Below are 53,490 nucleotides of genomic sequence, written 5' to 3' on the forward strand. Positions count from 1 at the left end.
CCAAGAACAAGAAGCCCGGCCTGATCCTCGCCGACATCCAGCTCGCCGACGGCTCGTCGGGCCTCGATGCCGTCAACGAGCTGCTGCGGACCTTCGAGGTGCCGGTGGTGTTCATCACCGCCTATCCCGAGCGCTTCCTGACCGGCGAGCGGCCGGAGCCGGCGTTCCTGATCTCAAAGCCGTTCCAGCCGGCGATGGTGTCGGCGGTGGCGAGCCAGGCGCTGTTCTTCCAGCGCAACTCGCGCAACCGCACGCCGCGCGCGGCATCGGCATGAGCTGAACTTACGCAAGCGGCAAAATCCAGACCGGCGTGCCGAAAGGTACGCCGGTTTTTTTTGAGCAGACCTTCGCTAGCGACGTTACTTCGGCATCACGCGGACCGGCATTGTGCCGAGCGCCCGCAGGCCCGAGCTGTCGCGGAAGGCGGTGGGGCCTGCAATCTCGAACTGCTTGACGCGGCCGGCGAGCGCCGTGATCACGGCCTCGGCCTCCAGCCGCGCCACCATCTGCCCGACACAGCCGTGGATGCCGACGCCGAAGCCCATGTGTCCGGAGAGCCGCCGTCTGACGTCGAATTGGTCGGCGTGCTCCCAGCGCGTCTCGTCGCGGTTGGCGGAGGCGAGCAACAGCAGCACCTTCTCATGCTTGCCGATCCTGACGCCTGCGATCTCGGTGTCATGCGGCGTGGTGCGGAACACGAACGGCGCCGGTGAATCGAAGCGCAGGGTCTCGTCGAATGCCGCGCGCGACAACGACGGATCGGCAGCAAGCAGCGACCATTGCTCGGGATGGCGCGCAAGCGTGTACAGCGCCATGCCGATCGCGCTGATCGTGGTGTCGAGCCCGGCCGAGAGCAGCGAACGCACCAGCAATGGCGCTTCCTCCGCGCTGATCTCCCCAGCGTCGGCCGCCTCGTAGACCTGCGCGCCAAAACTGCCCGGGCGCAGCGCCTCGCGCTGGCAGCGCGCCGCGACCCAGGGCAGCACGCGGGGCGCCTGCTGCATCAAATCGCGGAAATAGTCGTTCTCGGGCCCGAAGCCGGCGAACACCATCGCGCCATAGGTCAGGAAGTTCTCGCGGCCCTCCTGGTCGATGCCGAGCGCGTCGGGAAACACGCTGACCGGAAACACCTCGGCGATATCCTTGATGGCGTCAAACGATCCGCGCTCGACCAGCCCGTCGACCAGCCGCATCGCCATCGCCTTGAAATCATCGGCAAGCCGCCGCATCGCGCCGGGCGAGAGGATCCGCGCCAGCACCGCGCGGGTTCGGGTGTGCAGCGGCGGATCGGCTTCCAGCACGATGCTCGGCGGCCGCCACGGCTTTTCCTTGAAGTGGTTCGCAAGTCCCGCGCCGCCGGCGTTGCTGAAATTGACATGGTCTCCGAAGATCGTCTTGACCTCGGCAAAGCGCGGCACCGCCCAGATGTCATATCTGGTCAGGCGGACGACCGGCGCCGCGGCGCGCAGCTCCGCATAGGTGCCGTAGGGATCGGCCCGCGTCGACGGGCTGAACGGATCGAAATCGCTGCGGACAATTTCGCCTGCAAGGGAGCTCGCAGGGGGACTCACATGGGTGCTCATCGGATCCTCCCATCTTGTCACAAGTTAATTGACCATAGTCAATTAACTTGCATATTGCAAGGGCGGGGGTTGCCATCGGGGCGGGTGCGCGGCATGGAGGCGCAAGGCAGATGGGGATGTTGATCGTGGAGCGAGCCAAAGGCGCACGGCGCTTTCAGCGCAGGGCGCGCCAGGAGGCCGACAAGGCGGCGCTGAAGGCGCTGATCCTCGAGACCGCGCGCAAGGAGTTCGCCGCCGGCACGCTGGAGACCGTGTCGATCCAGAAGATCGCCGACGCGATCGGCTACTCGAAGGGCACCGTCCTCAAATATTACCCGACCAAGCTGCTGCTGCTGCTCGCGGTGAAGCAGCAGAACCTCGAGGCGGTCGCCGAACGCCTCGAGCGGGTCCGCGCGGAGACGGCCGACCGCGATCTGCGGCTGCGGCGCGTGATGGAAACCTATCTCGATTACTGGGCCGACAATCCCGATCACTTCCGCTCACTGTTCTCGATGTCCGGTACGATCGAGGACCGCCGTTTTCCCGACGGCGTCTATTTCGGCGAGACCGAGATCGCGCGCCGCAGCTACGACTTGTTCGTGATCTCGGTGCGGGAATTTCTGGCGGCACATGGCGCCGAGCCGGCGCCCGGCCTGTCGCAGCGGCTCGCGACCGCGCTGCTGGCGGCGACCCACGGCGTGGTCGCGCTGACGCTCGGCACGCCGACCATGAAACTGCCCGACATGCGCGGCACCGGCCGCCTGCTCATCGCAAGCCTGATCGATGCCTGGACGGCGAGGCTTGCCGCCGCGCGGAAAAGCGACGGCTGGCCGCGGGTCACGATCGGCACCTTCGCCTGACGGCGCGGTGTCCGAAGGTCCACGCCCGGTTATTCGCGCATGCCACGCGCCCCTGCATACGCGAGGTGCCCCTCATCCGCGAAGCGATGTGGAATCCCGCGCCTTCGCCTGCTAAGCGCGGCCCATGGATACGACGCAGCGCGATAGAACGGTGGGCTTTCTCTGCCTGGTGGTGACGGCGTTCGGCTGGGCCCTGAACTGGCCGCTGATGAAGCTGTTGCTGCAGCAATGGCCGCCGCTGTTCGCCCGCGGGCTTGCCGGCACCTGCGCGGCGGTGATCCTGGGCACGCTGGCGCTGGCCCGCGGCCAGTCGCTCGCCGTGCCGCGCGAGGCGATCCCGCGGTTGCTGTTCGCTTCCTTCACCAATGTCTTTGCCTGGATGGGCTTTGGCACCATCGCAATGAAATTCGTCACGGTCGGCGAGGGCGCGCTGCTCGCCTACACGATGCCGATCTGGGCGATGCTGTTCGCCTGGCCGGTGCTGCACTGCCGCCCGACGCTGCGGGATCTTGCGGCGCTGGTGCTGGGCGTCGCCGGCGTTGCGCTGTTGCTCGGCGGCAACGGCTTTGTGTTCAGCGCCGACAAGCTGACCGGTATCGCGCTGGCGCTCGCCTGCGCCATCCTGTTCGCGCTCGGCAATGTGCTGAATCGCAAGCCGCTGCCGATGTCGCCGCTCGCGGTGGTGGCCTGGCAGGTCGGCATAGGCTGTCTCGTGATGCTCCTGCTCGGCATTCTCTTCGAGCACCCGAACTATGCCGCGATCACGCCGCTCGGCCTCGGCTGCTTTGCCTACATGACGCTGATGCCGATGGGCATCTGTTATCTCACCTGGTTCGAGACGCTGCGCCGCCTGCCGCCGACATCGGCGTCAACGGGTATGCTGCTGGTGCCGGTCATCGGCGTGGTATCGGCCGCGATCATTCTCGGTGAGCCGCTGGGCCTGCGCGAGATCGGCGCCATGGCGCTGACGCTCGGCGGCGTGACGCTGGCGCTGCAGCGGACCTGACGCAAGAGAGGGAACGGACATCGGCGCATCGCGTTCTCCCGAAAAAGGGAGCTTGGCCATGCGCAAAGCGATCGCGCGGCTTGACGCGGAGCAGAGGGCGCAACTGCTTTATCTCGCAGATCTCGGTACGGCGATGTTCGCGTCGGCCCTCGTGGTGTGCATCCTGAAGTCGATTGTGGACCTGTTCGCCGCGGGCTGAACCGCCACATCAACGCCAACGCGTCGTCAATCCTCCGGCGACGCGTCGCTCTGGGTGTGCCCATCGGGCCCCCGGTTGAACACCCCATAATCGCTCGATTTCACCCCTGCCGCCCCATCGGTGCCGACGCCGGCCAGACCGAGCTTGAGCAGTTCGCGGACCGCCGCAGCGCGGGTCGGCATGCGGTGCTTGAAGCGGAAGTCGTCGAGGGCTGCCAACTCCTCCGGCGACAGCATGACCTGAAGACGTTCAGCGCGAAGCTCATTCATCGCAAAACACCCGGACTTAGCTTGTTGAGTAACTTGCTAAACCGCCCAACTCGCGTTGGGTTCCATCGGTTGAGGCAAAGACGCTGATTTAGTAGGATTATCAAATAAAATCAAAGGCTTATGTAAAAAAAAGGGAACGATCAGGCGGCTCGTCTCGTTATGATGCTGGAGAGATGCCATGGCCAACCAAGTCAAGCTTCCCCGCAAGCTATCCGAGGAGCCGGAAGCCCCGAAACCGCGGCGCCCGAGCCACGCGAAAGTCATCGAGCAACTGGACCGCTGGGCCAACAGCCCCGGTCTTCAACCGCCAAAGGTCGATAATGCAGAGGACGATTCAAAAGCGGAAGCGATCTGAACCCCACACATTCGAGCAGCGCCTCGAGGAACATCGCGTGCGACTTGAACGCCGGCTCGCTGAATTGCCGCGCGGAGCTGAGCGCGAGCAGGTTGTCGCGCGCATCGAGCAGCTTCGGACAGCCGTCGAGCTGAACGCGATGCTGTCGACCACCAGCTAAGCCGAGAAGCGAAACGGCGGGCGCCCACTTGCTCCTGCCGCTCCGCTCCCTTACCATCGCCATGTTGATGGGGATGGAGTCCCCCCGATAACCGCCGCGAGGCTGATGACTCCTACCGGGCGCGACAGCGTCGGTAGGAGCATGCGCCACCGCCGATCCGCCGTGTCCCGCGAATGAGAAGGGACAGCACATGACGGGTCTTCCTGGTTCACTCTCAATCGCATTGTCGCTGGTCGGGTCGATCTGGCTCGTCGGTGTCGCCGCCTTGCTGGTCGACGCGTCGGGCGAGCTGGTCGCCGCGACCTTCGTGCTTGGGTTGGTGGCGGGCTTCGTCGAATGGCGAGCCGGAAAGGCGGAGCATTGAACGTTCAGTTGTTGGCGGCGGTCGCGATCGGCGGTTCGCTGGGATCGGTCGCGCGCTATCTGGTGGCGATCGGCGCGGGGCGCCTGGTCGGCACGGAATTCCCTTGGGGCACGGTGGTGATCAATATCGTGGGTTCGTTCCTGATCGGCGTTTTTGCGGAGTCGTTCGCGCTGAGCTGGAATGCCGGCCAGGTGACGCGGGTGTTTCTTACCGTCGGCATTTGCGGCGGCTTCACCACCTTCTCGACCTTCTCGCTCGACGCGATCGTGCTGATACAGCGCGGCGAGCTATGGGCGGCCGGCGCCTATATCGCAGCCTCCGTCGCGCTCTCGATTCTCTCGCTGTTCGGCGGGCTGCTGCTGGTGCGGGCGTTCACAGCCTAGTCAGTTGAACGGCGGCCGGTGCGTGGATTGAGCGGCGCGGTCGGCGGCCGTCGCAGCGCTTCGGGCAGGAACGGTTCGTCCCGCCGAGGCGAGGGGTCGGCACGCACATCGGCGGCCCATTGCGCGCGTTCATGCGGCGTCTGGTTGTCGTCGAAGGTTCGCTTCACATCGACCCCGCCGACGGGATCGTTGACGCCGTTCCGGCTGGCGGGACGGTCGACGCCGCTGTGGATGTCACTGGAGTTGCCCATCGCGGCCTCCGTGCTCGGTTGATCAAGGTTCGATCTGGATGAACGTGGCCCGCGCAGGCGCCGTTCCAAACAAGCGCCGTTCCAAAAAAGTGAAGGGCCCGAGGTGCCGTCTGCCGCCCGGAATCCTTGGCGCGTCCGGGGCCAGCCGGTAGGATGGAACCCGGATGGTAGCCAGGGACCAAGGGAAAGACCGGGAATGAAGCACGTCGACGTCGCGGTGATTGCTGCCACGCTGTGGCTGCTGGCGTCGATGGTGCTGGACATCGTGACGCCGAAGTCGATCACCGCGCTGATGATCGCCGCCGCGCTCGCGCCGCCGTTCCTGATCGGGATCGGCATCCATTTCGCACGCCAATATTTCAAGGCGAAGCGGCGCAGCTACCCGTCACCGCGGTTGGACGAACACTTCGAGAACTAGCGCGTTTTCGAGCGAAGTGGGCACCGGTTCGCGTGAAGAAAACGCGTCAAAACCAAAATCAAGAGACCCCGTTCCGATCCAATTGGAACGGACGAGGCTCTGGCGGGGCAGGGCTGCGGGAGGGCCGCACCTGCTGCATTGAACTGCGCAGATGGCTTGCTAAACTTATGCCATGACCGAGCATCTTCCCGATACGATCAGCCGCCTCTACACCGACCCTGGCGAATATGTCGACAGCGACCATCCCGCCGTCGAGGCGTTCGCCCGCGCCGCCGTTCCGTCTGACGCCAGCGCGCGCGACAAGGCGCGCCGGCTCTATACCGCAGTGCGGGACGGCATCCGCTACAACCCCTATGTCAGCATGCGCACGCCCGAGAGCTACCGGGCCTCGAGCGTGCTCGCCGCCGGCAACGGCTACTGCGTCGGCAAGGCGGCGCTCTATGCCGCGGCCTGCCGGGTCCACGGCATCCCGGCGCGTGTCGGCTTCGCCGACGTGCGCAACCATCTCACCACCGAGAAGCTGCGCCAGAGCATGGGCTCGGACCTGTTCACCTGGCACGGCTTCACCGAAGTGTTCGTCGACGGCGCCTGGCGCAAGGCGACCCCGACCTTCAACGACACGCTGTGCGCCAAGCTCGGCGTCAAGCCGCTCGATTTCGACGGCCACGCCGACGCGCTGCTGCATCCCTTCGACGGCGAAGGGCGCGCCTACATGCAGTATGTCAACGATCACGGCAGCTATCACGACGTCCCCGCCAAATTCCTGATGCGCGAGATGGCGCGCGAATACGCCAACATGCAGGGCGAGGATCTCGCCGGCCGCGACATGGAGCGCGAGGCGGCCGAGCAATAGCGGACGTGTGAGCCGATCGCGCGCCGGCTGAGGGGGCGGTGTCATGGATGCGGAGCCGCCGAAAGCGCAGGTCAGCCGCCCCGCCAAAGGCTGGGAGGACGCGGTCGCGCTCACCGGATTCATCCTGGTCGCGGTCGGGCAGGCCTCCAACCAGGTTCTGGCGCGCGGGCTTGCCGGCTCGGTGCCGCCGTTTTCGCTGGCCTTCTTCCGCTGGAGCATCATCGCCATCGGCCTCGCGCCGTTTGCGATCGCAGCGATCCGCGACGGCAAGATCCCGCTGGCGCAGAACCTCTGGCCGATCCTCGCCGCCGGGTTCCTCGGCATGTTCCTGTGCGGCGCCCCGGTCTACATCGCCGGCATCACGACCACGGCGATCCACATCGCGCTGATCTTCGCGCTGTCGCCGATCATGGTGCTGCTGATCTCGGCGGCGCTCGGCATCGAGCATATCGGTCCGCTGCAATGGCTCGGCACGGCGCTGGCGCTCGGCGGCGCGCTCCTGATCGTCTCGGGCGGTCATCTGGAAACGCTGACGCAATCGAGCGCAGCCTGGGGCGATCTCCTCGTGGTGTGCGCGATGCTCGGCTGGTCCGGCTACACGCTGCTGCAGTCGCGCGTCGCGCCGCGCGCCTCGCTGCTGGCGCGGGTCAGCCTGTTCTCGGCGGCCGGCGCGCTGTGCTCGCTGCCGCCGGCGCTGCAGGAAATGTGGGCTGCGCCGGCGGAGGTGTTCAACACCCGGGCGTTCGAGGCCTACGTCTTCGCCGGCCTCGTGCCCGGCCTGATCGCCTATGCGGGCTTCGCCTGGCTCGGCGCGAGATTCGGCTCGGTGCGGAGCTCGCTGGTGCTCTACGTCGCACCGGTCGCAAGTGCGCTGCTGTCCTGGATCATCCTCGGCGAGCCGCCGAAGCTGATCCATTTGGTTGGCGGTCTTTTGATCCTCGGCGGCGTCTGGGCGAGCCTGCGCAAATAGACCCAGTTCCTTCCCAAGGTGCAACCTTTTCCGGCCTCGTGCGTTGAATCCAGCGTTGATTCAAGAGCTTAGTCGGAGGTCGTATGAATCTTACTCCCCAGCAGCGCAAGGACCGTGATGCGCAGCGTCAGCAAGACGCATCGCAGGCGATGAAGGAGCATCGCGCCAACGAGAAGGCGTTCTACGACAACTTCCAGCGCCTCAAGGCCGAGCGGCAGGCGCGCGAAGCCGCGGAGTCACGGAAGGCACAATCCGCTTCGAAATAAGCGCCAGGAGCCACACCAACCATCCGGACGGCCCGGATCTGACCGAACGAGAAGGAGCGGAAGCGAGGGGCGAGCACGGCGCAAACGAGCTCGCCCCGACGACGAGAAATCTCCAAGTTTATGGAGAATGTCAGATGTACTTTGCCGATCAGAAAACGATCACCTGCAAATGCGGTGAGCCCTTGAGCGAATTGATGCTCGTCGACGACCAGACCACCGGAATCAAGTTTCACGTCGGCCGTTGCCCGTCATGCCGTGAAGTGACGGTAGTTCGATCCCAGGACATACCATCGAACGACAATGCCTGACGTGGACGGTCAGGACCGGGCTTTTGGCTTCAGGTTTTCGATTGCGACCGGTGAGCGACAGGCCGGCTGACATATGTTCGCGGCATCCCAGAAAAAGAGCAGGGCGCGACCGGCATCACCACGGTCGCGCCCTACGTCGCCGGTCAATGGGGCAGGGGGAATAACCGGCTCTTCCAAAGACTCGCAGACCCCCTGAGTCGTTCCGGGCAAGTGAAAATATTTTCGTACACGGTTAAGTGATGGCTGGACGCGAGAACCCCGCGGGTTTCGTTCGCGTTGTGTCCGGGATCGCCAAGGGATCGTCGAGCGAATTTCCATGGGGCGAGGGACATCACCATGTCAAAGATTCAGATGGGAATTTTCGCTGCGCTGGCGGCTGGGCTAACGCTTGGCGCCGTCCAGCTGGCATCTGGCCACGATCTCATCGGCGGCCAGCAGGTCACCACCGCATTGGCGCCGGAGAGCGCCGTCAATCGCGCCGCCAAGACCGACCGTGCCACGGCTCAAGTCACCGGCCTGCCGAGCCGGACTGTTGCGCTGAAGGTCGAGCGGCTTCCCGATACGTCGGTGCTGGTTCGCGTCCCCATGGCCAGGGAAGAGGCGCGCCATCGCCCCGCAGCAGCGCCGGCTCGGGCCCGGCCCGGCGACACCCGCAAGGTGGCCTGCGAGCCCGTGGTCAGCGTGCTGACCGAAGTGGCCAAGCTGCTGCAGCCCGGCCGCTGCGTGACCTGAGACCCCTTGCACGATGTCATCGCCCGCTTGACCGGGCGATCCAGTATTCCAGAGACAGTTGTTGTTGGTTGATAGGCCGCGGCGTACTGGATCGCCGGGTCCAGCCGGGCGATGACAGCAGTGCGTGGTGATGGTCGGTCCTATTCCTCCTCGTCCGCCTCGCTGCTGCTGGCGCTGCGGCTTGCCATCAGGCCGAGCGCGAGGCCGCCCACCGCCAGGAGCGGGATCAGCCGCTTCGCGCCGATGGCCCGCACGATCTGCAGGCCGGTCGCGACCACCACCGGATCGGCGAACACATTGGCCGCAGCGGCCTTTGCCGCCTTCTCGGCGCGGCGGCGCATTTCGCGCTTGCGCACGACGTAGACGCTGGCGACGATCAACGTAACGACAAGAAACAGCGCGGCGCCGGCGAGGCACGCTTCGACCGGCCCGTAATGCTGCAGCACGTAGACGAAGGCGGCCGCGCACAGAAAGGCGATGGTGATGAACAGCGCGATCGCGGCGGCCGCGGCCAGCGACGTCAGCCGCAGCGCGTTGCCGGTGGAATCCTTGACGTCATTGATCAGCCGCTGAAGCATCGACCAGCCCTGCCTTGATTCTAGCCTTGAATCTTGCGTTGAATCTTGCCCTGAAGAGCGCATCGACAAACGCGGCGGCGGCGCGCCAGCGCCGCCATCGCATCCAGAACGGTGGTTTTCGCATGATCGCCACCATGGGCCTCATCCCCCCGGAGACCGCAATTTGCCTAGCGGCGCCAGGTGACGCCGATCAGGAAGCCGAGACCGAGCGCAAGGCCGACCGTCGCCAGCGGCCGCTGCGTGATCATATCTTCCAGCGATTCCTCGATCGAGGATGCGGCATCCTGCGCCGCGCCCATCATCGCGCTGCCGCGCTCCGACATGTCGTCGAGCGTATCTTCCGCACTTGCGCGCGCATCCTTGTAGCGGCGGCGGGCCTGCTTGCCCGCGTTGTTGGCAAACGAGTTCAGCGCGTCGGTGATCTGTTCGGTGAGGGCGGCGATATCGTTTTTCACGGCGGTGACATCCTTTTCAAGGCGTTCGTAGGTCGCTTTGTCCGTCATGTTCTTGATCCCAAATGCGCTGTCCGTGCTCGACATCGAAAAGCTCCCGGAGAACTTGCGTGCTGGAACAAAAACGCGCCGCGCTGTGCATGGTTCCCGATACGAAACCAAGGCTAGTCTTCCGGCAGCTGCGGCGAATTGACCGGCATCAAATGCTCCTTGACGATCAGCGCCACGATCAAGAGCGGCGACGACAGGAAGGCGCCCATCGGACCCCACAGCCAGGTCCAGAACGCCAGCGCCAGAAAGACCGCGAGCGCGTTCAGCGACAGCCTGCGGCCGACGATCGTCGGCGTCACGAAATGTCCTTCCAGGAAGGTCACGACCGCGAAACATGCCGGCGCGATCAGCCCGGCGCCGATGGTCGGAGCGGAGATGATGCCGACCGCGACCAGCACGACGAACATTGCGACCGGCCCGATGATCGGAACGAAGTTCAGCGTCGCGGCGAGCGCACCGAGCCCGGCCGGATTTGGCATGCCCGTTGCCGCGCAGATCGCGCCGGTGACGATGCCGACGCCGACATTGATCATGGTCACCGTCAACAGATAATTGCCGAGATGGGTCTCGACCTCGTTGAGGATGCGCAGCGTACGCAGCCGCGCCGTGCGTTCGCTGAAGGCCATCACCAGTGCGCGGCGCAGGTCCTTCCAGCTTGCGATGAACAGGATCAGGGTCGCGATGAACAGCAGGAATTCGGCGAAGGTCGGCGACAGGAATTCCAGCGTCGGCTGCACCCACTCGAATTTCGGCAGCTGGAGCGTGGCCAGCGTATCGGAGCCGCCGACCATGGTCTGCAATTCCTGCCACAGCGCGAGCGGCCGGTCGAACACATGCAGCTTCTCCTTCAGGATCGCGCCGAGCTCGGGCAGCCGCGTGCTCCACTCCATCACCGGCGAGGCGATCAGCCCGACCATGAAGCTGACGGCGGCGCCGACCGCGATCACGATGACGACCGCGCCGAGCGCGCGCGGGATCCGATAGCGTTCGAGCATGCTCGCCGCCGGCGACAGCATGGTGCCGACGATGAAAGCCATGGTGATCGGGAGGAAGAAGGCGCGTGCGAAATAGAGCACCGCCACAACGACAATGACCAGCAGGGCGATCAATGCGAAGGCGACGGCCTCGGCGCGGCTGACAACCGGCGGCAGTTCGATTTTGCTGTCGGGGACGGGCGTGCCTTCGGGCGCATTGCCAAGCAGGTCTTCACTCGGAAAGGCGCGCACCGAACTCCTCCCGCGTGAGGACGAACAAACCCGTCGCGTGGTCGCCCCGCGCGCCGAATTGCGCGATGACAACTGATCGCTGCGGAAAAAGTTCCATCGCGGCTTCGTGAGACGTGACGGGTTGACAATCGCGGTCTCGCGACGATTCGCGGCGGAACTGACTCGCGGCCATGCGCGTTGGCCCGGCATCGCATCACCACGATGCGCATCCCGTCCAGGGGCAGCACATGACACAGCAGTCTGTTTCCAGCCGCCGGCTTGCGTCGCGCGCCGCGCGCACCCTTGCCCACACTCTTGCCATCGGCAGCGTCCTGTTGGTGACGCCGCTTGTCGTCAGCACGTCGGCCAGCGCCCAGGTCCGCTCTTCCGCGCTCGGCTATGCGTCGACGCAACCGGGCGCATTTCCCGCCGACGAGGTGATGAACGACCCTTCGAGTGGGGTCGGCGAGGACGGCGCGCTGCCGGAGCGGCTGCGCCGGACCACCGTCGCCCTCAACACGACTGAGGCGCCCGGCACCATCATCATCGATACCGGCAACACCGCACTTTATTACGTGCTCGGCGGCGGCCGGGCGATCCGCTACGGCGTCGGCGTCGGCCGCGAAGGCTTCACCTGGGCCGGCGTGCAAAGCATCAGCCGCAAGGCGGAATGGCCGGACTGGCATCCGCCGGCCGAGATGATCAGGCGCCAGCCCTATCTGCCGCGCTTCATGGCCGGTGGCCCGGGCAACCCGCTGGGTGCGCGCGCGATGTATCTCGGCTCCAGTGAATACCGCATCCACGGCACCAACGATCCGTCGACGATCGGCAAGTTCGTCTCGTCCGGCTGCATCCGCCTGACCAATGAAGACGTTTCCGACCTGTTCAGCCGGGTCGATGTCGGCACCAGGGTCGTGGTGCTGCCGAAGAACGCGCCGCACCTCGCTGCGCGCGAGATCGGCCCGACCACGACGCAGATTTCGGTCCGCCCGGCCGCGGCGCGGCCGCGCCCCGCAGCGATGACGCTGCCTTCCGGGCGTCAGGCGATGAACATCCCGACGGCTTCCTCGTTGTACTGAGCATGATCCGGAAAAGTGCGAGGCGGTTTTTCGAAAAGATCATGCACGAACAACAAGCTGAAGCGCGACGATGATCCAATCTCGTCGTGCTTCAGGGATCGGCATTGTACCGGGGTCGGTGATGGTGAGACGGCACGTGAGGCGCTGGGCGTTCGGGACGGCGGCATTGCTCGGCCTGTCCCTTGCGCCTGCGGCGCAAGCTCAGGATTTCTTCTCGCAACTGTTCGGCGGCTTCATGCATGGCCGCCCGCCGGTGATCCGGATGCCGTTCGACGACGGCCCGGCGCCGATGGCGCCGCGGATCGAGCGCCGTCCGCGCTATGACGTCGGCCAGGCCTATTGCGTGCGGACCTGCGACGGCCGCTATTTCCCGCTTGCGGCGACCGGCAACCAGAGCAAGGCGGAAAGCTGCAACAGCTTCTGCCCGGCGAGCGCGACCGAAGTGGTCTATGGCGGCAGTATCGACAACGCCGCGACGGAAGACGGCAAGCCGTATTCCGAGCTGCCGAACGCGTTCCGCTATCGCGACGAGATGGTCTCGGGCTGCACCTGCAACGGCAAGGACTCGGTCGGCTTGGCGGCGATCAAGATTGAAGACGACCCAACCTTGCGCAAGGGCGACATCGTCGCCGGCAAGGATGGTCTGATGTCGGTGAGCCGTCCGGACCGGCGCGGTGCGCAGCTCAACTTCACGCCGGCGCCGGATCGCATCCGCGCCAAATATGGCCGGCCGGCGGTGGTGGCACGCGAGTAGCGTCGATCACACGCGGCCGGCCGCTTTCGGTTCCCGGCGCGGAACCGGCCCGCCTCCTGCACGTTAGCAACGGACGAACAGCACATTCACCGATGCCATCAGGGGGCTCTCCATGCTCGTCGGCGTACTCGTCACCTTCCTTGTCGTTATTCTCGTTCTCTATCTCATCAACATGCTGCCGCTCGACGGCCGCGCCAAGCAGATTGCACGCGCCGTCGTCATCATCATCGGCATCGTCTCGCTGCTGAAATATTTGGCGGTGTTCTAGCTTCGTCGCTTCGCTCCTCGCACTGACGTGGATACACCGCTGTCATCGCCCGGCCTGTGCGCAATTGCGCACATGGACCGGGCGATCCAGTACGCCGCGGCCTCTCGGCTCAAGCTCTGCGGCCTCTGGAATACTGGATCACCCGCATGCGCGGCACCGAGCAAGCTGCGCAATCACCTCGTCATCCCAAGAGCCGCCAATGGCGGGGCGTCTCGAAGGATGGCCACAAGGCCGCACAATTTCGGAATAGTAGAATAATACCGCAAATGTCAAGTTGCCATGTCCGCCGGCTCCTTTGCATGGGGTTGTTTTCGATATTTTGGCAGTGCGCCCTGCGACGGCGGGCTCGCGGTGCCAACAAAAAAGCCCCGGCTCGCACCGGGGCTTTGCTTAGTCGTTGCGATCGCTTGCGGATCAGCCCGGGGCCTTGGCCTCGCGGCGGCGCGCGGTGAGGATGTATTCGGTATAGCCGTTCGGTTGCGTGCGGCCCTCGAAGATCAGGTCGCAGGCCGCCTTGAAGGCAACGCCATCAAATGAAGGCGCCATCGGCTTGTAGAGGGCATCGCCGGCGTTCTGCTTGTCGACGACGACGGCCATGCGCTTCAGCGACTCCATCACCTGGTCCCTGGTGATGACGCCCTGATGCAGCCAGTTCGCGAGGTGCTGGCTCGAGATACGGAGCGTGGCGCGGTCCTCCATCAGGCCGACATCGTGGATGTCGGGGACCTTGGAGCAGCCGACGCCCTGGTCGATCCAGCGCACGACGTAGCCGAGGATGCCCTGGCAGTTGTTGTCGATCTCCTGCTTCACATCGTCGGGCGCCCAGTTCGACTGCGACACCGGAATGGTGAGGATGTCGGAGAGCTTTGCGCGCGGGCCGCCCTTGGCGAGCTCCTGCTGCCGGGCGATCACGTTGACCTGGTGATAGTGCAGCGCATGCAGCGTGGCCGCGGTCGGCGACGGCACCCAGGCGGTGGTGGCGCCGGCCTGCGGATGGCCGATCTTCTGCGCCAGCATGTCGGCCATCTTGTCGGGGGCGGCCCACATGCCCTTGCCGATCTGGGCATGGCCGGGCAGGCCGTCGATCAGGCCGTTGTCGACGTTCCAGTCTTCATAGGCCTTGATCCAAGGCTGCGCCTTCATGTCGTTCTTGCGGATCATCGGACCCGCTTCCATCGAGGTGTGGATCTCGTCGCCGGTACGGTCGAGGAAGCCGGTGTTGATGAACATGATGCGCTTGGAGGCGCGCTGGATGCAGGCCTTGAGGTTGACCGTGGTGCGGCGCTCCTCGTCCATGATGCCGACCTTCAGCGTGTTCTCCGGCAGGCCGAGCATCTTCTCGACCTCGGCGAACAGGTCGCAGGTCAGCGTCACCTCGTCGGGGCCGTGCATCTTCGGCTTGACGATATAGGCCGAGCCGGTGCGGCTGTTCTTGACCTTGGAATTGCCCTTGAGGTCGTGGATCGCGAGCAGGCCGGCGACCGCGGCATCCAGGATGCCTTCCGGGATCTCCTCACCCTTGGCGTCGAGCACGGCGTCGGTGAACATGTGGTGGCCGACGTTGCGCATCAGGAGCAGGCTGCGGCCGTGCAGCTTCAGCTCGCTGCCGTCGGGCTTCTTGTAGACGCGGTCGGCATTGAGCGAGCGGGTCAGCGTCTTGCCGCCCTTCTCGAAATCGGCCGACAGCGTGCCGTTCATCAGGCCGAGCGTGTTGCGATAGACCAGCACCTTGTCCTCGGCGTCGACGGCCGCGACCGAGTCTTCCATGTCGAGAATGGTGGAGACCGCCGATTCCAGGATCATGTCGGCGACGCCGGCCGGGTCATCCTTGCCGATCACGTTGCTGCGGTCGATCTTGACCTCGACATGCATGCCGTTGTTGACGAGCAGGATCGCAGAAGGCTGGGCGGCGTCGCCCTGATAGCCGGCGAACTGGGCGGCGTTCTTCAGCGCGGTCGAATTGCCGCTCTTCAGCTTGACCGAGAGCTGGCCCGCGATCACGGCGTAGGAGGTGACGTCGGTGTGGCTTCCGGTCGCAAGCGGCACGGCGGCATCGAGGAACGCCTTCGCCTTGGCGATCACCTTGTCACCGCGGGCCTTGTTGTAGCCACGGCCAGCCTCGCTCGGATCGTGCGGGATCGCGTCGGTGCCGTAGAACGCGTCGTACAGCGAACCCCAGCGCGCGTTGGCGGCGTTCAGCGCGTAGCGAGCGTTGGTGAGCGGCACCACCAGCTGCGGGCCGCAGATCTTGCCGATTTCCTCGTCGACATTTGCGGTCTCGACCTTGTGGGTCGCGGGCTCGGGCAGCAGGTAGCCGATGTCCTTGAGGAACGCGGTGTAGGCGTTGATGTCGAACGCCTTGCCCTTGTTGGCGCGATGCCAGTCGTCGATCTTGGCCTGCAGCGCGTCGCGGACCGCGAGCAGCTCGCGGTTCTTCGGTCCGAGCTTCTGGATGATGGCGGCTAGTCCTGCCCAGAACGCGTCGGGCGCGATCCCGGTTTTCGGCGTCGCCTCCTTAGCGATGAAATCGAACAGGACAGGGGCGATCTTCAATCCATGGGCATCGACACGAGTCATGATGGGCTTTCTCAAAGAAATGGGGCGTTTAGGGGCTGTTTTCAGAAGAAATCAGCAAAAAACGCGCCAAAGGGCCGCGTTCACGGCCCTTTTAGCCCTAAAGCCACGGCTCTGAGAAGGCCCCCCAGAGGAGGAGGCCATGCCGCCTAGATATTCGCCGCGAGGTCGGTCAGTTCGTCGAACAGGATGCCGGTCGCGGCCAGCATCCGCTCGATCTCGTCGGTGGCATCGCTGACCGAGCGGTTCGAGGTGTCGATGGTCAGTTCATTGCCGGTCGGCGGCTGGTAGTCATTGGTGATGCCGGTGAAAGACGGCAATCCGCCGGAGCGGGCCTTGGCGTAATGGCCCTTGGGGTCGCGGGTCTCGCAGACCTCGGCCGGCGTCGCGACATATATCTCGCGGAACGCGCTGTCGGCGATACGGCGAGCTGCCGCACGGTCGGCGGCCGATGGCGAGACCGCGGCGACGATGGCGATATGGCCGTTGCGCGCCAGATGGGTCGCGACTTCGGCGAGGCGGCGGATGTTTTCAGCGCGGTCCTGCGGCGAGAAGCCGAGATCGCCGTTCAGCCCGGCACGCAGCGTGTCGCCATCGAGCAGGATCGGCGAGCCGCCATTGCCGAACAGGCGTCGCTCCAGCGCCCGCGCCAGGGTCGACTTGCCCGAGCCGGGCAGGCCGGTCAGCCAGATCACCGCGCCGTTGTGGTGGTAGCGCGCCGAGCGCTCGTCCGGCCGCAGCGCGGACCCCACCGGCACGATATCGACCGGCACCGCGGGCCGGCCGGCGTCGACCGACAGCACGAGGCCGCCGCCGGCGATACGGCCGTTGACCTCGATGACGAGGCGGCCGGTGCGCGGATTGTCGGTGTAGGGATCGGTAGCAACCGGCTGCGCCAGCGAGATGTCGATCTCGCCGACATGGTTGCGCGCGATCGCGGTGTTCTCCTCGTTGGACAGCGCGCCGGGATCGACCGCCTTTTCGATCGCGACCACGGTGGCGCGGCTTTCCTTGGTGCCGAGCCGGATCAGGATCTGCTCGCCCTTGGTCAGCGGCTTGTCGTGCAGCCAGAAGATCCGGGCGCGGATGCGGCGCGTGTCGCGCGGGCTCTGCCCGGAATGTCCGATGATGTCGCCGCGCTCGAGGAACAGCTCGCGGTCGAGCGTGATGCCGACCGAGCGCCCGGCGCCCTGCGGCGTGCCCACCGGCGTCACCGGCCAGCTCTCGACGGTCTTGACCTGCGCGATCTTGCCGGTCGGCATGATCACGATCTCGTCGCCGGCCTTCAGGCTGCCGGACTCGATGCGGCCTGCCACGATGCGGCGGTCGTCGAACTTGTAGATCGCCTGCACCGGCAGCCGCAGCGGCAGCTCGGCCAGCGGGCGTGCCGGCTCGAGCGCATCGAGCGCCTCGACCACGGTCGGTCCCTGGTACCAGTCGATCCGAGCCGTGCGCTCGGCGACGCCGTCGCCGTCGCGCGCCGAGATCGGGATCACCGCCGTGGGCGTCACGCCGAGGCCGATCAGATGCGCGGAAATCTCGTCGCTGATCTCCTTGAAGCGGTCGGCACTGAACTCGACGCGGTCCATCTTGTTGACCACGACCGCGACCTGCTTCACGCCGAGCAGATGCAGGAGATAGCCGTGCCGCCTGGTCTGGTCGCGCACGCCTTCGAGCGCATCGATGATCAGCACCGCGCCGTCGGCCTGCGAGGCGCCGGTGATCATGTTGCGCAAGAACTCTGCGTGACCGGGCGCGTCGATCAGCACGACGTCGCGCGAACGGGTGCGGAACCGGATCTGCGTGGTGTCGATGGTGATGCCCTGGTCGCGCTCGGTCTGCAGCGCATCGAGCAGGAACGACCACTCGAACGGCATGCCGCGCCGCGCGCTCACCGCCTTCAGCATTTCCAGCTTGCCGTCCGGCAGGCTGCCGGTCTCATGCAGCAGGCGCCCGACCAGCGTCGACTTGCCGTGATCGACATGGCCGACGATGACGATGCGCACCTGCGGCCGCGTCGTGCCGTTGGGCGTTGCCGAGATCGAGGCGGTGGGAAGGATCATGTTCATCGGAACGCTCGCACGAAGTGGGAAGCCAAGTTGCTTGGAGTCAGGTGTTGCTTCGAGTGTCGATCAGAGATAGCCGGCGACGCGCAGCCGCTCGAACGCATCCTCGGTCTCGTGGTCGAGCGCGCGGCCGGCGCGCTCCGGGACCTTGGTGCCGTCGAGCTCGGTGAGGATCTCGTCGATGTTGGCGGCGGTGGAGGCGACCGGGAAGGTGATGTCGGCATCGCCCAGCGAGCGGTAGCGCTTGCCGTCCTTGGCGAGATAGAGCGGGATGATCGGAATGCCTTCGCGCTTGGTGTAGGCCCAGATGTCGGCCTCGGTCCAATGCAGGATCGGATGGATGCGCAAATGCGCGCCCTGCGGCGGCGAGGCGTTGAACTGGTCCCAGAACTCCGGCGGCTGGTCGCGGACGTCCCATTCGCCCTCGAGGCCGCGCGGCGAGAACACACGCTCCTTGGCGCGCGTCGCCTCTTCGTCGCGGCGGATGCCGGCGATCAATCCGTCAAAGCCGAATTTGTTGAGCGCGAGCTTCAGCCCCTCGGTCTTGCGCGCGGCGGAGCGCGCGGCCGGCGGCAAAGTCGGGTCGACGCTGTCGATCGGCGGGCAGGGCTCAACGCGCAGGTCGAGGTCCCATTCCTTTCCGAAGCGATCGCGGAACGCGTACATCTCCGGAAATTTCTTGCCGGTGTCGACATGCAGCGCGGGGAACGGGACGCGGCCGAAGAACGCCTTGCGCGCCAGCCAGATCATCACGTTGGAATCCTTGCCGAGCGACCACAGCAGCGCGAGCTTCTTCAGCCGGGCGAACGCCTCGCGCAAAATGTAGATGCTCTGGGCCTCCAGCTCGTCGAGATGATCCATCGACGGAGAGTCCTGATTGGCAGGAATCCCCGGCACGGAAGATGCATTGCTAAGGGCTGCGGACCGCGTCCTGGCGGCGACGGATTCGTTGTCGAGAAGATGCATCTCTTGGCCTTGGCCTGTGGAGTTGAAAATTCTAAAGTTGCGCTGCAATAGAGAAGAAATAATTTTCTCTTTGCTGGGCTTGATCGAGAGATAAATAGAAAATAATTTCAGTCAACCCCCAAATTGGGGAAGCGAGCGTCTGATGCGATATCTGCCGGTGTTTCTGGATCTGCAAAGCGGCAAGGTGCTGCTCGTTGGAGCGGGCGACCTCGCGCGCGCCAAGCTGCGGCTGCTTGCAGCCGCCGGCGCCGCAGTGCGCTGGTACGCGACCGACGGCGACCATGACATTGCCGGTCTCACGGCGGAGGACGCCGCGCGGATCGAGCGCGCCGAAGGCGATCCGCTCACCGCCGATCTCTCCGATGTCATCGCCGTCCTCTGTGCCGGCGCAGGCGAGATCGGTGTTGCGATGTCGGTGCGCGCCAAAGCGATCGGCCTGCCGGTCAACGTGATGGACGACCTCGTACACTCCACCTTCATCATGCCGGCGATCGTCGATCGCGGCGATGTCGTGGTCGCGGTCGGCACCGGCGGCACGTCGCCGGTGGTGGCGCGCCGCATCCGCGAGAAGATCGAGGCGGTGCTGCCGGCGCGGATCGGCGATCTCGCCGGCTTCATCGGCGGCGTCCGCAAATCGATCCACGCCCGCATCGAAGAGTTTCCGCTGCGCCGCCGCTTCTGGGAGCGCATCGTCGACGGCCCGATCGCTGCGCTGGTGCTGGCCGGCCGCAAGGACGAGGCCGAGCAGGCGCTGCACGCGATCTCCGATCCCGCCGCATTCGCCGGCGCGAGCGCGGAAGGCAAAGCCATTGGTCACGTGACGCTGGTCGGCGCCGGTCCCGGCGATCCGGATCTGCTCACGGTGAAAGCGTTGCGCGCGCTGCAGGATGCCGACGTCGTGTTCTATGATGAATTGGTGTCGCCTGAAATTCTCGACCGCATCCGGCGCGATGCCACGCGGATCCCGGTCGGCCGCCGCGTCGGCAAGCCCGGCATCGGCCAGGACGCCATCAACGCATTGATGATCGAGGCCGCGCAGTCGGGCCAGCGCGCGGTGCGGCTGAAGGGCGGCGATCCCTTTATCTTTGGCCGCGGCGGCGAGGAAATCGAGGCGCTGCGCGACGCCGGCGTCGCTTACTCCATCATTCCGGGCGTCTCCGCCGGTCTGGGCGCGGCCGCGCAGTTCGAGGTGCCGCTGACCTTCAGGCACGAGGCGCTGCGCATCACCTTCCTCACCGCGCACAAGGCGCGCGATGCCGAGGTCGTCGACTGGTCGGTGCTGACAGACAAGAAGATGACCGTCGTCGTCTATATGGGCATGACCGCGGCGCCCTCGATCCGCGAAGGCATGCTTGCCGCGGGCCGCTCGCCGGAGACGCCGGTCGGCGTGTTCGCGCGCGTCACGCGGCCGGATGCCAAGGCCGCGGTCGGCACGCTGGCGCGGCTGCCCGAGCTCGTCAAACAGGTCGATGGCGGTCCCGCCATTCTCATCATCGGCGACGTGGTCGCGCATTCCGCGCCGTGGAGCCGGTCCAACGTCACCCAACTCTTCTCCAACCAGATGTTCTCCGAACTGCTGAAAGCTGCCGAATGACCTCTCCGCTTGAACAGAAGAAAATCAGGATCACGGGCCCCTCCGTGGTGACCGCCAACCGCACTTGGGATGGTGCCGTGGTGTATCGAACCGCCAAGCAAGGCTGGTCCACCGAACTGTCCGATTCTGCTGTCGTCAGCACCTCCGACGATGCGCGCGCATTGCTGGCCGAAGCCACCGCCGACGATGTCGGTGCGGTCGGCCCCTACATCGCGCCGGTCGAGCTCAAGGACGGCGGCAAGCTCAAGCCGGGCAATCTTCGCGAACACATCCGCGCCAAGGGCGTCACGATCGATCTCCAGGTGCCGGCGTAAGGCTCATCCATCATGTATGCATATGACGAACTCGACCGCACGCTGATCAACGAGCGTGTTTCGGAATTCCGCGACCAGGTGAAGCGCCGCCTTTCCGGCGAGCTCACCGAGGACGAATTCAAGATCCTGCGCTTGCAGAACGGCGTGTACCTGCAGCTGCACGCCTACATGTTCCGCGTCGCGATTCCCTACGGCACGCTGTCGTCGAAGCAGCTGCGCCGGCTCGCCCATGTGGCGCGCCGCTACGATCGCGGCTATGGCCACTTCACCACGCGGCAGAACATCCAGTTCAACTGGATCAAGCTCGCCGAGCTGCCCGACGCGCTGGCCGATCTCGCGGAAGTCGGCATCCATGCGATGCAGACCTCCGGCAACAACATGCGCAACGTCACGTCGGACCAGTGGGCCGGCGTCGCGCCCGGCGAGATCGAGGATCCGCGGATCTGGTCGGAGATCCTGCGCCAGCACACCACGCTGCATCCGGAATTCTCGTTCCTGCCGCGCAAGTTCAAGATCGCGATCACGGCCTCCGAGCACGATCGCGCCGCGATCAAGATCCATGACATCGGGTTGCGGCTGCACAAGAACGCCGACGGCGAGACCGGTTTCGAGGTGCTGGTCGGCGGCGGCCTCGGCCGCACGCCGTTCATCGCCAAGACCATCAAGCCGTTCGTGCACGGCCGCGACATCCTGAGCTATGTCGAGGCGATCCTGCGCGTCTACAACCAGTATGGCCGCCGCGACAACATCTACAAGGCGCGCATCAAGATCCTGGTGCACGAGCTCGGCATCGAGAAGTTCGCTAGGGAAGTCGAGGAGGAGTGGAAGGCGATGGGCGATGTCGGGCTGACGCTCGATCACGCCGCCATCGAGGAGGTCCGCTCGCGCTTCTCCTATCCGCCTTACGAGAAGCTGCCGCACATGCCGGACGAGTTGAAGCAGGCCGCGCATGATCCGCTGTTCGAGCGCTGGCGCAAGAACTCGGTCGCGCCGCACAAGGTGCAGGGCTATTCGATCGTGACGCTGTCGCTGAAGCCGGTCGGTGGCCCTCCGGGCGATGCCACCGCCGAGCAGATGGACGCGGTCGCCGATCTCGCCGACAAATATTCGTTCGGCGAGATCCGCGTCGGCCACGAGCAGAACCTGGCGCTGCCGCACGTCGCCAAGCGCGACCTGCCGCAGCTGTTCAAGGCACTCGACCGCCTCGGCCTCGCGACGCCGAACGTCAACCTCCTCACCGACATCATCGCGTGCCCCGGGCTGGATTACTGCTCGCTGGCGAACGCACGCTCGATCCCGATCGCGCAGGAGCTGACGCGGCGTTTCGCCAACCACGACACCGCCGACCTGATCGGGCGGCTGCACATCAACATCTCCGGCTGCATCAATGCCTGCGGCCATCACCATGTCGGCCACATCGGCATTCTCGGCGTCGAGAAGAACGGCGAGGAGTTCTACCAGATCACGATCGGCGGCCGCGCCGACGAGAACGCGCAGTTGGGAACGCTGATCGGCCCGGCCGTTCCCTATGCGGAAGTCGCCGACGTGATCGAAGACATTGTCGAAGCCTATCTCGCGCTGCGCGACCGTCCCGAGGAATTGTTCGTCGATACGGTGAAGCGTCTGGGCGTCGAGCCTATCAGGGAGCGGGTCTATGCCACTCGTTAAGCAGGGAAGAATCACCACCGATCTGTTCGTGCATGTCGCCGACGGCGCCGAGTTGCCGGGCGACGGCGCGGTCCTGGTGAGCGCCGAGCGCTTTCTCGCCGATCCGGAGGCGCTGCTGCGTCGTCCCGGCAAAACCGGCGTGATCTGGCCGAACAACCGCAATCTCGACGATCTCGTGCCGCATCTTGATCGGCTGGCCTCGGTCGCGCTGGTGTTTCCGACCTTCCGCGACGGTCGCGCCTACAGCCAGGCGCGCCTGCTGCGGGAGCGTTACGGCTATGACGGCGAGCTGCGCGCCACCGGCCAGATCCTGCGCGACCAGTTCGTGTTCATGACGCGCGCCGGCTTCGATGCCTTCGAGGTGAAGAAGGATGCCGACGCGGACGCGTTCGCCGCGACCATGAAGCGCTATTCGGTGTTCTACCAGCCGACCGGCGACGGCCGCGTCACCGCACTCAACCGCCGCATGCAGCTGCGTCACTCGGAGAGCGCCGGCCAGTGAGCACGCTTGCACCAGAGCTCGCAGTGGAGCCGACCGCATTGCCCGCGGCCGATGCGCTCGATCGTGCGCTGCGCACGGCCTCGCCAGCCGAGGTGATCGCAGCCGCGGTCAAGACGCTCGGCCGCGAGAAGGTGGCGCTGGTGTCGTCGTTCGGCACCGAGTCCGCCGCGCTGCTCAAGGTGATGGCGGATGTCGATCCGGCGATCCCGGTGGTGTTTCTCGATACCGGCTGGCTGTTCGAGGAGACGCTGGCTTATCGCGACACGCTGATCAAAACGCTCGGCCTCACCGACGTGCGCTCGATCAGGCCCGATGAGGAAGCGCTGTCGCGCCAGGATCCGGACCGCGAATTGTGGTTCACCGATCCCGACGCCTGCTGCCGCATCCGCAAAGTCGAGCCGCTGGCGCGCGCGCTGAAGCCGTTCGCCGGCTGGATCAACGGCCGCAAGCGTTTTCAGGGCGGTGCCCGTGCCGACATCCCGGTTGTCGAGGATGACGGCGTCAGGCTGAAATTCAATCCGTTCGCCAACGTCTCCCGCGAGGAGATCGAGGCGATCTACACGCTCGGCAAGCTGCCGCCGCATCCACTTGTCGCATCGGGATATCAGTCGGTCGGGTGTATGCCTTGCAGCAGCCGGTCCGCTGCCGGCGAAGATGCGCGCGACGGCCGCTGGCGCGGCCGGGCCAAGACGGAATGCGGCATCCATACGATGAAGATGTCATAGGGCATGGAGCGGGGCGCTCGATCGCGATGACGGTTCATCGTGATTTGGCGACGCGACAAAGCCTTCGCAGTGCGGCGACTTCGTAGCACAAGCGCGCTGCGCCGCCGAAAACAAAGAAAACCGGTTTCGTTGACTTAAGACCACTTCGCCGTGAGTTATGTCTTGCGTGTTCCCTGACATTTCTCAGGTTGAATGGAGACAGAAATGATCCGTCGTATCCTGCCGCTGGTCGCGGGACTGTTGTGGGCGAGCTCGGCCTTTGCGGCCGACTATTCGCTGCTGAACGTGTCGTACGATCCGACGCGCGAGCTCTATGTCGATTTCAACAAGGCGTTCGCCGCGGCCTATCAGAAGGAAACCGGCAAGAGCGTCGAGATCAAGCAGTCGCATGGTGGCTCGGGCTCGCAGGCGCGCTCGGTGATCGACGGATTGCAGGCCGATGTCGTCACGCTGGCGCTTGCCTATGACATCGATGCGATCGCGGGCAAGGGCCTGATCGCGGCCGACTGGCAGAAGCGGCTGCCGCTCAATGCCTCGCCCTACACCTCGACCATCGTGTTCCTGGTGCGCAAGGGCAATCCCAAGGGCATCAAGGATTGGGACGATCTGATCAAGCCCGGTGTCAGCGTCATCACGCCGAACCCGAAGACCTCGGGCGGCGCGCGCTGGAATTATCTCGCCGCCTGGGGCTATGCTCAGAAGAAGTTCGGATCAGTCGACAAGGCGAAGAAGTTCGTCGCCGACCTCTATCAGAACGTCCCGGTGCTCGACACCGGCGCGCGCGGCTCGACCGTCACCTTCGTCGAGCGCGGCGTCGGCGACGTGCTGCTGGCGTGGGAGAACGAAGCCTTTCTGGCGCTTCGCGAATTCGGCCAGGACAAGTTCGAGATCGTGGCGCCGGCGCAATCGATCCTGGCCGAGCCGCCGGTGGCCGTCGTCGACAAGGTCGCCGACAAGAAAGGCACCCGCGGCGTCGTCGAAGCCTATCTGAAGTACTGGTACACCAAGGAGGGCCAGGAGATCGCCGCGCGCAACTCCTACCGGCCGCGCGATCCCGAGATCGCCAAGGAGTACGAAAAATCCTTCGCCAAGGTTGAACTTTTCACCATCGACGACGTTTTCGGTGGTTGGACCAAGGCGCAGAAGGAGCACTTCGCCGAGGGTGGCATCTTCGATCAGATTTACAAGAACTGATCGGATTATCAGGGGGATATGTGAGCACAGCGGTTGCACGGCGCAGTACCCTGCCGGGGTTCGGTCTCACCATGGGACTGACCCTGACATGGCTCTCCGTTATCATCCTGATTCCGCTGGCCGCGCTGTTCCTCAAGACGTTCGAGCTCAGCCTCGACCAGTTCTGGGGCATCATCACCAGCCGCCGCACCCTGAACGCCCTGAAGATTTCGTTTGGGCTTTCGTTTGCGGCCGCCTGCGTCAACCTGGTGATGGGCACCATCATCGTCTGGGCGCTGGTGCGCTACCGTTTTCCGGGCCGGCGGCTGTTCGACGCCATCGTCGATATTCCCTTTGCCTTGCCGACGGCGGTCGCCGGCGTCGCGCTGACGCAGCTGTTCGCCCAGAAGGGCTGGCTCGGCGCGCCGCTCGCCGAGCTCGGCATCAAGGTCGCATTCACGCCGATCGGCATCTTCATCGCGATGATCTTCATCGGCATTCCGTTCGTGGTGCGTACGGTGCAGCCGGTGCTGATCGATCTCGATCCCGAGATCGAGGAGGCGGCGGCGAGCCTGGGCGCCAATCGGTGGCACACGGTGTTTCGCGTCATCCTGCCGAGTTTGATTCCGGCGCTGCTCACCGGCTTCGCGCTGGCCTTCGCCCGCGCCATCGGTGAATACGGCTCGGTGATCTTCATCGCGGGCAATCTGCCCAATGTCTCCGAGATCGCGCCGCTGTTGATCGTGATCCGGCTGTCCGAATTCCGCTATGCTGATGCCACCGCGATCGCGGTCGTGATGCTGGTGGCCTCGTTCCTGATCATCTTCCTGATCAACCGGCTGCAGCGCTGGGCGCAAGCCCGCATCCCCGTGCATTGAGGTCTCAAGATGTCGATGCAGACGGGATTGGTGACCTCGACCACGCAACTGCGGACTTACGCACCCGCGACCGATGTCAGCGTGGCGGCGCCGGCGCCGCGGCTCGAGATCGCGCGCGCGGAGCCGGGGACGGCGCAGCGCAATCTGCGCACCGAGCCCGGCCCGATCCGCTTCATCATCATCGCGCTGGCGATCGCCTTCCTTAGCATCTTCGTCGTGCTGCCGCTGGTCGTGGTGTTTGCGTCGGCCTTCTCGAAGGGGATCGGCGCGTATCTCGCGGCGCTGGCGGAGCCCGAGGCGCTCGCCGCCATCAAGCTGACGCTGCTGATTGCCGCGATCTCGGTCACGCTCAATCTCGTGTTCGGCGTGATCGCGGCCTGGGCGATCTCGAAGTTCGAGTTCACCGGCAAGACCTTCCTGATCACGTTGATCGACCTGCCGTTCTCGGTCTCGCCGGTGATTTCGGGCCTGGTCTTCGTGCTGCTGTTCGGCGCGCAGGGCTATTTCGGGCCGTGGCTGCAGGCCCACAACGTCCACATCCTGTTCGCGGTCCCCGGCATCGCGCTGGCGACGATCTTCGTCACTTTCCCCTTCGTGGCGCGCGCGCTGATCCCGCTGATGCAGGAGCAGGGCACCCAGGAAGAGGAGGCGGCGATCTCGCTCGGCGCCTCCGGCCTGCAGACCTTCTTCCGCGTCACGCTGCCCAACATCAAATGGGGCCTGCTGTACGGCGTCCTGCTCTGCAACGCGCGCGCGATGGGCGAGTTCGGCGCGGTGTCGGTCGTCTCCGGCCACATCCGCGGCGAGACCAACACGATGCCGCTCTTGGTCGAAATTCTCTATAACGAATACCAGTTCGTCGCCTCGTTCGCGATCGCGTCGCTGCTCGCGATGCTGGCGCTGATCACCCTGGTGGCGAAGACCGTTCTCGAGCGGCGGCTCGACGAGGCAGAGGTGCCCGATGGCGATTGACGTCAAGAATATCGTAAAGACGTTCGGCAGCTTTGCCGCGCTCGACAATGTCGATCTCAAGGTCGCCGACGGCGAGTTGCTGGCCCTGCTCGGTCCGTCGGGTTCCGGCAAGACGACGCTGCTGCGCATCATCGCGGGCCTGGACTGGCCTGACTCGGGCGAGGTCGCGATCGACGGCGAGAATGCGCTCTCGCGCGGCGCCAGCGAGCGCCAGGTCGGCTTCGTGTTCCAGCACTACGCGCTGTTCCGGCACATGACGGTATTCGAGAACGTCGCCTTCGGCCTGCGCGTGCAACCGCGCGCGATCCGCAAGGACGAGGCGACGATCCGCGCCCGCGTCAAGAACCTGCTCGACCTGGTGCAGCTCGATTGGCTGGCCAGCCGCTATCCCAGCCAATTGTCCGGCGGCCAACGCCAGCGCATCGCGCTGGCGCGCGCGCTCGCGATCGAGCCGCGGATCCTCCTGCTCGACGAGCCGTTCGGCGCGCTCGATGCCAAGGTGCGCAAGGAGCTCAGGCAATGGCTGCGCTCGCTGCACAACGAGATCCACGTCACCTCGATCTTCGTTACCCATGACCAGGAAGAAGCGCTCGAAGTCGCCAACCGCGTCGTGGTGATGGACAAGGGCAAGATCGAGCAGATCGGCTCGCCCGGCGAGGTCTATGACAATCCGGCGACCGCCTTCGTGCACGGCTTCATTGGCGAATCTATCGTGCTGCCGGTCGACGTCGCCGGCGATGCGGTGCGGCTGGACGGCCGTCCCCTGAACATTCCGGCGCTCGGCGCGGCATCGGGCGCGGCAAAACTGTTCGTCCGCCGCCACGACATGGCGGTCGGCCCGGCCGGAACGGGCGCCCTGGAAGGCGCCATCCGGCATGTCCGTTCGTTCGGCCCGATCCAGCGCGCCGAGGTGGCGCTGTCGGGGAGCGAGGGCAAGACCGTGATCGAGATCGACGCCCCCCGCGACCGAGAGCTCCAGGCCGGCGAAATCGTCTCCCTGCAGCCCCGCCGCTACCGGATCTTTGCCGCCCAGGAGTAGAGCCGTAGCCCCCTCGCTCCGCCGATGGGCTGTCCCGGATTGCGCTCCGCTGCCTCCGGGCTACCGGGCCAACGATCTCACCCGTCATTCCGGGGCGGTCCGCAGGACCGAACCCGGAATCTCGAGATTCCGGGTTCGATGCAACCGCAGCGCCCCGGAATGACGGCGTTTTGTGTGGCCAAAAGTTAGCCGCTGTTCACCATTCAGCCACGGTTGGTATGCAACAACGGCAGGCCAACCTTGGGGGTTCTCAAAAGTGAAACGGACGACGGTCGCCCTGTTCGGGCTTCTGGTGCTTGCCGGCTGCGCCGCCGACACCAAACTCCCGGAAGAACCGGCCATGTATCTCAACATGGCACAGCCCGGCGCGGTGCTGGACAGCCAGGCCGCCGCGATCATGTTCTCGCAGTACCGCCAGAACAATGGTCTCGGCACCGTCGCGGTGGATCCGGACCTGACCAAGCTCGCCGAGCAGCAGTCGCAGGCGATGGCCGCCCGCAACAAGATGGACCACGACGTGAAGGCCCCGCTCGGCAAGCGGCTGCAGGCCGGGGGGTATCCAGCGGCGGTGGCGGTCGAGAACATCTCGGCCGGCTATCACACGCTGGCCGAAGCCTTTTCGGGCTGGCGCGATTCACCGCCGCACAAGGCCAATATGCTGAAGAGCGGTGTCACAAAAATGGGCATCGCGGCGGTCTATGCTCCAAACACCAAGTACAAGGTGTTCTGGACGCTCATTTTGGCGGCAACCTGATCTCGATAAATTCCGCGTGATCTGGCGCATGATCCGGAAAAGTGTGAGGCGGTTTTCCGGGAAGGTCATGCTCAAGCAAAGAGCTCCGAATCTCGTTGATTGACGCCGCGGCGAACAGCCGCCACGGTGCGTCTCAAGTCATTTCCTGACCCAACGGTTACGAATGGATACTTCGGATTCCGCGCCGGCCTCGACGCCTGCGCAAGCGCAGCGCGTGCTGGTTCTTCAGGGCGGCGGCGCGCTCGGCTCCTATCAGGCCGGCGCCTTTCAGGCGCTCTGTCACGCCGGCTTCGAGCCGGAATGGATCGCCGGCATCTCGATCGGCGCCATCAACGCCGCGATCATCGCCGGCAACGAGCCGGCCAAGCGCGTGCCGCGGCTGAAGGAATTCTGGGAGATGGTGTCGGCGCCGGTGCCGTGGAATCCGGTCTCGAAGCATGAACGCGCCCGCTCGCTGTTCAACGAGACCAGCGCCGCCATCATCGCGACCTTCGGCGTGCCCGGCTTCTTCACGCCGCGGATCCCGCCGGCGCCGCTGTGGCCGCCCGGCAGCTCGCAGTCGCTGAGCTATTACGACACCGCGCCCCTGAAGAAGACGCTGGAGGGCCTCGTTGATTTCGACCGCATCAACGATCTGAAGATGCGCCTGTCGGTCGGCGCGGTCAGCGTCACCTCGGGCAATTTCCGCTATTTCGACAATTACGAGTTCAGGAAGCTCGGCAAGAAGATAGGCCCCGAGCACATCATGGCCTCGGGCGCGCTGCCGCCGGGCTTTCCGTCCGTCGTCATCGAGGGCGAGCACTACTGGGACGGCGGCATCGCCTCGAACACCCCGCTCGACTTCGTGCTCGACGAGGAGATCAGCCGTGATCTCCTGATCTTCCAGGTCGATCTGTTCAGCGCGCGCGGGCCGTTGCCGGAGACGCTGCTGGAGGCCGCCGAGCGCGAAAAGGACATCCGCTACTCCAGCCGGACGCGGATGAACACCGACAAGAACAGGCAGATCCACAACGCCCGCATGGCGGTGCGCGACCTGATCGGCAAGCTGCCCGATTATCTGAAGAACGATCCGTCGGTGGAGCTGCTGCGCAAGGCGTCCAAGGAGAACACCGTCACGGTGGTTCACCTGATCTACAAGAGCAAGAACTACGAGAGCTCCTCGAAGGACTACGACTTCTCCCATGTTGCGATGGTCGAGCACTGGGGCGCGGGCGTCCGCGACGTGCATTTGTCGATGCGTCACAAAGAATGGCTAGAACGGCCGCAGTCCGGGGAAACCATGGTGACTTACGACCTCACGGGGGATGAACCCACACCCCCCGCAAGCAAATAGGAGCGACCGATAATGGGTACGTTGACAGGCAAGACCGCCGTTGTGACCGGCTCGACCAGCGGCATCGGATTGGCGATCGCGCGCGCCTTCGCGGGTGCCGGCGCCAATATCGTTCTCAACGGCATGGGCGTTCCGGCCGATATCGAGAAGGAGCGTTCGGGCATCGAGACCGACTTCAAGGTCAAGGCCGTGCATTCGCCGGCCGACATGACCAAGCCGGCCGAGATCGCCGATATGATTGCGCTCGGCGAGAAGACTTTCGGTTCGGTCGATATCCTCGTCAACAATGCCGGCATCCAGTTCGTTGCGCCGATCGAGGAATTCCCGCCGGAGAAGTGGGAAGCGATCATCGCGATCAATCTGTCGTCGGCGTTCTACGGCATCCGCGCCGCGGTGCCCGGCATGAAGAAGCGCGGCTGGGGCCGCATCATCAACACCGCCTCGGCGCACTCGCTGGTCGCATCGCCCTTCAAGTCGGCCTATGTCTCGGCCAAGCACGGCATCGCCGGTCTCACCAAGACGGTGGCGCTGGAGCTCGCGCAGCACAAGATCACCTGCAACTGCATCAGCCCGGGCTACGTCTGGACCCCGCTGGTCGAGCACCAGATCCCGGAGACCATGAAGGCGCGCAACATGACCAAGGAGCAGGTCATCAAGGACGTGCTGCTCGCCGCGCAGCCGACCAAGGAGTTCGTGACCTCCGATCAGGTCGCAGCGCTTGCGCTGTTCCTGTGCAGCGACGACGCCGCGCAGATCACCGGCTCCAACTACTCGATCGACGGCGGCTGGACCGCGGAGTAATTCTCCGGCGCGATTTGGCGGCCTCAGAACGAGCCGGCCCTGATTGGATCAGGGCCGGCTTTTGTTTTGGAGGCAGCGGGCCGGGGTGGACGACATCGCGAGCTGTGCGCAAGTGGGCGTCGTCGCCATCGCTTGGAGCCATCCCTTTTCGGCAAATTTTCGCAACTTTTTCCGATCGGATTCAGGACGATTTGGCACGCCGTGAGATGATGGCAAGGGCATTCGTGGCGAGGAGCAAATCGGATGGAGCAGCGGCAGCCATATGACGAGGTGATGGGCAAATCGCATTCCGAGCTTCGGCCCGCCTCCCAGCTACGGCTCAAGGGTCAGGTGGTCCTCGCCGGGAGCGCCGGTTACGACGAGGCGCGCAGGGTCTGGAACGGTGCCGTCGACAGGCGGCCGGCGATGATCGCCTACTGCGCGGATACCCGGGACGTGGTCGAGGCGGTGACGTTCGCGCGGACCCGCACGTTCCCGGTGGCCGTTCGCAGCGGAGGCCACAATGTCGCTGGCCTCTCGGTTTGTGACGGCGGCATCGTCATCGACCTGTCGCGGATGAAACGCATCGATGTCGATCCGGTCCGGCGCACCGCGCGCGCGGAGGCCGGCCTCGATCTCGGCGAATTCGATCGTGCTACGCAGGCGCACGGTCTGGCGACCACCATGGGGGTCAACAGCGACACCGGCATCGCCGGGCTGACGCTTGGCGGCGGCTTCGGCAAGCTCGGGCGAAAATACGGGTTGACCTGCGACAACCTGATTGCCGCCGAAGTGGTGACAGCCGAGGGACAGGTCTTGAGGGTCAGCGCGACCGAACACCCCGACCTGCTGTGGGGCTTGAGAGGCGGCGGCGGCAATTTCGGCATCGTGACTGCGTTCGAATACCGGTTGCATCCGATCGGCACGTCGTTGCCGGTCGCGTCAACGCTTTATCCTTACGATCAGGCGCGCGAGGCCATGCGGTTCTACGACGAGTTCGCGCGAAACGCTGCCGATGAGGTCAACGTCGATGCGGCCCTTGTGACGCTGCCGTCGGGCGACCGGTTCTTCAACATCTCCGGTTGCTACGTCGGCTCGCATCGTGACGGGGAGCGCGCGCTTTCGCCGATCGTCAAGTTCGGCTCGCCCGTCGAGACGCGCCTCGCAACCGTCCCCTATCTCGAGATCCAATCGGGTGGCGATGCCCTGTTTCCGCGGGGACGTCGCTATTACTGGAAGGCGCAGTTCCTGCGCGAGATCGGTGCGGGCGCGATCGACGCGCTGCTCGACGCCTATGCGAGAGCCCCCAACACCTCGTCCTTGCTGGTCCTCCAGCATGTCGGCGGCGCAATTGCACGGGTTCCGGTATCGAGCTCGCCCTACGCAAACCGGGATGCGGCGTTCGACTGCTTTCCGGTCGCGATCTGGGACGATCCGGCCGGCGACGAGGCGAACATGCATTGGGCGCGCGAGCTGTGGAGTGCCGTCAGGCCCTATTCGACCGGCGGTGTCTATGCCAACAATCTGGGGGATGAGGGCGAAGACCGGGTGCGCGACGCCTATGGCGAAAATTACGCGCGCCTTGTCGCGCTCAAGAACAAATATGATCCGACGAATTTCTTCCGCCTGAACCAGAATATCAAGCCGACGACATAGTTCAGGGCATCGGAGAAAATCCAAATGCGAAGCCGTTGGACCATTCTTGCTGCTCTGTTCGCCGCTCGTGCCACCATCGCCTTTCAGTTTCAGAGCGTCGCGGCCATCGCGCCGCAGCTCAGCCAGGGTCTGGGCGCGAGCCTGGCCGATATCGGCGTTCTGATCGGGCTCTACTTCGCGCCGGGCGCCCTGCTTGCCTTGCCTGGCGGCGCGATCGGCCGCCGCTATGGCGACAAGGTGGTGGTCGTTGCCGGCCTCCTGATGATGCTGGCAGGCGAACTGCTGATGACCGCGTCAACGTCGTGGAGCGCGCAGATCGCGGGCCGACTGACTGCCGGCATCGGCGGCGTCCTCCTGAACGTTCTGATGACCAAGATGGTCGCGGACTGGTTTGCCGGCCGGGAAATCGCCACCGCGATGGCCATTTTCATCAACTCATGGCCGGCCGGCATCGCAGTCGCTCTCATGCTGTTGCCGGCAATCGGAGCCACGCTCGGCCTCCATGCCGTCAATCTTGCCGTCGCCGGGGTGATCCTGATCGGTCTTGGCCTCATTGCTCTGGTTTATCGCGCGCCGGATGCGGCGGTCGCGGTTGAAAGCGGGCGCCGCAGCCTGACCGCCGATACGATCTGCGCCGTGACTGCCGCCGGCCTGATCTGGTGTCTCTACAACATCGGTTTTGCGATGATCTTCAGTTTCGGTCCGTCGATGCTTGTCGAGCAGGGCTGGTCCGGCGCCGCAGCCGGATCAACCATCAGTATCGTGCTCTGGCTCGCAGCCCTTTCGGTGCCGTTGGGCGGCTTCCTCGCCGATCGGACCAGGCGCGGCGAGGTCATCCTGGCCACGGGCTGCGTCGCCTTCGCGCTCCTGACACTGCTCCTGTCGCGCAGCGGCACTGTGCTTCCCGTCGTCATCGCTCTTGGAATCCTCTGCGGCCTGCCTGCCGGTCCGATCATGAGCCTGCCTGCGTGTGTGCTTGAGCAGAAGACGCGGCCGATCGGAATGGGAATATTCTACACCGTCTACTACGCCGGCATGCTGGCGGGACCGGCGATCGGAGGAAGGCTCTCCACCGCGGTCGGCTCCGCCAGCGCGGCGCTCGACTTCGGCGCCGCGGTGCTCCTGGCCTGCCCGGCCGTGCTGTGGTTCTTCCGCCGCATGGTTGCCGGCCACGATTGGGGGCAGGCGGACATCAGGCGCGCCTGACCGGCGCAAGGCTGAACGCGGTCAGGCAGGTGTTCCAGTCCGGCGGCGGGCATGCCATCGCATTAGGCCGCGCCCGGCGGAATGCTATGACGCCGGCCGCCGCCTGCCGAACGCCAGCACGTGCAGCCCGAGGCGTGAGCGCACCACATAGAACAAGAGGATCGTCTCGAAGGTCAGCGACAGCGAGGTCGAGGCGGCGGCGCCCATGCCGCCGTAGCGCGGGACGAGGGCGATGCAGAGCCCGACATTCATCAGGAACGACACCGCATAGGCGGTGGCGCAGATGCTCTGGTGGCCGAGCATGTTCAACAGCCGCTCCACCGGCCCGATCGCCGAGCGCACCACGAGTCCGATCGCGGCGACGAACATGATGCTGTAGCCGTCGACGAATTTCGGGCCGAACAGCCACAGCAGCGGCTTGCCGAACGCCAGCAGGGCGACGGTCGCGAACAGCGAGGGCCAGAACGTCCAGCTGATGGCGTGCGCGACATAGGCCGACAGCCGGTCCTTGTCGCCGAGCGCATTGTATTCGGCGAAGCGGTGCGCGGTGGTCGCCGCCATTGCGTAGTGCACGAACGACACCAGCGCCAGCGTCTTCACCACGGCGAAATAGATGCCGACCTCCTCGGACGAGCGGAACTGCTGCAGCATCAGCACGTCGGTGTAGCCGAGCAGGAGATAGAAGCTCTCGACCAGCATGATCGGCAGCGAGATCGCGAACCAGCCCTTGACGTCGTAGGTCTTCTCGCCCCGCCCGAGATGGGCGGCGAGGCGGCGGTTGAGCACGACCATCTGGCCGATCGCCGCGATGTACGCCGCGGCCGCGCTCGCGATCATCGCTGCGGTGGCGCCGAGATTGAGGCCGAGCGCCAGCGCGCCGGCGGTCAGGGCGATGATCAGCCCCTGCCGCACGATGAACTGCGGCATCAGGCCGAGCTGCATCCAGTCATGCGCGCGGGAGATGCCGTCCTGGGTGTTGGCGACGACGAAGGGCGGCAAGGTCAGGCAGCCGATATAGAGCGGCACGATTGCGTTGGGATCGATCCAGGGCGAAGCGAGGTGGATCACGCCGGCGAGCAGCAACGCGACCATGCTGGACGTCGCCAGCACCACCCAGCGGCCGCCGGAGAGGAAGCCGCGCAGCGCCGCGAGGTCGCCGCGGGCGCGGTATTCCGGAATGATCTTCTGCGCGGAGGGCGCGATGCCGAAATCCATGGTGCTGCCGAGCAGCAGCACCCAGGTCCAGACATAGACATAGATACCGTAGTCCGAGCCGCTCATCCAGCGCGCCAGCAGGATCTGCGCGAGATAGGCGATGGCGGCGCTGACGACGCGGATGGCGAAGATCATGCCGGCGAGGCGCTTGGTGACCGACGCCTCCTTGGTGCCGCCGAGCGCGCGCGCGGCGAGGTCACGCAGGCGTGCGACCCGGCCCAATGGCGCAGAGGTTGCGGATTGTGTCTCCATCACAGCCAAGGCGGAAAATTCCTAAAGCGCCGCACGGCGGCAATGGCCTCCGATCTATCAACGAAACGTTAATATTGGGTTCGGCGACTGCACCCCCTCGGGGTCGTCCCGGGGCAGTGCGAAGCGCTGAACCTCAGGTGCGCAATTGCGCACCGGGGGACCTCGAGATTCCCTCGGGCGCAATTGCGCCCTTGAGGTTCGATGCGCTGCATCGCCCCGGAATGACCCTGCGGCTCAATTCAAATTGATATTGAATTCGTAGCTTTTGTCGCCGCCGACCAGCGTCAGCTTCAGTGCGGCGCCGTCGGCCTTGGCGCCGGGCGGCAGGCCGTCGAGCTCGAAGGAGAAGCGCTTCACGCCCGGCGGCGCGTGTTCGACGAGCTTGGGCACCGGCAGCGCCCAGTCGGGCGTCGGCCCCTCGACGAACAGGCTGAGGTCCTTGCTCTCGGGCGCGCTGACATCGACCAGCACGTTGTTCTTGCCGTTGCGCTTGACGTCGCGGATCGAAAACGGGATGGGGTCGCCGATATTGGCGGGCTTCGGCACCGCGTTGAGCGCTTCCGACAGCGCGGCGTCCTCGGTCGATGCGACGCTCGCGAACGCCAGCTCGGCCTTCGCCTCTACCGGCACGCACAGCTTCTCGCACACCGCGTAGTTGATGTCAGCGCGCAGCACCAGCGGCTTGTCGGGATTCTTCGCCACGATGCGCAGCGGCAGCACCACCTGGTGCTTGTAGCCGAGCGAGGTGCCGCCGGCGCCGTCGTCGAATTGCCGCGGCGCCGGCCACATCACGGTAACCGCCTCGACGTTATCCGACCTGGAGAAATCGAACCGGGGCGGCACGCCGGAATCGCCAGGCGTCCGCCAATAGGTCTTCCAGCCGTCCTGCAACCGGAACGCAATGCCGCCAAGCAGCACCGCGCCGCTCCGCGATCCGGCGAGCAGCCGCACCGCCGAATGCGTGTCCTGTTGCCACGGCGAGGCGTCGTCGGCGCGCACCTCCGTTGCCATACATGCGACGGAAAACAGGGCGGCGACGCCAAATGCGGCCCGCAAGGGAACTATGACGATCATGAGACGTCTTTACCTGCAACTTTCGGTGCAAACCATTGAATTGCTTGTGATGCATCGCCGCACGGCGGTCGATGGTTGATTGACAGAACCGCCACCCGATATCAGGATGCCAAATCAGCAGGAAAGGCCTTTGCGGATGCGCCCTGAAGGCAAACCAGGCAAGACTCGCAAGACCGCCGCCGGCAGAAGCCCGGCCGTCGGTGCCCATGCCGCCGAAGGCGGCTATCTCGACGGCCAGATGCTGATCGCGATGCCTGTCATGGACGACCCGCGCTTCGAACGCTCCGTGATCTACATGTGCGCGCATTCCTCCGAGGGCGCGATGGGCATCATCGTCAACCGTCCGGCCGGCAGCATCGATTTCCCCGGGCTCCTGGTGCAACTCGACATCATCGAGAAGTCGGACCAGATCCAGCTGCCCGAGAATGCCGAGATGATGAAGGTGATGAAGGGCGGCCCGGTCGACACCGGCCGCGGCTTCGTGCTGCATTCCAGCGACTTCTACATTCAGGATGCGACGCTGAACATCGACGACGGCATCTCGCTCACCGCGACCGTCGATATTCTCAAGGCGATCGCCAAGGGCGCCGGGCCCAAGCACGCGATCCTCGCGCTCGGCTATGCCGGCTGGGCGCCGGGCCAGCTCGAGAACGAGATCCAGCACAATGGCTGGCTGCATTGCGACGCTGATCCGGAGTTGATCTTCGGTACCGACGTCGACGAGAAATACGCGCGCGCCTTGCGCAAGATCGGCATCGAGGCCGGCATGCTGTCGAACGACGCCGGCCACGCGTAGCGCGTTGCTTTTTTTGCGAGCGATGGTGCGTTCTCGGTGTCGTCCCGGCGAAAGCCGGACCCATAACCACCGCATGCGGTTGTGGCGCCTCGCTGGGGCCACAGCGTCGCGCAATCTCGCACATTTGTGGTTATGGGTCCCAGGTCGCGCGGAACCTGTCATCGGGCGGCGCTTCGCGCCGACCCGTTGGCTTGCCCGGGACGACGGCTGTTGGGTTGGCTACGACAGCGGTGAGTTGGGCTACGATGGCGGCGCCCGCTACTCCGCCGCTTCCTGCGCGACCGTCGGCTGGGTGCCCGCGACCGTGGCGCGTCGCATGTCGCGGGGCTGCGACTGGTCGTAGCGGCGGACGCGGTGCACGGTCTGGCGGTTGTCCCACATCACGAGGTCATGCACCGTCCATTTGTGCACATAGACGAACTCGGGCTGCGTCGCGTGCTCGGTGAGGTCGCGCAGCAGCAGCCGCGCCTCCGGCATGCTCATGCCCCTTATGGCGCCGGCGTGCGACGACAGATACAGCGACTTGCGGCCGTGCACCGGATGCGTCCGCACCAGGCGCTGCAGCACCGGCCTGAACATCTGCTTCTCTTCTTCGGTGTAGTCGAGGAAGCCGAGCGAGCCGCGCGAATACATCAGCGAGTGCTCGCAGATCATGTCCTCGATCTCGGCCTTGGTCTCGTCGTCGAGCGCGTCATAGGCGGCGCGCATGTCGGCGAATTCGGTGTTGCCGCCCTTCGGGTTCACCACGCGCGCCGACAGCAGCGAGAATTTCGCCGGGATCGGCCGGAACGAGCTGTCGGAGTGCCACAGGCAGTTGCCGAGGTTGAACAGATGGGTGCGGTGGTCCTTCGGTAGCGGCTTGCCGTCCTTGTCGAGATTGGAGACGTCGTTGAGCCCTGCGGAAAGACGATAGTCCTCCTTCTTCGCCACCGTGCCGCCGCGCGCATCTTCGCGCTCGCCGAAATTCAGCGCGAATGCCATCTGTTGTTCGTCGGAGATGTCCTGGCCGTGGAACACGAGCACGGCGTATTTGTCCATGCCGGCCTCGATGTCGATCGCTTCCTGCTGCGTCAGCGGCTTGCGCAGATCGACGCCGGAGACCTCGCCGACGAAATGCTTGTGAAGCTGCCGGATCAGGACCGTCATTGGCGTATCTCCCCGTCTGTCGCGGGCGGCTTTCCCGCTTCGTTTGACGGGAAGGCTACTCACCGCGCGCGCGCTGTCAACGCTTCGCGGCGGCGCGCGGATCAGGCATTCCGCGCCATCAACCCGCCGTCGACCGGAATCACGGCGCCGGTCAGGAACGATGCGGCGGGCAGGCACAGGCTCAGCGTCATGTGCGCGACCTCTTCCGGATCGCCGTAACGGGCGAGCGCGGTGCGGCGCTTGGCGTAGAGCGTCTTGTGCTCCTCGGAGATGCGGTCGGTGATCGCGGTGCGGATCGGACCCGGGCAGATGCAGTTCACGGTGATGCCTTCGCGTCCCAGTTCCACCGCGAGCGAGCGGGTCAGGCTGGTGACGCCGCCTTTCGCCGCGGAGTAGGGGCTGTGCAGCGCGGTCGCGCCGAGCGCCTCGGTCGAGGCGATGTTGACGATGCGCGGCGAGCGCGACTTGCGCAGGTATGGCAGTGCCGCGCGGATGATGCGCGGATGCGCCGTCAGCATCACCGCGATGCCCTTGGCCCAGGCGTCTTCGTAAGCGGGATCGTCGATCGGCACCCGCACCGAGATGCCGGCATTGTTGACGATGATGTCGAGCCCGCCGAAATGCGCGGCGACATCGTTGACGACTTTGGTGATGGCGTCGCGATCGCTGACGTCGAGCGTCCAGGCCTTCGCCGAGCCGCCGCTTGCCGAAATCTCCTTCGCCACCGCTTGCGTGCCTTCTTCGGTGAGGTCGGTAACCGCGACATTGGCGCCTTCATCGGCGAACACCCGCGCGGTGGCGCGGCCCATGCCGCTGGCGGCGCCGGTGACGAGAACGGTGAGGCCCTTCACCGAACGGCTGAGCTGCTTGTATTCGGACATCACCGACCCCCCGTTGATTTTCTGCGTTGTAGGAGACGGCAACGCTGGCACCGATCGCAAGATACGTCAAACCACTGATCCGATATCGGCATGCGCGCAGCGCGTTAACGCAAGTTTCCCGGCTGGCTTTCCGAAAAGGATCATGCTCAATCAAGACAACAGCACGAGAGAGGAACGCGCGATGAACGAGCTCGATTTCGGCGGCAAGCAAATATTGGTGGTCGGCGGCTCCAGCGGCATCGGCAACGGCATCGCGCAGGCGTTCCGCGCCAAGGGCGCGCGCGTCGCGATCTGCGGCACCCGCGCGCAGGCGAGCGACTATTCCACCGAGGAAGGCTCGCATCTCGAAGGCCTCGCCTACGCGCAGCTCGATGTCAGCAACCCGCAGGCGATCGAGGCCTTCAGGCCGTCGTTCGATCGGCTCGACGTGCTGGTGCTGGCGCAGGGCGCGGTGATTTACCGCCGCGGGGAATTCGAAATGGAGGGTTTTCGCAAGGTGCTCGAGGTCAACCTGATGAGCCTGATGGCCTGCGCCACCAAATTCCAGCCGATGCTGAGCGCAGCTAAGGGCTCGCTGATCATCGTAAGCTCGACCGCGGCCTATCATTCCACCATGGGCAATCCGGCCTACAACGCCTCGAAGACCGGCGCCGTCGGGCTGACGCGCACGCTCGGCGAGGCCTGGGCGGAGAACGGCATCCGCGTCAACGGCATCGCGCCCGGCCTCGTCGACACCAAGATGACCAAGGCGACCACGGCAAATCCGAAGCGTCTCGAAGGCGCGCTCGAGCGCATTCCGCTGAAGCGTCTCGGCACGCCCGCCGACATGGCCGGCGCCGCGCTGTTCCTGGCCTCGCCGCTCGCCTCCTACATCGTCGGCCAGACCATCGTCGTCGACGGCGGGCTGATCCTGTAACCACAGGAACCTGCGCGCCGTTTCCCGGTTAGCTCCCGGACAGATCAGGGAGCGTGACGATGGACAAGGATCGGATTTTCGGAACGGCGAAGGAGTTCGCGGGCAAGGCCGAAGGCGCAGTCGGCGATGCGACCGGCGATGCGCAGACCCAAGCCTCGGGCCGCGTGCGCGAAGCCGCAGGCTCGGTGCAGGATCTCTACGGCCAGGCCAAGGACGCCGCCCGCGACGCCGCCGACACCGCGGTCAACTACGCCAAAGATACCTTCAAGGACGCCTATGAGCATCGCGGCGAGACCGTTCGCAGCGGACAAAAGGCAATTGCGCATGCGGTGCAGGAGAACCCGCTGGGATCGCTGCTGATCGCCGGCGGCATCGGCTTTGCGCTCGCGCTCCTGATGACGCGCCAGCCGCGCCGCCCGCCGCCCTCGCGCTGGCGCTATTACGGCTGAGCGAGCCATACGACGAAACCGCAGGTCGGATCGGCGACAGCGTAACCTGCCATCTCGCCGCGCAAGACATCGGCGGGTTACGGCTTCGCCCGACCCGCCCTCAAATTTCCAGTCATCGGTCAGCTGGTCGCGCGTGTGCGCGGCTTACTGCCACGGATTCCCCGGCACTGCGGCCCGCTGTCCGACACCGCGCGGCGGACGCGGCGGCGGAGCGACCAGCGGGCGCTGCTGCGGCGCGCCGAACCCGAAGAAATCGCGCAGCCAGGGCTGTGTCTGCGGCTGCTGTTGCGGCTGGGCCTGCGTCTGGGCCGGACGGAACAGACGCCTTGGCGGCTTCGGGGCGGTGATGATCGAGCCGTCGGGCGCGATCGCCGTGGTCGAGGGCGGCGGATTGGCCGGTCCGCCCGCCGGCGCGGCTGGCGTCGCCGCCGCAACCGGCACATCGCCCTTGGCCTGCTCGCGGCCGATCTCGCGGCGCGGCCAGGCGAAATCGTCGGCACGGCCGGCGGGTGGTGCCAGCGCCTCGCCCTTCACCAGCGTGCGCGCGGCGAGCGCATCGACGGCGGCGGGCCGCGAACCCGGTCCGCCGAGCAATTGATCGGTGCCGACCGTGGAGGCGACCAGCGGAAGCACCGGGCCTGCCAGCGGCCGCGGCGCGGGCTTGCCGGGCTCGGCGCTGGTGTCCGGCGTCGCCGGTTCGCTCGGCAGCGCGATCGGCCCGGAGCGTACCGCGAGCAGGCGCGTCACCTCGCGCTCGACATAATGCGCGAGCTTGCGCGCGCCGGCCTTGGTGAAGAACACGCCGTCATCGGTACGCAGCTTGCGGGGCTGGCCTTCGAAGTCCGGGCCCTTCTGCATGAAGCGGCCGGCCTCGTCGACGAAGCCGTCCCAGACGTCGACATAGGTGATGCCGGCCTTGCCGGCGCCGTCGCGATAGAGCGCGTCGAGGAACAACATGTCCGACGTGCCCTTCTGACCGCGGATCGCAGGCAGGCCGACCCACAGCACCGGCACGCCCTTGCTCTTCAGCACGTTGATCAGCTCCTCGATCTTCTTGCCGTAGAGCTCGACCCAGCGGTCGTCGCGGAATTCATAGAGGCCGTTGGGCGAGCGCGCTGTCTTTTCCGGCGCGGCCTGCTGATCGTTGTCGGCGTCGTCGGCCGGCGGCTCGGGATCGGCGGGCTTGCCATCATTCTTGGCGGCGGCATCGGGCTTGTCGCCGGGCTTGGCCTCCGGCTTGCCGCGCGCGTCCTTCTTCTCGTCCTTCTTGTCGACCTTCTTCTCCACGACGGGTTCGCGGATCGCGGTGCGATCGTTGAGGCCGAGCATCACGACGATGGCGTCGGGGTTCTCGGTGGCGAGAATGCCCTTCGCGGCCGCGGCCCAATCCGCCGGATCGCCCTTGGGCTGATAGCGGATCAGGCCGGAGACCGTCTTGTGCTTGCGGATCACGCCCATGTCGGGCTGGTCGGAATAGGCATCCTCCAAGCCGTAGCCGAGCCAGTCGGCCATGGCATCACCGATGACCAGCACGTTGCGCTCGGCGGCGGCCTCGCGCTTGGCCGGTGCCGGGGCACGCGAGAAATCCTCGCGCGGCCGCTGCGGCTGCGATGATTGCGGCTGCTGCTGCTGGAACGGCGCGAAGAAATCACCGCCGAACCAGCCGCCACCGCCGTGCTGCGGCGGAGCGCGGCGCTGCGGTTGCGGCGGTCCGCCGCCGAAGCCGGGGAAGCCGAAGAACTGCGCCGAGGCGGGCTGGGCGATGCCGATCAACAGCGCAAGCGCCACCGTCAGCGCGACCAGCGGGCCGGCTTCGGTGAATATGCGCAAAAAGGACTTTGGCTCTCGCATCGCGTTCGGTCGCAAATGATCTGGAAGTACGTGAGCATACTAGCGGAATCGGGCCGCAAGCGGGCAGCTTTTCCACCATAAATCGGGTGCCTTCGGCCGCCGTCAAGGCAGCCGGCAAATATCGGATTTCACGGTTACTTTTGGGGGGGGGAGGGGGCGGATGTCGCGGCGACGGAACCGGGGCACCTCCCCCGCAAGCGGGAGAGGTACAGGGAGCTTGTGGCCGCGAATGGCCCGTAGCCCGGATGGAGCGAAGCGTAATCCGGGACCAGACGAACCGCATGCGAAAACCCCGGATCTCGCTGCGCTCCATCCGGGCTACGGGCTGGGCCAGCCTGCGGCTTCAGCCCTACCGCCCCCGCAGCCGCTCCAGCACCTCTGATGTGGCAAAGCCGTCGGCCGGCGCCCCGATCGACACCTGGAAGCCGCGCAGCGCCTCGCGGGTCTGGCCGCCGAACTGGCCGTCGGGCGTGCCCTTGTAGAAGCCACGCTGGGCGAGCAGCTGCTGCAGTTCCAGCCGTTCGGCGCGCGACAGCACCCGCTCCTGGCGCGGCCAGGGCTGCGCGAAGGGCTGGCCGCCGCGCAGGCGGTCGGCGAAATGGCCGATGGCGAGCGCATAGGCTTCCGCCGGGTTGTACTTCATGATCACCCGGAAGTTCTGCAGCATCAGGAAGCCGGGCCCCTCGGCGCCGGCCGGCGCCAGCAGATAGGCCTTGTCGGACGGCCGCGGGAACGGCTGGCCGTTCGGCCGCTTGAGGCCGAGATGCTCCCATTGCGACAGCGGCATCGCCTTGGCGCGGTCGGCCAGCATGTAATTGAGGCCCTGCGGCAGCACGACCTCGTAGCCCCAGCTCGCGCCGGTCTGCCAGCCGTCCTTTTTCAGATTGTTGGCGGTCGAGGCGATCAGGTCGCTCGGATTGTCGACGACGTCGCGGCGGCCGTCGCCATCGCCGTCGACGGCATAGCGCTTGAACGCGGTCGGCATGAACTGGGTCGGGCCGAACGCGCCGGCCCAGGAGCCGCGCATCTGCTCGGGCCTGAGGTCGCCGCGGTTGAGGATTTCCAGCGCCGACAGGAACTCGTCCTTGAAATAGGCCTGACGGCGGCCGATGCAGGCGAGCGTCGCGGTCGACTGCACCACGTTGCGATCGCCCATCTGGGTCGAGTAGTTCGACTCGATGCCCCAGATCGCCGCGATGATGTAGCGGTCGACGCCATAGGCCTTCTCGGTGGCATCGAACTGCGGCTTGTATTTCGCAAGGATCTCGCGGCCCTTGGCGAGCCTGGTGTCGCTGACCAGGATGTCGAGATAATCCCAGATCGCCTTGGTGAATTCCGGCTGCGAATCCATCAGGTCCATGATGCGCAGATCGGGCGTGAGGCCGGCGGTGAAGCGCTCGAAATTCTCTTGGCTGATGTTGCGCCGTGCGGCATCTGGCCACATCGCTGCGACGCAGTTCGGGAAGTCCGACGCGGCCTGGCGGATCGCCGCAGCCGTCATCAGCGGATGGCCGGAGGCGCCGTCTTCACCGCTCCACGGCGGCGCTGCGCCATCCTGTCCTGTCGCGGCCTGCGGCGGCGTCGCATTCGGTCCGGAAAAGATGCTGTCGATCAGGTTGGTCAGGCCGTTGCCCGCCGACTGGGCTTGCGTGCTGCCGGGCAGCAGCAGGCCCAGAGCGATCAGGCTCGCGCTGAAAAGCTTGATCCTTGATGTTCCCATCGCGCGCATTTGTCGTGTGCCTGTCAAAATCGTGCTGTTCCAGAAGGCCCCGGCACGGTTTCCAATAACTTAACAAGGGCGAGATTTTGTTGCGGCCCGCATTGGCTGACGGGAACGGCGGAATTAAGCCGCACCACACATCCGCCTTTGTTGGCGGCTGCAAAACGGGGTACCAAAGGCATGATTCATTTCGTGCCGCCGTCCCACCCATTTCAAGGCTTCCGATAATCCCATGAAGATCCGCAAAGCCGTATTCCCCGTCGCCGGTCTCGGTACCCGCGTGCTGCCCGCCACCAAGGCGATGCCGAAGGAGATGCTGACGATCGTCGACAAGCCGCTGATCCAGTACGTGGTCGACGAGGCCCGGGAAGCCGGCATCGAGCATTTCGTGTTCGTCACCGGCCGCAACAAGGGTGTCATCGAGGATCACTTCGACCGCATGTTCGAGCTCGACACCACGCTGGCGCAGCGCGGCAAGAAGACCGAGCAGGATATCCTGGCGCAGAACCAGCCTGAGGCCGGCGCGATGAGTTTCACCCGGCAGCAGGCGCCGCTCGGGCTCGGCCACGCGGTGTGGTGCGCGCGCGATATCGTCGGCAACGAGCCGTTCGCGGTGGTGCTGCCGGACGAATTGGTGCTGAACACGCCGGGCTGCCTCAAGCAGATGATCGACGCCGCGAGCAGGCTTGGTGACAAGTCGAACCTGATCGCGGTCGAGGCGGTGCCCGACGAACTCACCCATCAATACGGCATCTGCAGCGTCGGCAAACGCACCGGCAACATCTTCGAGGTCGATCGCATGGTCGAGAAGCCGCCGCAGGGCACCGCGCCGTCCAACCTGTCGATCACCGGCCGTTACATCCTGCAGCCGGAGATCTTCAACATCCTGGCGACGCAGGAGCGCGGCGCCGGCGGCGAGATCCAGCTCACCGATGCGATGATCGGTCTTGCCAAGACGCAGAAGTTCTACGGCGTGGAGTTCGAGGGCGAGCGTCACGATTGCGGCTCCAAGCCCGGCTTCCTCCGCGCCAACATCGCCTTCGGCCTCAAGCGCCCCGAACTGCGCGACGGCCTGATCGCCGAGATGAAGAAGTATCTGGAGAAGTAGGGCGCCGCCGCCTCATCTCGTCATTCGCCGCGAGAATGCGGACGTATGATTCCCAGACCACGCAACATGTTCGATGTCGTCCCTGCGAAAGCAGGGACGACTGCTGTAAGCGTGGCGCGCTTGGTGCGTTAAACACCGACGGCATCGTCTCCGCTACACAGCCGAGATCACGCCACCTTCCTTCGCCCCGCACGTTTCGCCGGCTCCTTGGCGCCGTCCTGCTTCGGCGCGCGCAGGGCGCGGGCGGCGAGGCTGACGACCTCGGAGATCTGCTGGAGCTGCGCGGCGAGCGGAGAGGTTTTGCGCCAGACCATGCCGATGGTGCGCGACGGCTGCGGGTGCTTGAAGCGCGAGACCGTGACCGGCGCCGAGCGCGTCTCCACCGTCACCGCCATCTCGGGGATCAGGGTGACGCCGATGCCGGCGCCGACCATCTGCACCAGCGTCGACAGCGAGCTCGCGTCCAGCACCTCGCGCGGCGGCGAGGACTGCATGTTGCAGAACGACAGCGCCTGGTCGCGGAAGCAGTGGCCCTCCTCGAGCAGCAAGAGCCGCATCTCGCGCAGCATCTCGGCACTCGGCACCGGCGTCTTGGCATCCTCGCCCGGCCGCACCAGCAGGAAGTTTTCCGAGAACAGCGCGACCTCGGTCAGCGACGGTTCCGATACCGGCAGCGCCACGATCGCGGTGTCGAGCCGGCCCTCGGCGACCTCCTTGATCAGCTTCGGCGTCAGCGTCTCGCGGACATGGATGTCGAGCTCGGGATGCAGCCGCGCCAGGTTCTCGATCACCTTCGGCAGCAGATATGGCGCGACGGTCGGGATCATGCCGACGCGCAGCCGTCCGGCAAGCTTGTCGCGCGAGGCGCGCGCGAAGTCGCCGAGCTCGTCGACCGAGCGCAGGATGTCGCGCACGCGGCGCAGCAGGTCCTCGCCGAATGTCGTCAGCGTCACCTGCCGCGCATTGCGCTCGATCAGCACGCCGCCGACGGCCTGTTCCATCTCGCGGATCTGCATCGACAGCGCCGGCTGCGAGATCGCGCAGGCATCCGCGGCGCGCCCGAAATGGCGGTGGTGGGCCAGAGCATCAAAATACCTGAGTTGCCGGAGTGTGACATTTATCATCAGATAATCTTATCGACACGATCATTAAAGTCAATTTCCTCTGATGGATTGCGGCGCGTAGAATCGCTCTTGGAAGAGCTCCAGCACATTCCAGAATCCACTACCTCGGAGAAGAAACATGGACGCAAAAACCGACGAAGGCGCGGGCAAATGCCCATTCACGGGCGGGCCCCGCGGGCACACGAATCGTGACTGGTGGCCGGAGACGCTCGACGTTCAGGTGCTGCATCAGAACTCCAGCCTGTCCGATCCGATGGGCAAGGGCTTCGACTACGCCAAGGAATTCAAGTCCCTCGATCTCAATGCCGTGATCAAGGACCTCACGGCCCTGATGACGACGTCGCAAGAGTGGTGGCCGGCCGACTTCGGCCATTACGGCGGCCTGATGATCCGCATGGCCTGGCACTCGGCAGGCACCTATCGCATCACCGACGGCCGCGGCGGCGCCGGTGCCGGTCAGCAGCGTTTCGCCCCGCTCAACAGCTGGCCGGACAACGCCAACCTCGACAAGGCGCGCCGGCTGCTGTGGCCGATCAAGCAGAAGTACGGCCGCAAGATCTCGTGGGCCGACCTGATGATCCTCGCCGGCAACGTCGCGCTGGAATCGATGGGCTTCAAGACGTTCGGTTTTGCGGGTGGCCGCGCCGACGTGTGGGAGCCGGAAGAGCTGTACTGGGGTCCGGAAGGCACCTGGCTCGGTGACGAGCGCTACAGCGGCGAGCGCCAGCTCTCCGAGCCGCTCGGCGCGGTGCAGATGGGCCTGATCTACGTCAACCCGGAAGGCCCGAACGGCAATCCGGACCCGGTCGCCGCCGCGAAGGACATCCGCGAGACGTTCTTCCGCATGGCGATGAACGACGAGGAGACGGTTGCGCTGATCGCCGGTGGCCACACCTTCGGCAAGACCCACGGTGCGGGCGATCCGTCGCTGATCGGTCCGGAGCCGGAAGGTGGCGCGATCGAGGAACAGGGTCTCGGCTGGAAGAGCAAGTTCGGCACCGGCGTCGGCGCTGACGCGATCACTGGCGGTCCCGAGGTCACCTGGACCCAGACCCCGACCAAGTGGAGCAACCACTTCTTCGAGAACCTGTTCAAGTACGAATGGGAGCTGACGAAGAGCCCGGCGGGTGCGAAGCAGTGGAAGGCAAAGGGCGCGGACGCCGTCATTCCGGACGCGTTCGATCCGTCGAAGAAGCATGTCCCGACGATGCTGACCACCGACCTGTCGCTGCGCTACGACCCGGCCTATGAGAAGATCTCGCGCCGGTTCTACGAGCATCCGGATCAGTTCGCGGACGCCTTCGCCCGCGCCTGGTTCAAGCTCACGCATCGCGACATGGGTCCGATCCAGCGCTACCTCGGCCCGCTGGTGCCGAAGGAGACGCTGATCTGGCAGGATCCGGTACCGGCGCTCGACCATGCCGTGATCGACGACAAGGATATCGAGGCGCTCAAGGCGAAGATCCTCGCCTCGGGCCTGTCGGTGTCCGAACTGGTGTCGACCGCCTGGGCCTCGGCCTCCACGTTCCGCGGCTCCGACAAGCGCGGCGGTGCCAATGGTGCACGCATCCGCCTTGCGCCGCAGAAGGACTGGGATGTCAACGAGCCGGCGCAGCTCAAGACTGTGCTGAGCAAGCTCGAAGCCATCCAGAAGGAGTTCGGCAAGAAGGTCTCGCTGGCCGATCTGATCGTGCTCGGCGGCGCGGCTGCGATCGAGAAGGCGGCCAAGGACGGCGGAACCAATGTGAAGGTCCCCTTCACGCCGGGCCGCACCGATGCGACGCAGGACCAGACCGACGTCGAATCGTTCGCTCCGCTCGAGCCGCGGGCTGACGGCTTCCGCAACTATATCGGCGGCAAGCATCAGTTCCTGCAGCCCGAGGAAGCGTTGGTCGACCGTGCACAGCTCCTGCGGCTGACCGGACCGGAATTGACGGTCCTCGTCGGCGGCCTGCGCGTGCTCGGCGCCAATGCCAAGAAGTCGAAGCACGGCGTGTTCACCAGCAAGCCGGGGACGCTCACCAACGACTTCTTCCTCAACCTGCTCGACATGGGCACGGTGTGGAGCGATGCCGGTCAGGGCGTCTATGAGGGCCGCGACCGCAAGACCAAGGCGGTGAAGTGGACCGGCACCCGCGTCGACCTGATCTTCGGCTCGCACTCGCAGCTGCGCGCGTTCGCCGAGGTCTACGGCTCGTCCGATGCCAAGGAGCAGTTCGTGAACGACTTCGTCGCGGCCTGGGCCAAGGTGATGAACGCCGACCGCTTCGATCTCGCGAAGTAAGCGGCGAGCAAACGGCAATCAGAGCAGGGCGGCGCTTCGGCGCCGCCCTGTTTCATTTGGGGGACGACGAGGAAGGATTTTCGCGGTTTGCCGATCCCGTTCAATCATGCAGCTTCATGTCGCGGATCATCTCCTCAATCTCCGCTTGCGTCAGGGTCGCCAGTGAGACTTGCGGCGCGCTGCTTGTTGCGGTGGGCACGTCGCACTGCGAGGCACCGCGCCGAGGCTCGAAGATTGCGGTCAGGCTCGCCCAGCAGACGAGGAGGGCCACGATCCAGTCCAGTACATTGGCTGCCGTCATTGCAGCACCAGCATCAGCATTTCCATGTCCTGATGCTGCAGCCGAGTCGGGCTCCGCGCAATTCGGAAGCTACGAAACGTAACTTCGGCGCTGCCGAGACGAGCGCCGAGGCCTGGGCGCTACTCGGTCCGCGCCCGGCGCCCCTCGATCGGATAGGCGGGGTCGTTGAAGCCGGGCGTCGAGGGATGGCCGGTGACGACGAGGCGGTCGATCAGGGCTTCGTCCTCGGCGGTGAAGCGGTAGTCGAGCGCGCGGATGTAGTCGTCCCATTGCGCTTCGGTGCGCGGGCCCGCGATGACCGCGCTGACGAACGACGAGTTCAGCACCCAGGACACCGCGAACTGCCCGGCGGTGATACCGCGGCTCTCGGCGTGGCGCTTGATCTGTTGCGCGAGCTGAAGCGATTCCGGCCGCCACTCGGTCTGCATCATGCGCTTGTCGTTGCGCCCCGCACGCGTGTCCGCGGGCGGCGCCGCGTCGGGCGCATATTTGCCGGTGAGCACGCCGCGCGCCAGCGGGCTATAGGGCACGATGCCGAGGCCGTAATAGGCACAGGCCGGAAAATGCTCGACTTCGGGCATCCGGTTCATCGCATTGTAGTAGGGCTGGCTCGCGACCGGACGGTCGATGCCGAGCCGGTCGCAGATGTTGCAGATCTCGGCGACCCGCCAGGCGCGGTAGTTGGAGACGCCGAAGTAGCGCACCTTGCCGGCGCGGATCAGGTCGCCCATCGCGCGCACCGTCTCGTCGAGCGGCGTCGTGTGATCTTCCTTGTGCAGATAATAGACGTCGATGTAGTCGGTGCCGAGCCGCTTCAGGCTCTCGTCGGCGGCCTGGAACACCCAGCGCCGCGACAGTCCGCCATGATTGGGGTCGTCGCCGATCGGGTTGGCGAGCTTGGTCGCGAGCACCCAGTTCGACCTTCTGTTCGAGATCGCGCGTCCGACGACCTCCTCGGACTTGCCGCCATTATAGGCATCCGCGCTGTCGATGAAGTTGATGCCGGCCTCGCGCGCCTTCGCCACGATCCGCGCCGAGGTCGCCTCGTCGGTCGGTCCGCCGAACATCATGGTGCCGAGGCAGATCGGCGAAACCTTCAGGCCGCTGCGGCCGAGCTGGCGATATTGCATCGATCGTTCCTTTTCTGCTGTCATTCCGGGATGGTCCGAAGGACCAGACCCGGAATCTCGAGATTCCGGGCTCGATGCTGCGCATCGCCCCGGAATGACCAAAGGATCAACTCTCGTTCTTCAGGATCTTGAACACGCCGTTGGCCATCGCGATACAGCGCTTGTCGACGGTCACCTCGGCCGTGATGAAGATCAGGCTGCGGGTCGAGCGTACCACGCGCGGCCGCGTCGTCAGGATCTCGCCGATCTTGCCGGCCTCGACGAAATGGGTGTCGAGCTGCACCGTCGCAAGCGTCGGCTTGCCCGAGACGAAGCGTGCGGCCATGCCGCAGGCGCGATCGGCGAAGGTCATGATCACACCACCCTGCACGAGGCCGCGGCGATTGTGGTGCTTGTCCTCGGTGATCAGCGCGAGCTCGAGCGCGCCGTCCTTCAACCGTTCCCACAGCGGGCCGATCAGCGTCAGGAATCCCGTGGTTTCGGCGATCTTCCAGCCGTCGGATTTGAGTTTGTCCGCGGCCTTGGCCGTCATGAGGTGGGGTCCGTTGCTTGCTGATGATTGATCGCAGGAGGCATGTGGTAGCAGTCATTTCATCAGACGCTGTTGTGTTGTAGTCAAGGTCAATGGCCCGCACATTTGACGATGCCACCCGGCGGAATATCGCAGAGCTCTGTGCCGCATTCGCGCGCCTGGCGCCGGCGGACGCCGCGCCGATGCTGAAGCGTGCCGCGGTCGCGATCGCGCTGACCGAAGCCGACGGCGGCAGCGGCACGGCCTTCCTGCTGACCCGCCGCAGCGCGCGCCTGCGTGCCCACAGCGCGCAATGGGCGCTGCCGGGCGGGCGCTGCGATGCCGGCGAGACGCAGGCCGAGGCCGCGCTGCGCGAATTGCATGAGGAGCTCGGGCTCGCACTGTCGGAGCGCGACGTGCTCGGCATGCTCGACGATTATCCGACGCGGTCCGGCTATCTGATCACGCCGGTCGTGGTCTGGGCCGGCGCGCATGCGGCGATCACGCCGAACCCCGACGAGGTCGCCTCCGTGCACCGCATCGGCCTCGATGCGATCGAGCTGGAAGACGCGTTCAGCTTCGCCACGATTCCGGAAAGCTCGCGGCGCGTGATCCGCTTCCGCCTCGGTGGCCAGCAGATCCATGCTCCGACTGCTGCGCTGATCTATCAATTCCGCGAGGTACTGGCCGGTCGCAGCACCCGCGTCGCCGAACTGGAGCAGCCGGTATTCGCATGGAAGTAGCGACGATGACGCTATTTGTGACGCCGCTTGCGGGCGTTCATCTTCATTGATTTCCCGTGCGCACCAGGCGAATGCGTCGCGGCCTCGGGTTCCGGAGGCGCCCGCGACACATTCTCGTAACAGGTGAGGCGTGAACGCGTGTCCGGAAACGACCCGCAGTCCGGACGCTCGGCGCGCGCCGGTGCAGCGAGCGTCAATGCGCAGGCGGTAACCAGCCAGACGGTCATCCTCATGGCAGTCTCTCCACTGCTGCGTTCGGAAAACACCGCATTGTGGCGAATATTCTGCATCGATCGCGGCATCCGGCCGCTGCGATCCGGACAATTCCGGGCTGACTTCGCAGCCGTGCTTGATACAACGAGGCCATGCGCCCGCAATTGATTCGCCTGTGCCCTGGATTTGTCGCGCTCGCGCTCGCCGCCAGCGCGCCGTCCGTCCTTGCCGGCGAGGCCGGTGCGTTGCCGCCTTCCGTCTCCAATGCGATGGCGCAGGCATCGCCGCAGGCGATCATGGAATATCGCCGCAAGCTGCAGGAATATCAGGAGGCGCGCGCCGCCTTCGAGCAGGACGCGAGCGCCTACTGGAACGCGATCGCCGAGAAGAGGCGCGGCCGCAACGCCAAGCGGCGCGACCGCGTGCAGATATCGCTGGACGATTACGTGCTGCAGCAGCCGCCGGTCTATGAGGGTCCGAAGCGGCCGGTCAATCCGGCTCCGGAAGAGGAGGAAGGCAAGCCGCCGCGTCCGCCCAAAACGCTTCCGGTGGCCTCCGACCTGGTCAGGGCGGCGGCCGAGCAATTCCAGTTCACGCCGCAGCGGCCGGCCAGCGAGATCGAGTTCAAGCGCGCCTATGCCCGCTACGCGCGCGCCGCGGGGCTGACGCCGGAGCAGGCGGTGCGGGTCTATTCGTTCGAGACCGGCGGCACCGGCACCTACGACGTGCAGGCGGGCATCGAGCACGGCGGCAAGCGCGCCATCTCCACCGCGATGGGCTACAACCAGCTGCTCACCACCAACACCGTCGAGCTATTGGCCGAGCAGGGCCATGAATTCGTGCGGGATCTGACCGAGCGGGTTGCGAGGACGCAGGGGCCCGCGCGCAAGGCGATGGAGCACAAGCTCGCGGTGCTGAAGAAGATGGTCGCGTTCACGCGCACCGTGCCCGACGACTGGTCCGCGCATCAGCGCCTCGCCGACACGCCGCAAGGCTGGGCGTGCCATGCCATGGTGCTCGACATCGATGTCGGCCCGATGCTGCAGACCCACAAGCTGCTGACCTCGGTGATCTTCGCCCGCAACAAAGGCTACAGCCGGCCGTTGACCGCGGCCGAACTCGAGATGATGAACCTGACCGGCGACGGCACCGGGCTCGACATGGTGACCATGCCGCAGGCGATGCGCGAGCAGGTGCCGACCTCGAACTTCTTCCAGCGCTCCGGCTACGAGCGCAACCCGGTCGCCATCCGCCACAACACGGTGGCCAGGCTGCTTGCCGTCACCAACGAGCGGATGGACTTCAACAGCAACAAGCCGGGCGCGAAGGAATTGGCCGCAGCGTTCTGATGCTGCCGAAAACCGCTAGCTAGAGCTCCGGTTCTGATCGAATCAGAACCGGAGCTCCAGACCCTTCACGCGTTTTCTTCACGCGAACCGGCGTCCACTTCGCTCGAAAACGCGCTAATTCGAGCCGAACTTGAACTTGCCGTCGCCCTCGAGATAGGGCCCGGAGCGCATGTAGAGCTGGCCGTTCTGGCCGATGAAGAACAGCGTCCCCTTCGGCACCTTCTTGGCGCCCTTCAGCAGCGTGCCGGCGTTGTTGGTGCCCATCTTGTAGGACCAGGTTTTGCCGTCCTTGTCATAGGCATAGCCCATGTCGGACTTCAGCTCCCAGGGCGCAGCCTCCTGCGCGAAAGCGCAGGTCGTCAGCGCGGCAAACGCCGCAGTCGCAAAAAAAGTCTTGGTCAAAAAATGCGTCATGATCCACCTCCGGCCGAGAAAACGGCGTCGTCCCCACGCTTTTGAACAAATCACGAACGATATTCGCACGTCAATACGACAATCGGCGTGACCGCTCGCGCAGACCAGCGAGGTTGTGATTTCCCGCATCAAGCTGGGCGACTATTTTCGCGTTACCGTTTACAAACGCTTTGATTGGCGGAAACACTACCTGGGGATGATCGCGATGAACCACGTCATGAAGATCGGTATCGGTGTCGCTCTGTCGTTCATGACGCTGGCGTCAGTCGCGCAGGCGGACGAGTTCAAGCTCTCCAACAATCAGCGGATCTCCTGCAGCCGCGGCCTGTCGGCCGGCAAGCTCAACACCGCGACCTGCAAGTCCTACGCCTATCTGTTCAACGCCAAGACCTCGGAATACTTCCGCTGCCAGGTCTCGCTGGCGCTGACGCGGGACAACAAGGAGGTCATCAACGTACAAGCCGACGGCG

At 65.4% G+C, this 53,490-nt stretch carries 60 protein-coding genes, 1 pseudogene and 1 riboswitch (1 of these 62 only partly in view); of the genes and pseudogenes, 39 read left to right on the forward strand and 22 right to left on the reverse strand.

All coding sequences use genetic code 11. From position 1 onward, the window contains the following. Positions 1-275 (forward strand): annotated as a pseudogene (locus E2I15_RS36715) (response regulator); the annotation flags it as partial. 84 nt (positions 276-359) lie between these two features. Here E2I15_RS36715 and E2I15_RS36720 read toward each other — a convergent pair. After that, positions 360-1,583 carry a cytochrome P450 gene (locus E2I15_RS36720; protein WP_137476667.1) on the reverse strand — a complete coding sequence of 408 codons (1,224 nt, stop codon included), beginning with the start codon at positions 1,581-1,583 and terminating at the stop codon, positions 360-362. A gap of 116 nt (positions 1,584-1,699) precedes the next feature. Here E2I15_RS36720 and E2I15_RS36725 point away from each other — a divergent pair, with 116 nt between their 5' ends. From E2I15_RS36725 to E2I15_RS36735, 3 genes are all read left to right on the forward strand, one after another. Continuing rightward, the gene (locus E2I15_RS36725; RefSeq protein ID WP_246667920.1) at positions 1,700-2,422 is read left to right on the forward strand and encodes a TetR/AcrR family transcriptional regulator; all 723 of its coding nucleotides are present in this window, start codon (positions 1,700-1,702) and stop codon (positions 2,420-2,422) included. A 124-nt stretch (positions 2,423-2,546) separates the two neighbouring features. After that, the gene (locus E2I15_RS36730; RefSeq protein WP_137476669.1) at positions 2,547-3,428 is read left to right on the forward strand and encodes a DMT family transporter; all 882 of its coding nucleotides are present in this window, start codon (positions 2,547-2,549) and stop codon (positions 3,426-3,428) included. A gap of 58 nt (positions 3,429-3,486) precedes the next feature. Continuing rightward, a complete protein-coding gene (locus tag E2I15_RS36735; protein ID WP_155262762.1) occupies positions 3,487-3,627 on the forward strand; it encodes a hypothetical protein in 141 nt (46 codons plus the stop codon). A gap of 26 nt (positions 3,628-3,653) precedes the next feature. Here E2I15_RS36735 and E2I15_RS36740 read toward each other — a convergent pair whose 3' ends face one another. Next, positions 3,654-3,896: a hypothetical protein gene (locus E2I15_RS36740; RefSeq protein ID WP_137476670.1), complete on the reverse strand. Its 243-nt coding sequence runs from the start codon at positions 3,894-3,896 to the stop codon at positions 3,654-3,656. Between the two features lie 178 nt (positions 3,897-4,074). Between E2I15_RS36740 and E2I15_RS38960 the strand changes: the two genes are divergently transcribed. The 4 genes from E2I15_RS38960 (at position 4,075) to crcB (ending at position 5,158) form a co-directional block, all read left to right on the forward strand. Next, positions 4,075-4,251, forward strand: a complete 177-nt coding sequence (locus E2I15_RS38960) for a hypothetical protein (RefSeq protein ID WP_170991388.1) — start codon at positions 4,075-4,077, stop codon at positions 4,249-4,251. Between the two features lie 37 nt (positions 4,252-4,288). Further along, positions 4,289-4,411, forward strand: a complete 123-nt coding sequence (locus tag E2I15_RS39625; protein WP_276486339.1) for a hypothetical protein — start codon at positions 4,289-4,291, stop codon at positions 4,409-4,411. A 60-nt stretch (positions 4,412-4,471) separates the two neighbouring features. After that, positions 4,472-4,533, forward strand: a riboswitch (Fluoride riboswitch). Positions 4,534-4,601: 68 nt separating this feature from the next. Further along, positions 4,602-4,775, forward strand: a complete 174-nt coding sequence (locus tag E2I15_RS36745; protein ID WP_155262763.1) for a hypothetical protein — start codon at positions 4,602-4,604, stop codon at positions 4,773-4,775. Continuing rightward, the gene (gene crcB / locus E2I15_RS36750) at positions 4,772-5,158 is read left to right on the forward strand and encodes a fluoride efflux transporter CrcB (RefSeq protein WP_246667899.1); all 387 of its coding nucleotides are present in this window, start codon (positions 4,772-4,774) and stop codon (positions 5,156-5,158) included. Before E2I15_RS36745 ends, crcB begins: the two co-directional genes overlap by 4 nt. On the opposite strand, the gene E2I15_RS36755 is transcribed toward crcB, so the two are convergent. After that, positions 5,155-5,409, reverse strand: coding sequence for a hypothetical protein (locus tag E2I15_RS36755; protein WP_137476671.1), 255 nt, complete (start codon positions 5,407-5,409; stop codon positions 5,155-5,157). The two genes, crcB and E2I15_RS36755, sit on opposite strands and share 4 nt — an antisense overlap. Positions 5,410-5,605: 196 nt before the next feature. On the opposite strand from E2I15_RS36755, the gene E2I15_RS36760 reads away from it, so the two are divergent. The 6 genes from E2I15_RS36760 (at position 5,606) to E2I15_RS36780 (ending at position 8,956) form a co-directional block, all read left to right on the forward strand. Then, positions 5,606-5,827: a hypothetical protein gene (locus E2I15_RS36760; protein ID WP_016844392.1), complete on the forward strand. Its 222-nt coding sequence runs from the start codon at positions 5,606-5,608 to the stop codon at positions 5,825-5,827. A gap of 172 nt (positions 5,828-5,999) precedes the next feature. Continuing rightward, positions 6,000-6,680, forward strand: coding sequence for a transglutaminase-like domain-containing protein (locus E2I15_RS36765; protein ID WP_137476672.1), 681 nt, complete (start codon positions 6,000-6,002; stop codon positions 6,678-6,680). A 43-nt stretch (positions 6,681-6,723) separates the two neighbouring features. Then, positions 6,724-7,650: a DMT family transporter gene (locus E2I15_RS36770; RefSeq protein WP_137476673.1), complete on the forward strand. Its 927-nt coding sequence runs from the start codon at positions 6,724-6,726 to the stop codon at positions 7,648-7,650. An 83-nt stretch (positions 7,651-7,733) separates the two neighbouring features. Beyond that, positions 7,734-7,916, forward strand: coding sequence for a hypothetical protein (locus E2I15_RS36775; protein WP_016842983.1), 183 nt, complete (start codon positions 7,734-7,736; stop codon positions 7,914-7,916). Between the two features lie 134 nt (positions 7,917-8,050). Next, positions 8,051-8,224, forward strand: a complete 174-nt coding sequence (locus tag E2I15_RS38970) for a hypothetical protein (RefSeq protein WP_170991390.1) — start codon at positions 8,051-8,053, stop codon at positions 8,222-8,224. A gap of 336 nt (positions 8,225-8,560) precedes the next feature. Next, entirely contained in the window at positions 8,561-8,956 is a 396-nt protein-coding gene (locus E2I15_RS36780) for a hypothetical protein (RefSeq protein ID WP_137476674.1), read from the forward strand. A 140-nt stretch (positions 8,957-9,096) separates the two neighbouring features. Here the strand turns inward: E2I15_RS36780 and E2I15_RS36785 are convergent, their stop codons facing one another. The 4 genes from E2I15_RS36785 to E2I15_RS36800 form a co-directional block, all read right to left on the reverse strand. Further along, positions 9,097-9,534, reverse strand: coding sequence for a hypothetical protein (locus tag E2I15_RS36785; protein WP_137476675.1), 438 nt, complete (start codon positions 9,532-9,534; stop codon positions 9,097-9,099). Next, the gene (locus E2I15_RS36790; RefSeq protein WP_155262764.1) at positions 9,512-9,670 is read right to left on the reverse strand and encodes a hypothetical protein; all 159 of its coding nucleotides are present in this window, start codon (positions 9,668-9,670) and stop codon (positions 9,512-9,514) included. The genes E2I15_RS36785 and E2I15_RS36790 overlap by 23 nt, the downstream gene beginning before the upstream one ends. A gap of 31 nt (positions 9,671-9,701) precedes the next feature. Beyond that, the gene (locus E2I15_RS36795; protein ID WP_016842979.1) at positions 9,702-10,073 is read right to left on the reverse strand and encodes an ElaB/YgaM/YqjD family protein; all 372 of its coding nucleotides are present in this window, start codon (positions 10,071-10,073) and stop codon (positions 9,702-9,704) included. Positions 10,074-10,150: 77 nt separating this feature from the next. Continuing rightward, a complete protein-coding gene (locus E2I15_RS36800; RefSeq protein WP_137476676.1) occupies positions 10,151-11,263 on the reverse strand; it encodes an AI-2E family transporter in 1,113 nt (370 codons plus the stop codon). 227 nt (positions 11,264-11,490) lie between these two features. Between E2I15_RS36800 and E2I15_RS36805 the strand changes: the two genes are divergently transcribed. The 3 genes from E2I15_RS36805 to E2I15_RS36815 all read left to right on the forward strand — a co-directional run bounded on the left by E2I15_RS36805 (position 11,491) and on the right by E2I15_RS36815 (position 13,343). Continuing rightward, the gene (locus E2I15_RS36805) at positions 11,491-12,321 is read left to right on the forward strand and encodes a L,D-transpeptidase (RefSeq protein ID WP_170991391.1); all 831 of its coding nucleotides are present in this window, start codon (positions 11,491-11,493) and stop codon (positions 12,319-12,321) included. Between the two features lie 121 nt (positions 12,322-12,442). After that, a complete protein-coding gene (locus E2I15_RS36810; protein ID WP_137476679.1) occupies positions 12,443-13,075 on the forward strand; it encodes a DUF2865 domain-containing protein in 633 nt (210 codons plus the stop codon). A 112-nt stretch (positions 13,076-13,187) separates the two neighbouring features. Further along, positions 13,188-13,343, forward strand: a complete 156-nt coding sequence (locus E2I15_RS36815; RefSeq protein WP_016842974.1) for a Thivi_2564 family membrane protein — start codon at positions 13,188-13,190, stop codon at positions 13,341-13,343. Positions 13,344-13,757: 414 nt separating this feature from the next. On the opposite strand, the gene E2I15_RS36820 is transcribed toward E2I15_RS36815, so the two are convergent. From E2I15_RS36820 to cysD, 3 genes are all read right to left on the reverse strand, one after another. Next, positions 13,758-15,920, reverse strand: a complete 2,163-nt coding sequence (locus E2I15_RS36820; protein WP_137476680.1) for a malate synthase G — start codon at positions 15,918-15,920, stop codon at positions 13,758-13,760. 146 nt (positions 15,921-16,066) lie between these two features. Then, positions 16,067-17,986: an adenylyl-sulfate kinase gene (cysC, locus tag E2I15_RS36825; protein ID WP_137476681.1), complete on the reverse strand. Its 1,920-nt coding sequence runs from the start codon at positions 17,984-17,986 to the stop codon at positions 16,067-16,069. A gap of 63 nt (positions 17,987-18,049) precedes the next feature. Then, a complete protein-coding gene (cysD, locus tag E2I15_RS36830; protein WP_016845216.1) occupies positions 18,050-18,844 on the reverse strand; it encodes a sulfate adenylyltransferase subunit CysD in 795 nt (264 codons plus the stop codon). A 247-nt stretch (positions 18,845-19,091) separates the two neighbouring features. Between cysD and cysG the strand changes: the two genes are divergently transcribed. The 14 genes from cysG to E2I15_RS36900 all read left to right on the forward strand — a co-directional run bounded on the left by cysG (position 19,092) and on the right by E2I15_RS36900 (position 33,543). Next, positions 19,092-20,543 carry a siroheme synthase CysG gene (gene cysG / locus E2I15_RS36835; protein WP_137476682.1) on the forward strand — a complete coding sequence of 484 codons (1,452 nt, stop codon included), beginning with the start codon at positions 19,092-19,094 and terminating at the stop codon, positions 20,541-20,543. Next, positions 20,540-20,857 carry a DUF2849 domain-containing protein gene (locus E2I15_RS36840; RefSeq protein ID WP_028334721.1) on the forward strand — a complete coding sequence of 106 codons (318 nt, stop codon included), beginning with the start codon at positions 20,540-20,542 and terminating at the stop codon, positions 20,855-20,857. Before cysG ends, E2I15_RS36840 begins: the two co-directional genes overlap by 4 nt. Positions 20,858-20,869: 12 nt before the next feature. Further along, the gene (locus tag E2I15_RS36845) at positions 20,870-22,525 is read left to right on the forward strand and encodes a nitrite/sulfite reductase (RefSeq protein WP_137476683.1); all 1,656 of its coding nucleotides are present in this window, start codon (positions 20,870-20,872) and stop codon (positions 22,523-22,525) included. After that, positions 22,512-23,027 carry a DUF934 domain-containing protein gene (locus E2I15_RS36850; protein ID WP_028334723.1) on the forward strand — a complete coding sequence of 172 codons (516 nt, stop codon included), beginning with the start codon at positions 22,512-22,514 and terminating at the stop codon, positions 23,025-23,027. The genes E2I15_RS36845 and E2I15_RS36850 overlap by 14 nt, the downstream gene beginning before the upstream one ends. A 23-nt stretch (positions 23,028-23,050) precedes the next feature. Beyond that, a complete protein-coding gene (locus E2I15_RS36855) occupies positions 23,051-23,752 on the forward strand; it encodes a phosphoadenylyl-sulfate reductase (protein ID WP_422109811.1) in 702 nt (233 codons plus the stop codon). Between the two features lie 204 nt (positions 23,753-23,956). Further along, positions 23,957-24,946: a sulfate ABC transporter substrate-binding protein gene (locus tag E2I15_RS36860; RefSeq protein ID WP_170991392.1), complete on the forward strand. Its 990-nt coding sequence runs from the start codon at positions 23,957-23,959 to the stop codon at positions 24,944-24,946. Positions 24,947-24,996: 50 nt separating this feature from the next. Further along, positions 24,997-25,803 (forward strand): sulfate ABC transporter permease subunit CysT, encoded by an 807-nt coding sequence (gene cysT / locus E2I15_RS36865; RefSeq protein ID WP_028342242.1) that lies wholly within the window; start codon positions 24,997-24,999, stop codon positions 25,801-25,803. A 9-nt stretch (positions 25,804-25,812) separates the two neighbouring features. Beyond that, complete coding sequence (gene cysW, locus E2I15_RS36870; protein ID WP_422109808.1) at positions 25,813-26,775, forward strand: sulfate ABC transporter permease subunit CysW; 963 nt, start codon at positions 25,813-25,815, stop codon at positions 26,773-26,775. Next, a complete protein-coding gene (locus E2I15_RS36875; RefSeq protein WP_137476686.1) occupies positions 26,765-27,814 on the forward strand; it encodes a sulfate/molybdate ABC transporter ATP-binding protein in 1,050 nt (349 codons plus the stop codon). The genes cysW and E2I15_RS36875 overlap by 11 nt, the downstream gene beginning before the upstream one ends. A 256-nt stretch (positions 27,815-28,070) precedes the next feature. After that, entirely contained in the window at positions 28,071-28,568 is a 498-nt protein-coding gene (locus E2I15_RS36880; RefSeq protein WP_137476687.1) for a CAP domain-containing protein, read from the forward strand. Between the two features lie 163 nt (positions 28,569-28,731). Continuing rightward, positions 28,732-29,901 (forward strand): DUF3734 domain-containing protein, encoded by a 1,170-nt coding sequence (locus E2I15_RS36885; RefSeq protein WP_137476688.1) that lies wholly within the window; start codon positions 28,732-28,734, stop codon positions 29,899-29,901. Positions 29,902-29,913: 12 nt separating this feature from the next. Further along, on the forward strand, positions 29,914-30,702 hold the full coding sequence (locus E2I15_RS36890; protein WP_137476689.1) for a 3-hydroxybutyrate dehydrogenase: 789 nt from the start codon (positions 29,914-29,916) through the stop codon (positions 30,700-30,702). 243 nt (positions 30,703-30,945) lie between these two features. Then, positions 30,946-32,337, forward strand: coding sequence for an FAD-binding oxidoreductase (locus E2I15_RS36895; RefSeq protein ID WP_137476690.1), 1,392 nt, complete (start codon positions 30,946-30,948; stop codon positions 32,335-32,337). A gap of 24 nt (positions 32,338-32,361) precedes the next feature. Beyond that, on the forward strand, positions 32,362-33,543 hold the full coding sequence (locus E2I15_RS36900; RefSeq protein ID WP_137476691.1) for an MFS transporter: 1,182 nt from the start codon (positions 32,362-32,364) through the stop codon (positions 33,541-33,543). Positions 33,544-33,627: 84 nt separating this feature from the next. Here E2I15_RS36900 and E2I15_RS36905 read toward each other — a convergent pair whose 3' ends face one another. Continuing rightward, positions 33,628-35,019, reverse strand: coding sequence for an oligosaccharide flippase family protein (locus tag E2I15_RS36905; RefSeq protein ID WP_422109809.1), 1,392 nt, complete (start codon positions 35,017-35,019; stop codon positions 33,628-33,630). A gap of 225 nt (positions 35,020-35,244) precedes the next feature. Then, complete coding sequence (locus E2I15_RS36910) at positions 35,245-36,084, reverse strand: protein-disulfide reductase DsbD domain-containing protein (RefSeq protein WP_137476692.1); 840 nt, start codon at positions 36,082-36,084, stop codon at positions 35,245-35,247. Positions 36,085-36,220: 136 nt separating this feature from the next. On the opposite strand from E2I15_RS36910, the gene E2I15_RS36915 reads away from it, so the two are divergent. Continuing rightward, positions 36,221-36,880, forward strand: a complete 660-nt coding sequence (locus tag E2I15_RS36915; RefSeq protein ID WP_137476976.1) for a YqgE/AlgH family protein — start codon at positions 36,221-36,223, stop codon at positions 36,878-36,880. A gap of 258 nt (positions 36,881-37,138) precedes the next feature. Here the strand turns inward: E2I15_RS36915 and E2I15_RS36920 are convergent, their stop codons facing one another. Next, entirely contained in the window at positions 37,139-38,026 is an 888-nt protein-coding gene (locus tag E2I15_RS36920; RefSeq protein WP_137476693.1) for a TauD/TfdA dioxygenase family protein, read from the reverse strand. A gap of 101 nt (positions 38,027-38,127) precedes the next feature. Beyond that, positions 38,128-38,907, reverse strand: coding sequence for an SDR family NAD(P)-dependent oxidoreductase (locus E2I15_RS36925; RefSeq protein WP_155262765.1), 780 nt, complete (start codon positions 38,905-38,907; stop codon positions 38,128-38,130). 181 nt (positions 38,908-39,088) lie between these two features. Between E2I15_RS36925 and E2I15_RS36930 the strand changes: the two genes are divergently transcribed. Both E2I15_RS36930 and E2I15_RS36935 read left to right on the forward strand, forming a co-directional pair. Further along, positions 39,089-39,823 carry an SDR family NAD(P)-dependent oxidoreductase gene (locus tag E2I15_RS36930; protein WP_137476694.1) on the forward strand — a complete coding sequence of 245 codons (735 nt, stop codon included), beginning with the start codon at positions 39,089-39,091 and terminating at the stop codon, positions 39,821-39,823. A gap of 59 nt (positions 39,824-39,882) precedes the next feature. Beyond that, positions 39,883-40,272, forward strand: a complete 390-nt coding sequence (locus E2I15_RS36935; RefSeq protein WP_137476695.1) for a CsbD family protein — start codon at positions 39,883-39,885, stop codon at positions 40,270-40,272. Positions 40,273-40,416: 144 nt separating this feature from the next. Here E2I15_RS36935 and E2I15_RS36940 read toward each other — a convergent pair whose 3' ends face one another. Together E2I15_RS36940 and E2I15_RS36945 are read right to left on the reverse strand one after the other, a co-directional pair. Further along, a complete protein-coding gene (locus tag E2I15_RS36940) occupies positions 40,417-42,123 on the reverse strand; it encodes an SGNH/GDSL hydrolase family protein (protein ID WP_137476696.1) in 1,707 nt (568 codons plus the stop codon). Between the two features lie 349 nt (positions 42,124-42,472). Beyond that, on the reverse strand, positions 42,473-43,852 hold the full coding sequence (locus tag E2I15_RS36945; RefSeq protein WP_137476697.1) for a lytic murein transglycosylase: 1,380 nt from the start codon (positions 43,850-43,852) through the stop codon (positions 42,473-42,475). Between the two features lie 223 nt (positions 43,853-44,075). Here E2I15_RS36945 and galU point away from each other — a divergent pair, with 223 nt between their 5' ends. After that, the gene (gene galU, locus E2I15_RS36950) at positions 44,076-44,951 is read left to right on the forward strand and encodes a UTP--glucose-1-phosphate uridylyltransferase GalU (RefSeq protein WP_016845617.1); all 876 of its coding nucleotides are present in this window, start codon (positions 44,076-44,078) and stop codon (positions 44,949-44,951) included. 167 nt (positions 44,952-45,118) lie between these two features. Here galU and E2I15_RS36955 read toward each other — a convergent pair whose 3' ends face one another. Beyond that, positions 45,119-46,075 carry a hydrogen peroxide-inducible genes activator gene (locus tag E2I15_RS36955; protein WP_137476698.1) on the reverse strand — a complete coding sequence of 319 codons (957 nt, stop codon included), beginning with the start codon at positions 46,073-46,075 and terminating at the stop codon, positions 45,119-45,121. Between the two features lie 118 nt (positions 46,076-46,193). Here E2I15_RS36955 and katG point away from each other — a divergent pair, with 118 nt between their 5' ends. Beyond that, positions 46,194-48,359, forward strand: coding sequence for a catalase/peroxidase HPI (gene katG, locus E2I15_RS36960; protein WP_137476699.1), 2,166 nt, complete (start codon positions 46,194-46,196; stop codon positions 48,357-48,359). 100 nt (positions 48,360-48,459) lie between these two features. On the opposite strand, the gene E2I15_RS36965 is transcribed toward katG, so the two are convergent. The 3 genes from E2I15_RS36965 to E2I15_RS36975 all read right to left on the reverse strand — a co-directional run bounded on the left by E2I15_RS36965 (position 48,460) and on the right by E2I15_RS36975 (position 50,322). Next, positions 48,460-48,660 (reverse strand): hypothetical protein, encoded by a 201-nt coding sequence (locus E2I15_RS36965; RefSeq protein WP_137476700.1) that lies wholly within the window; start codon positions 48,658-48,660, stop codon positions 48,460-48,462. A gap of 119 nt (positions 48,661-48,779) precedes the next feature. Continuing rightward, a complete protein-coding gene (locus E2I15_RS36970) occupies positions 48,780-49,790 on the reverse strand; it encodes an aldo/keto reductase (protein WP_137476701.1) in 1,011 nt (336 codons plus the stop codon). Between the two features lie 106 nt (positions 49,791-49,896). Further along, complete coding sequence (locus E2I15_RS36975) at positions 49,897-50,322, reverse strand: PaaI family thioesterase (protein ID WP_016845608.1); 426 nt, start codon at positions 50,320-50,322, stop codon at positions 49,897-49,899. Between the two features lie 92 nt (positions 50,323-50,414). Here E2I15_RS36975 and E2I15_RS36980 point away from each other — a divergent pair, with 92 nt between their 5' ends. Next, positions 50,415-51,044 carry an NUDIX hydrolase gene (locus E2I15_RS36980; protein WP_137476702.1) on the forward strand — a complete coding sequence of 210 codons (630 nt, stop codon included), beginning with the start codon at positions 50,415-50,417 and terminating at the stop codon, positions 51,042-51,044. A gap of 11 nt (positions 51,045-51,055) precedes the next feature. On the opposite strand, the gene E2I15_RS36985 is transcribed toward E2I15_RS36980, so the two are convergent. Next, a complete protein-coding gene (locus E2I15_RS36985) occupies positions 51,056-51,334 on the reverse strand; it encodes a hypothetical protein (RefSeq protein WP_137476703.1) in 279 nt (92 codons plus the stop codon). Positions 51,335-51,409: 75 nt separating this feature from the next. Between E2I15_RS36985 and E2I15_RS36990 the strand changes: the two genes are divergently transcribed. Continuing rightward, positions 51,410-52,606, forward strand: a complete 1,197-nt coding sequence (locus E2I15_RS36990) for a hypothetical protein (protein ID WP_137476704.1) — start codon at positions 51,410-51,412, stop codon at positions 52,604-52,606. Positions 52,607-52,720: 114 nt separating this feature from the next. Here E2I15_RS36990 and E2I15_RS36995 read toward each other — a convergent pair whose 3' ends face one another. After that, on the reverse strand, positions 52,721-53,020 hold the full coding sequence (locus tag E2I15_RS36995) for a hypothetical protein (protein ID WP_137476705.1): 300 nt from the start codon (positions 53,018-53,020) through the stop codon (positions 52,721-52,723). A gap of 205 nt (positions 53,021-53,225) precedes the next feature. On the opposite strand from E2I15_RS36995, the gene E2I15_RS37000 reads away from it, so the two are divergent. Then, positions 53,226-53,490: the 5' portion of a hypothetical protein gene (locus tag E2I15_RS37000; protein WP_028342613.1), read on the forward strand. It continues 215 nt past the right edge of the window; only the first 265 of its 480 coding nucleotides appear in the window; the start codon lies at positions 53,226-53,228; the stop codon falls past the right edge of the window.

It is taken from the genome of Bradyrhizobium sp. BR2003 (assembly GCF_009720285.1).
Classification (GTDB): Bacteria; Pseudomonadota; Alphaproteobacteria; order Rhizobiales; family Xanthobacteraceae; genus Bradyrhizobium; species Bradyrhizobium elkanii.

Excerpts from the sequence above, each read along its gene's own strand:
- E2I15_RS36810 (WP_137476679.1), top strand. The coding sequence starts at position 12,443 with ATGGTGAGACGGCACGTGAGGCGCTGGGCGTTCGGGACGGCGGCATTG.
- katG (WP_137476699.1), top strand. The coding sequence starts at position 46,194 with ATGGACGCAAAAACCGACGAAGGCGCGGGCAAATGCCCATTCACGGGC.
- E2I15_RS36735 (WP_155262762.1), top strand. The coding sequence starts at position 3,487 with ATGCGCAAAGCGATCGCGCGGCTTGACGCGGAGCAGAGGGCGCAACTG.
- E2I15_RS36785 (WP_137476675.1), bottom strand. The coding sequence starts at position 9,534 with ATGCTTCAGCGGCTGATCAATGACGTCAAGGATTCCACCGGCAACGCG.
- E2I15_RS36775 (WP_016842983.1), top strand. The coding sequence starts at position 7,734 with ATGAATCTTACTCCCCAGCAGCGCAAGGACCGTGATGCGCAGCGTCAG.
- E2I15_RS36900 (WP_137476691.1), top strand. The coding sequence starts at position 32,362 with ATGCGAAGCCGTTGGACCATTCTTGCTGCTCTGTTCGCCGCTCGTGCC.
- E2I15_RS36940 (WP_137476696.1), bottom strand. The coding sequence starts at position 42,123 with ATGCGAGAGCCAAAGTCCTTTTTGCGCATATTCACCGAAGCCGGCCCG.
- E2I15_RS36975 (WP_016845608.1), bottom strand. The coding sequence starts at position 50,322 with ATGACGGCCAAGGCCGCGGACAAACTCAAATCCGACGGCTGGAAGATC.
- cysC (WP_137476681.1), bottom strand. The coding sequence starts at position 17,986 with ATGAACATGATCCTTCCCACCGCCTCGATCTCGGCAACGCCCAACGGC.
- E2I15_RS36990 (WP_137476704.1), top strand. The coding sequence starts at position 51,410 with ATGCGCCCGCAATTGATTCGCCTGTGCCCTGGATTTGTCGCGCTCGCG.
- E2I15_RS36920 (WP_137476693.1), bottom strand. The coding sequence starts at position 38,026 with ATGACGGTCCTGATCCGGCAGCTTCACAAGCATTTCGTCGGCGAGGTC.
- E2I15_RS36910 (WP_137476692.1), bottom strand. The coding sequence starts at position 36,084 with ATGATCGTCATAGTTCCCTTGCGGGCCGCATTTGGCGTCGCCGCCCTG.
- E2I15_RS36725 (WP_246667920.1), top strand. The coding sequence starts at position 1,700 with ATGTTGATCGTGGAGCGAGCCAAAGGCGCACGGCGCTTTCAGCGCAGG.
- E2I15_RS36740 (WP_137476670.1), bottom strand. The coding sequence starts at position 3,896 with ATGAATGAGCTTCGCGCTGAACGTCTTCAGGTCATGCTGTCGCCGGAG.
- E2I15_RS36780 (WP_137476674.1), top strand. The coding sequence starts at position 8,561 with ATGTCAAAGATTCAGATGGGAATTTTCGCTGCGCTGGCGGCTGGGCTA.
- E2I15_RS36770 (WP_137476673.1), top strand. The coding sequence starts at position 6,724 with ATGGATGCGGAGCCGCCGAAAGCGCAGGTCAGCCGCCCCGCCAAAGGC.
- E2I15_RS36885 (WP_137476688.1), top strand. The coding sequence starts at position 28,732 with ATGGATACTTCGGATTCCGCGCCGGCCTCGACGCCTGCGCAAGCGCAG.
- E2I15_RS36945 (WP_137476697.1), bottom strand. The coding sequence starts at position 43,852 with ATGCGCGCGATGGGAACATCAAGGATCAAGCTTTTCAGCGCGAGCCTG.
- E2I15_RS36790 (WP_155262764.1), bottom strand. The coding sequence starts at position 9,670 with ATGGTGGCGATCATGCGAAAACCACCGTTCTGGATGCGATGGCGGCGC.
- E2I15_RS36915 (WP_137476976.1), top strand. The coding sequence starts at position 36,221 with ATGCGCCCTGAAGGCAAACCAGGCAAGACTCGCAAGACCGCCGCCGGC.
- E2I15_RS36760 (WP_016844392.1), top strand. The coding sequence starts at position 5,606 with ATGAAGCACGTCGACGTCGCGGTGATTGCTGCCACGCTGTGGCTGCTG.
- cysG (WP_137476682.1), top strand. The coding sequence starts at position 19,092 with ATGCGATATCTGCCGGTGTTTCTGGATCTGCAAAGCGGCAAGGTGCTG.
- E2I15_RS36730 (WP_137476669.1), top strand. The coding sequence starts at position 2,547 with ATGGATACGACGCAGCGCGATAGAACGGTGGGCTTTCTCTGCCTGGTG.
- E2I15_RS36985 (WP_137476703.1), bottom strand. The coding sequence starts at position 51,334 with ATGCAGAATATTCGCCACAATGCGGTGTTTTCCGAACGCAGCAGTGGA.
- E2I15_RS36805 (WP_170991391.1), top strand. The coding sequence starts at position 11,491 with ATGACACAGCAGTCTGTTTCCAGCCGCCGGCTTGCGTCGCGCGCCGCG.
- E2I15_RS36745 (WP_155262763.1), top strand. The coding sequence starts at position 4,602 with ATGACGGGTCTTCCTGGTTCACTCTCAATCGCATTGTCGCTGGTCGGG.
- E2I15_RS38960 (WP_170991388.1), top strand. The coding sequence starts at position 4,075 with ATGGCCAACCAAGTCAAGCTTCCCCGCAAGCTATCCGAGGAGCCGGAA.
- E2I15_RS36980 (WP_137476702.1), top strand. The coding sequence starts at position 50,415 with ATGGCCCGCACATTTGACGATGCCACCCGGCGGAATATCGCAGAGCTC.
- E2I15_RS36925 (WP_155262765.1), bottom strand. The coding sequence starts at position 38,907 with ATGTCCGAATACAAGCAGCTCAGCCGTTCGGTGAAGGGCCTCACCGTT.
- E2I15_RS36765 (WP_137476672.1), top strand. The coding sequence starts at position 6,000 with ATGACCGAGCATCTTCCCGATACGATCAGCCGCCTCTACACCGACCCT.
- E2I15_RS36895 (WP_137476690.1), top strand. The coding sequence starts at position 30,946 with ATGGAGCAGCGGCAGCCATATGACGAGGTGATGGGCAAATCGCATTCC.
- E2I15_RS36965 (WP_137476700.1), bottom strand. The coding sequence starts at position 48,660 with ATGACGGCAGCCAATGTACTGGACTGGATCGTGGCCCTCCTCGTCTGC.
- E2I15_RS36815 (WP_016842974.1), top strand. The coding sequence starts at position 13,188 with ATGCTCGTCGGCGTACTCGTCACCTTCCTTGTCGTTATTCTCGTTCTC.
- E2I15_RS36755 (WP_137476671.1), bottom strand. The coding sequence starts at position 5,409 with ATGGGCAACTCCAGTGACATCCACAGCGGCGTCGACCGTCCCGCCAGC.
- E2I15_RS38970 (WP_170991390.1), top strand. The coding sequence starts at position 8,051 with ATGTACTTTGCCGATCAGAAAACGATCACCTGCAAATGCGGTGAGCCC.
- E2I15_RS36845 (WP_137476683.1), top strand. The coding sequence starts at position 20,870 with ATGTATGCATATGACGAACTCGACCGCACGCTGATCAACGAGCGTGTT.
- cysD (WP_016845216.1), bottom strand. The coding sequence starts at position 18,844 with ATGGATCATCTCGACGAGCTGGAGGCCCAGAGCATCTACATTTTGCGC.
- E2I15_RS36850 (WP_028334723.1), top strand. The coding sequence starts at position 22,512 with ATGCCACTCGTTAAGCAGGGAAGAATCACCACCGATCTGTTCGTGCAT.
- E2I15_RS36890 (WP_137476689.1), top strand. The coding sequence starts at position 29,914 with ATGGGTACGTTGACAGGCAAGACCGCCGTTGTGACCGGCTCGACCAGC.
- E2I15_RS36970 (WP_137476701.1), bottom strand. The coding sequence starts at position 49,790 with ATGCAATATCGCCAGCTCGGCCGCAGCGGCCTGAAGGTTTCGCCGATC.
- E2I15_RS36720 (WP_137476667.1), bottom strand. The coding sequence starts at position 1,583 with ATGAGCACCCATGTGAGTCCCCCTGCGAGCTCCCTTGCAGGCGAAATT.
- E2I15_RS36875 (WP_137476686.1), top strand. The coding sequence starts at position 26,765 with ATGGCGATTGACGTCAAGAATATCGTAAAGACGTTCGGCAGCTTTGCC.
- galU (WP_016845617.1), top strand. The coding sequence starts at position 44,076 with ATGAAGATCCGCAAAGCCGTATTCCCCGTCGCCGGTCTCGGTACCCGC.
- cysW (WP_422109808.1), top strand. The coding sequence starts at position 25,813 with ATGTCGATGCAGACGGGATTGGTGACCTCGACCACGCAACTGCGGACT.
- E2I15_RS36995 (WP_137476705.1), bottom strand. The coding sequence starts at position 53,020 with ATGACGCATTTTTTGACCAAGACTTTTTTTGCGACTGCGGCGTTTGCC.
- E2I15_RS36930 (WP_137476694.1), top strand. The coding sequence starts at position 39,089 with ATGAACGAGCTCGATTTCGGCGGCAAGCAAATATTGGTGGTCGGCGGC.
- E2I15_RS36935 (WP_137476695.1), top strand. The coding sequence starts at position 39,883 with ATGGACAAGGATCGGATTTTCGGAACGGCGAAGGAGTTCGCGGGCAAG.
- E2I15_RS36795 (WP_016842979.1), bottom strand. The coding sequence starts at position 10,073 with ATGTCGAGCACGGACAGCGCATTTGGGATCAAGAACATGACGGACAAA.
- E2I15_RS36820 (WP_137476680.1), bottom strand. The coding sequence starts at position 15,920 with ATGACTCGTGTCGATGCCCATGGATTGAAGATCGCCCCTGTCCTGTTC.
- E2I15_RS36860 (WP_170991392.1), top strand. The coding sequence starts at position 23,957 with ATGATCCGTCGTATCCTGCCGCTGGTCGCGGGACTGTTGTGGGCGAGC.
- E2I15_RS36840 (WP_028334721.1), top strand. The coding sequence starts at position 20,540 with ATGACCTCTCCGCTTGAACAGAAGAAAATCAGGATCACGGGCCCCTCC.
- E2I15_RS36955 (WP_137476698.1), bottom strand. The coding sequence starts at position 46,075 with ATGATAAATGTCACACTCCGGCAACTCAGGTATTTTGATGCTCTGGCC.